The sequence below is a fragment of the Stenotrophomonas sp. 93052_Sma genome, assembly GCF_056481145.1.
This window is the reverse complement of sequence record NZ_CM151134.1, coordinates 1,656,920-1,710,753: the sequence shown is the minus strand read 5'-3', so window position 1 is coordinate 1,710,753 and position 53,834 is coordinate 1,656,920. Positions and strand designations below refer to the sequence as shown.

At 66.5% G+C, this 53,834-nt stretch carries 55 protein-coding genes, 1 tRNA gene, 9 pseudogenes and 1 riboswitch (2 of these 66 running past the window's edge); of the genes and pseudogenes, 19 read left to right on the top strand and 46 right to left on the bottom strand.

Annotated elements, in window-relative coordinates; all coding sequences use genetic code 11:
* The 13 genes and pseudogenes from alaS to rlmE form a co-directional block, all read right to left on the bottom strand.
* Positions 1-345 carry the 5' portion of an alanine--tRNA ligase gene (alaS, locus tag ACZK2V_RS08115; protein ID WP_201118714.1) on the bottom strand. 2,304 nt of this gene lie to the left of the window's left edge, so the window shows 345 of its 2,649 coding nt (coding positions 1-345); the start codon lies at positions 343-345; the stop codon falls past the left edge of the window.
* A 109-nt stretch (positions 346-454) separates the two neighbouring features.
* On the bottom strand, positions 455-946 hold the full coding sequence (gene recX / locus ACZK2V_RS08110; protein WP_005409024.1) for a recombination regulator RecX: 492 nt from the start codon (positions 944-946) through the stop codon (positions 455-457).
* Positions 947-1,056: 110 nt separating this feature from the next.
* The gene (recA, locus tag ACZK2V_RS08105) at positions 1,057-2,094 is read right to left on the bottom strand and encodes a recombinase RecA (RefSeq protein WP_005412937.1); all 1,038 of its coding nucleotides are present in this window, start codon (positions 2,092-2,094) and stop codon (positions 1,057-1,059) included.
* A 204-nt stretch (positions 2,095-2,298) separates the two neighbouring features.
* Entirely contained in the window at positions 2,299-2,934 is a 636-nt protein-coding gene (gene lexA / locus ACZK2V_RS08100; protein WP_005412936.1) for a transcriptional repressor LexA, read from the bottom strand.
* Between the two features lie 212 nt (positions 2,935-3,146).
* Positions 3,147-4,827 (bottom strand): annotated as a pseudogene (ubiB, locus tag ACZK2V_RS08095) (2-polyprenylphenol 6-hydroxylase).
* A 34-nt stretch (positions 4,828-4,861) separates the two neighbouring features.
* The gene (locus ACZK2V_RS08090) at positions 4,862-5,356 is read right to left on the bottom strand and encodes a CinA family protein (protein ID WP_010484249.1); all 495 of its coding nucleotides are present in this window, start codon (positions 5,354-5,356) and stop codon (positions 4,862-4,864) included.
* A 122-nt stretch (positions 5,357-5,478) separates the two neighbouring features.
* On the bottom strand, positions 5,479-6,789 hold the full coding sequence (gene hflX / locus ACZK2V_RS08085; protein ID WP_032128411.1) for a ribosome rescue GTPase HflX: 1,311 nt from the start codon (positions 6,787-6,789) through the stop codon (positions 5,479-5,481).
* Positions 6,790-6,803: 14 nt separating this feature from the next.
* On the bottom strand, positions 6,804-7,079 hold the full coding sequence (gene hfq, locus ACZK2V_RS08080; RefSeq protein WP_004152891.1) for an RNA chaperone Hfq: 276 nt from the start codon (positions 7,077-7,079) through the stop codon (positions 6,804-6,806).
* 96 nt (positions 7,080-7,175) lie between these two features.
* Positions 7,176-8,129 (bottom strand): tRNA (adenosine(37)-N6)-dimethylallyltransferase MiaA, encoded by a 954-nt coding sequence (gene miaA / locus ACZK2V_RS08075; protein ID WP_049422692.1) that lies wholly within the window; start codon positions 8,127-8,129, stop codon positions 7,176-7,178.
* Positions 8,129-9,025, bottom strand: a complete 897-nt coding sequence (folP, locus tag ACZK2V_RS08070; RefSeq protein WP_486323097.1) for a dihydropteroate synthase — start codon at positions 9,023-9,025, stop codon at positions 8,129-8,131. Before folP ends, miaA begins: the two co-directional genes overlap by 1 nt.
* A 617-nt stretch (positions 9,026-9,642) precedes the next feature.
* Positions 9,643-9,828, bottom strand: coding sequence for a hypothetical protein (locus tag ACZK2V_RS08065; protein ID WP_005416039.1), 186 nt, complete (start codon positions 9,826-9,828; stop codon positions 9,643-9,645).
* 102 nt (positions 9,829-9,930) lie between these two features.
* Positions 9,931-11,863, bottom strand: a pseudogene (gene ftsH / locus ACZK2V_RS08060) (ATP-dependent zinc metalloprotease FtsH).
* 69 nt (positions 11,864-11,932) lie between these two features.
* Entirely contained in the window at positions 11,933-12,565 is a 633-nt protein-coding gene (rlmE, locus tag ACZK2V_RS08055; protein WP_005409014.1) for a 23S rRNA (uridine(2552)-2'-O)-methyltransferase RlmE, read from the bottom strand.
* Positions 12,566-12,630: 65 nt separating this feature from the next.
* On the opposite strand from rlmE, the gene yhbY reads away from it, so the two are divergent.
* Together yhbY and ACZK2V_RS08045 are read left to right on the top strand one after the other, a co-directional pair.
* Complete coding sequence (yhbY, locus tag ACZK2V_RS08050; RefSeq protein WP_004152868.1) at positions 12,631-12,936, top strand: ribosome assembly RNA-binding protein YhbY; 306 nt, start codon at positions 12,631-12,633, stop codon at positions 12,934-12,936.
* Between the two features lie 13 nt (positions 12,937-12,949).
* The gene (locus tag ACZK2V_RS08045) at positions 12,950-13,324 is read left to right on the top strand and encodes an Mth938-like domain-containing protein (RefSeq protein ID WP_049421498.1); all 375 of its coding nucleotides are present in this window, start codon (positions 12,950-12,952) and stop codon (positions 13,322-13,324) included.
* A 27-nt stretch (positions 13,325-13,351) separates the two neighbouring features.
* Here the strand turns inward: ACZK2V_RS08045 and ACZK2V_RS08040 are convergent, their stop codons facing one another.
* From ACZK2V_RS08040 to surE, 5 genes and pseudogenes are all read right to left on the bottom strand, one after another.
* A complete protein-coding gene (locus ACZK2V_RS08040; RefSeq protein WP_107432325.1) occupies positions 13,352-13,840 on the bottom strand; it encodes a hypothetical protein in 489 nt (162 codons plus the stop codon).
* A gap of 174 nt (positions 13,841-14,014) precedes the next feature.
* Positions 14,015-14,800 (bottom strand): peptidoglycan DD-metalloendopeptidase family protein, encoded by a 786-nt coding sequence (locus tag ACZK2V_RS08035; protein WP_032130122.1) that lies wholly within the window; start codon positions 14,798-14,800, stop codon positions 14,015-14,017.
* Positions 14,797-15,411, bottom strand: coding sequence for a YqaA family protein (locus ACZK2V_RS08030; RefSeq protein ID WP_014036746.1), 615 nt, complete (start codon positions 15,409-15,411; stop codon positions 14,797-14,799). The genes ACZK2V_RS08035 and ACZK2V_RS08030 overlap by 4 nt, the downstream gene beginning before the upstream one ends.
* Positions 15,412-15,429: 18 nt before the next feature.
* Entirely contained in the window at positions 15,430-16,107 is a 678-nt protein-coding gene (locus ACZK2V_RS08025) for a protein-L-isoaspartate(D-aspartate) O-methyltransferase (RefSeq protein WP_100471910.1), read from the bottom strand.
* A pseudogene (gene surE / locus ACZK2V_RS08020) lies at positions 16,104-16,881 on the bottom strand (5'/3'-nucleotidase SurE). Before surE ends, ACZK2V_RS08025 begins: the two are co-directional and overlap by 4 nt.
* 209 nt (positions 16,882-17,090) lie before the next feature.
* Between surE and ACZK2V_RS08015 the strand changes: the two are divergent.
* A pseudogene (locus ACZK2V_RS08015) lies at positions 17,091-17,628 on the top strand (Smr/MutS family protein).
* Between the two features lie 69 nt (positions 17,629-17,697).
* On the opposite strand, the gene truD reads toward ACZK2V_RS08015, so the two are convergent.
* From truD to ACZK2V_RS07965, 10 genes and pseudogenes are all read right to left on the bottom strand, one after another.
* Positions 17,698-18,729 (bottom strand): tRNA pseudouridine(13) synthase TruD, encoded by a 1,032-nt coding sequence (gene truD / locus ACZK2V_RS08010; RefSeq protein ID WP_486323096.1) that lies wholly within the window; start codon positions 18,727-18,729, stop codon positions 17,698-17,700.
* On the bottom strand, positions 18,726-19,223 hold the full coding sequence (gene ispF, locus ACZK2V_RS08005; RefSeq protein WP_005409005.1) for a 2-C-methyl-D-erythritol 2,4-cyclodiphosphate synthase: 498 nt from the start codon (positions 19,221-19,223) through the stop codon (positions 18,726-18,728). Before ispF ends, truD begins: the two co-directional genes overlap by 4 nt.
* A gap of 34 nt (positions 19,224-19,257) precedes the next feature.
* Positions 19,258-19,956, bottom strand: coding sequence for a 2-C-methyl-D-erythritol 4-phosphate cytidylyltransferase (ispD, locus tag ACZK2V_RS08000; RefSeq protein ID WP_486323095.1), 699 nt, complete (start codon positions 19,954-19,956; stop codon positions 19,258-19,260).
* Positions 19,953-20,304, bottom strand: a pseudogene (gene ftsB / locus ACZK2V_RS07995) (cell division protein FtsB). The gene ispD and the pseudogene ftsB overlap by 4 nt, the downstream one beginning before the upstream one ends.
* A gap of 4 nt (positions 20,305-20,308) precedes the next feature.
* The gene (gene eno, locus ACZK2V_RS07990; protein WP_032130116.1) at positions 20,309-21,601 is read right to left on the bottom strand and encodes a phosphopyruvate hydratase; all 1,293 of its coding nucleotides are present in this window, start codon (positions 21,599-21,601) and stop codon (positions 20,309-20,311) included.
* 96 nt (positions 21,602-21,697) lie between these two features.
* On the bottom strand, positions 21,698-22,027 hold the full coding sequence (locus ACZK2V_RS07985) for a hypothetical protein (protein ID WP_486323094.1): 330 nt from the start codon (positions 22,025-22,027) through the stop codon (positions 21,698-21,700).
* Positions 22,027-22,374 carry a hypothetical protein gene (locus tag ACZK2V_RS07980; RefSeq protein ID WP_486323093.1) on the bottom strand — a complete coding sequence of 116 codons (348 nt, stop codon included), beginning with the start codon at positions 22,372-22,374 and terminating at the stop codon, positions 22,027-22,029. The genes ACZK2V_RS07985 and ACZK2V_RS07980 overlap by 1 nt, the downstream gene beginning before the upstream one ends.
* The gene (gene kdsA / locus ACZK2V_RS07975; RefSeq protein ID WP_014036736.1) at positions 22,371-23,201 is read right to left on the bottom strand and encodes a 3-deoxy-8-phosphooctulonate synthase; all 831 of its coding nucleotides are present in this window, start codon (positions 23,199-23,201) and stop codon (positions 22,371-22,373) included. The genes ACZK2V_RS07980 and kdsA overlap by 4 nt, the downstream gene beginning before the upstream one ends.
* A gap of 89 nt (positions 23,202-23,290) precedes the next feature.
* Positions 23,291-24,955: a CTP synthase gene (locus ACZK2V_RS07970; RefSeq protein WP_032130113.1), complete on the bottom strand. Its 1,665-nt coding sequence runs from the start codon at positions 24,953-24,955 to the stop codon at positions 23,291-23,293.
* Positions 24,956-25,355: 400 nt separating this feature from the next.
* Positions 25,356-25,589 carry a hypothetical protein gene (locus ACZK2V_RS07965; RefSeq protein ID WP_005416022.1) on the bottom strand — a complete coding sequence of 78 codons (234 nt, stop codon included), beginning with the start codon at positions 25,587-25,589 and terminating at the stop codon, positions 25,356-25,358.
* Between the two features lie 172 nt (positions 25,590-25,761).
* Between ACZK2V_RS07965 and parE the strand changes: the two are divergent.
* The 3 genes and pseudogenes from parE (at position 25,762) to ACZK2V_RS07950 (ending at position 29,980) form a co-directional block, all read left to right on the top strand.
* Positions 25,762-27,650: pseudogene (gene parE / locus ACZK2V_RS07960) on the top strand (DNA topoisomerase IV subunit B).
* A 147-nt stretch (positions 27,651-27,797) separates the two neighbouring features.
* A pseudogene (locus ACZK2V_RS07955) lies at positions 27,798-28,374 on the top strand (GNAT family N-acetyltransferase).
* Between the two features lie 109 nt (positions 28,375-28,483).
* The gene (locus tag ACZK2V_RS07950; protein WP_486323092.1) at positions 28,484-29,980 is read left to right on the top strand and encodes a S10 family peptidase; all 1,497 of its coding nucleotides are present in this window, start codon (positions 28,484-28,486) and stop codon (positions 29,978-29,980) included.
* A 419-nt stretch (positions 29,981-30,399) separates the two neighbouring features.
* Here ACZK2V_RS07950 and ACZK2V_RS07945 read toward each other — a convergent pair whose 3' ends face one another.
* Together ACZK2V_RS07945 and ACZK2V_RS07940 are read right to left on the bottom strand one after the other, a co-directional pair.
* Complete coding sequence (locus ACZK2V_RS07945) at positions 30,400-31,521, bottom strand: inorganic phosphate transporter (RefSeq protein WP_486323091.1); 1,122 nt, start codon at positions 31,519-31,521, stop codon at positions 30,400-30,402.
* A 13-nt stretch (positions 31,522-31,534) separates the two neighbouring features.
* A complete protein-coding gene (locus ACZK2V_RS07940) occupies positions 31,535-32,161 on the bottom strand; it encodes a DUF47 domain-containing protein (RefSeq protein WP_004152833.1) in 627 nt (208 codons plus the stop codon).
* A 292-nt stretch (positions 32,162-32,453) separates the two neighbouring features.
* Here ACZK2V_RS07940 and ACZK2V_RS07935 point away from each other — a divergent pair, with 292 nt between their 5' ends.
* Both ACZK2V_RS07935 and ACZK2V_RS07930 read left to right on the top strand, forming a co-directional pair.
* Complete coding sequence (locus tag ACZK2V_RS07935) at positions 32,454-33,758, top strand: hemolysin family protein (protein ID WP_049421505.1); 1,305 nt, start codon at positions 32,454-32,456, stop codon at positions 33,756-33,758.
* Complete coding sequence (locus tag ACZK2V_RS07930) at positions 33,742-34,401, top strand: exopolysaccharide biosynthesis protein (RefSeq protein ID WP_049421506.1); 660 nt, start codon at positions 33,742-33,744, stop codon at positions 34,399-34,401. The genes ACZK2V_RS07935 and ACZK2V_RS07930 overlap by 17 nt, the downstream gene beginning before the upstream one ends.
* Positions 34,402-34,493: 92 nt before the next feature.
* Here ACZK2V_RS07930 and ACZK2V_RS07925 read toward each other — a convergent pair whose 3' ends face one another.
* The 4 genes and pseudogenes from ACZK2V_RS07925 to ACZK2V_RS07910 all read right to left on the bottom strand — a co-directional run bounded on the left by ACZK2V_RS07925 (position 34,494) and on the right by ACZK2V_RS07910 (position 37,793).
* Positions 34,494-34,991 carry a pyridoxamine 5'-phosphate oxidase family protein gene (locus tag ACZK2V_RS07925; RefSeq protein ID WP_049400371.1) on the bottom strand — a complete coding sequence of 166 codons (498 nt, stop codon included), beginning with the start codon at positions 34,989-34,991 and terminating at the stop codon, positions 34,494-34,496.
* 68 nt (positions 34,992-35,059) lie between these two features.
* Positions 35,060-36,053: pseudogene (locus ACZK2V_RS07920) on the bottom strand (LLM class flavin-dependent oxidoreductase).
* 222 nt (positions 36,054-36,275) lie between these two features.
* Positions 36,276-37,043 (bottom strand): sulfurtransferase, encoded by a 768-nt coding sequence (locus tag ACZK2V_RS07915; RefSeq protein WP_032128941.1) that lies wholly within the window; start codon positions 37,041-37,043, stop codon positions 36,276-36,278.
* 384 nt (positions 37,044-37,427) lie between these two features.
* Positions 37,428-37,793 carry a DUF6164 family protein gene (locus tag ACZK2V_RS07910; protein ID WP_121503769.1) on the bottom strand — a complete coding sequence of 122 codons (366 nt, stop codon included), beginning with the start codon at positions 37,791-37,793 and terminating at the stop codon, positions 37,428-37,430.
* 70 nt (positions 37,794-37,863) lie between these two features.
* Between ACZK2V_RS07910 and ACZK2V_RS07905 the strand changes: the two genes are divergently transcribed.
* Together ACZK2V_RS07905 and ACZK2V_RS07900 are read left to right on the top strand one after the other, a co-directional pair.
* On the top strand, positions 37,864-38,298 hold the full coding sequence (locus tag ACZK2V_RS07905) for an FKBP-type peptidyl-prolyl cis-trans isomerase (RefSeq protein WP_049421508.1): 435 nt from the start codon (positions 37,864-37,866) through the stop codon (positions 38,296-38,298).
* The gene (locus tag ACZK2V_RS07900) at positions 38,285-39,532 is read left to right on the top strand and encodes a TIGR03862 family flavoprotein (RefSeq protein ID WP_486323090.1); all 1,248 of its coding nucleotides are present in this window, start codon (positions 38,285-38,287) and stop codon (positions 39,530-39,532) included. Before ACZK2V_RS07905 ends, ACZK2V_RS07900 begins: the two co-directional genes overlap by 14 nt.
* A 128-nt stretch (positions 39,533-39,660) precedes the next feature.
* On the opposite strand, the gene ACZK2V_RS07895 is transcribed toward ACZK2V_RS07900, so the two are convergent.
* The 4 genes from ACZK2V_RS07895 to ACZK2V_RS07880 form a co-directional block, all read right to left on the bottom strand.
* Entirely contained in the window at positions 39,661-40,122 is a 462-nt protein-coding gene (locus tag ACZK2V_RS07895) for a GNAT family N-acetyltransferase (protein ID WP_049399957.1), read from the bottom strand.
* Positions 40,123-40,282: 160 nt separating this feature from the next.
* On the bottom strand, positions 40,283-41,905 hold the full coding sequence (locus ACZK2V_RS07890) for an FMN-binding glutamate synthase family protein (RefSeq protein WP_049420983.1): 1,623 nt from the start codon (positions 41,903-41,905) through the stop codon (positions 40,283-40,285).
* Between the two features lie 55 nt (positions 41,906-41,960).
* Positions 41,961-43,247: a nucleotide sugar dehydrogenase gene (locus ACZK2V_RS07885; protein WP_032128936.1), complete on the bottom strand. Its 1,287-nt coding sequence runs from the start codon at positions 43,245-43,247 to the stop codon at positions 41,961-41,963.
* Positions 43,248-43,389: 142 nt separating this feature from the next.
* Positions 43,390-43,824 (bottom strand): BLUF domain-containing protein, encoded by a 435-nt coding sequence (locus ACZK2V_RS07880; protein ID WP_032128935.1) that lies wholly within the window; start codon positions 43,822-43,824, stop codon positions 43,390-43,392.
* Between the two features lie 131 nt (positions 43,825-43,955).
* On the opposite strand from ACZK2V_RS07880, the gene ACZK2V_RS07875 reads away from it, so the two are divergent.
* A tRNA-Leu gene (locus ACZK2V_RS07875) sits at positions 43,956-44,042 on the top strand.
* Between the two features lie 23 nt (positions 44,043-44,065).
* Here the strand turns inward: ACZK2V_RS07875 and hemN are convergent.
* Together hemN and ACZK2V_RS07865 are read right to left on the bottom strand one after the other, a co-directional pair.
* On the bottom strand, positions 44,066-45,475 hold the full coding sequence (gene hemN, locus ACZK2V_RS07870) for an oxygen-independent coproporphyrinogen III oxidase (protein WP_049399964.1): 1,410 nt from the start codon (positions 45,473-45,475) through the stop codon (positions 44,066-44,068).
* A 44-nt stretch (positions 45,476-45,519) separates the two neighbouring features.
* Complete coding sequence (locus ACZK2V_RS07865) at positions 45,520-45,960, bottom strand: group III truncated hemoglobin (RefSeq protein ID WP_032128934.1); 441 nt, start codon at positions 45,958-45,960, stop codon at positions 45,520-45,522.
* Positions 45,961-46,139: 179 nt separating this feature from the next.
* Here ACZK2V_RS07865 and ACZK2V_RS07860 point away from each other — a divergent pair, with 179 nt between their 5' ends.
* Together ACZK2V_RS07860 and ACZK2V_RS07855 are read left to right on the top strand one after the other, a co-directional pair.
* Positions 46,140-46,427: a hypothetical protein gene (locus tag ACZK2V_RS07860; RefSeq protein WP_010486039.1), complete on the top strand. Its 288-nt coding sequence runs from the start codon at positions 46,140-46,142 to the stop codon at positions 46,425-46,427.
* Positions 46,424-47,473 carry a 4Fe-4S dicluster domain-containing protein gene (locus ACZK2V_RS07855; RefSeq protein WP_121503772.1) on the top strand — a complete coding sequence of 350 codons (1,050 nt, stop codon included), beginning with the start codon at positions 46,424-46,426 and terminating at the stop codon, positions 47,471-47,473. Before ACZK2V_RS07860 ends, ACZK2V_RS07855 begins: the two co-directional genes overlap by 4 nt.
* Before the next feature lies 1 nt (position 47,474).
* Here the strand turns inward: ACZK2V_RS07855 and ACZK2V_RS07850 are convergent, their stop codons facing one another.
* Positions 47,475-47,711 (bottom strand): hypothetical protein, encoded by a 237-nt coding sequence (locus tag ACZK2V_RS07850; protein WP_032128931.1) that lies wholly within the window; start codon positions 47,709-47,711, stop codon positions 47,475-47,477.
* A 353-nt stretch (positions 47,712-48,064) separates the two neighbouring features.
* Positions 48,065-48,274 (bottom strand): helix-turn-helix domain-containing protein, encoded by a 210-nt coding sequence (locus ACZK2V_RS07845; protein WP_486323089.1) that lies wholly within the window; start codon positions 48,272-48,274, stop codon positions 48,065-48,067.
* A 111-nt stretch (positions 48,275-48,385) separates the two neighbouring features.
* Between ACZK2V_RS07845 and ACZK2V_RS07840 the strand changes: the two genes are divergently transcribed.
* Complete coding sequence (locus ACZK2V_RS07840) at positions 48,386-48,787, top strand: transcriptional regulator (protein WP_010486043.1); 402 nt, start codon at positions 48,386-48,388, stop codon at positions 48,785-48,787.
* Positions 48,788-48,809: 22 nt separating this feature from the next.
* Positions 48,810-48,873, top strand: a riboswitch (Fluoride riboswitch).
* 82 nt (positions 48,874-48,955) lie between these two features.
* A complete protein-coding gene (crcB, locus tag ACZK2V_RS07835; protein ID WP_486323088.1) occupies positions 48,956-49,348 on the top strand; it encodes a fluoride efflux transporter CrcB in 393 nt (130 codons plus the stop codon).
* Positions 49,349-49,351: 3 nt separating this feature from the next.
* Here crcB and ACZK2V_RS07830 read toward each other — a convergent pair whose 3' ends face one another.
* Both ACZK2V_RS07830 and ACZK2V_RS07825 read right to left on the bottom strand, forming a co-directional pair.
* Positions 49,352-50,185: an AraC family transcriptional regulator gene (locus tag ACZK2V_RS07830; RefSeq protein WP_486323087.1), complete on the bottom strand. Its 834-nt coding sequence runs from the start codon at positions 50,183-50,185 to the stop codon at positions 49,352-49,354.
* Between the two features lie 96 nt (positions 50,186-50,281).
* Positions 50,282-50,794, bottom strand: a complete 513-nt coding sequence (locus ACZK2V_RS07825) for a P-loop nucleotide/nucleoside kinase family protein (protein WP_486323086.1) — start codon at positions 50,792-50,794, stop codon at positions 50,282-50,284.
* A gap of 261 nt (positions 50,795-51,055) precedes the next feature.
* Between ACZK2V_RS07825 and ACZK2V_RS07820 the strand changes: the two genes are divergently transcribed.
* The 4 genes and pseudogenes from ACZK2V_RS07820 (at position 51,056) to ACZK2V_RS07805 (ending at position 53,302) form a co-directional block, all read left to right on the top strand.
* The gene (locus tag ACZK2V_RS07820) at positions 51,056-52,132 is read left to right on the top strand and encodes an alpha/beta hydrolase family protein (protein WP_486323085.1); all 1,077 of its coding nucleotides are present in this window, start codon (positions 51,056-51,058) and stop codon (positions 52,130-52,132) included.
* 88 nt (positions 52,133-52,220) lie between these two features.
* Positions 52,221-52,421, top strand: a complete 201-nt coding sequence (locus tag ACZK2V_RS07815) for a hypothetical protein (protein ID WP_032128925.1) — start codon at positions 52,221-52,223, stop codon at positions 52,419-52,421.
* A 61-nt stretch (positions 52,422-52,482) separates the two neighbouring features.
* Positions 52,483-52,791, top strand: a pseudogene (locus ACZK2V_RS07810) (hypothetical protein); the annotation flags it as partial.
* 190 nt (positions 52,792-52,981) lie between these two features.
* Positions 52,982-53,302 carry a hypothetical protein gene (locus ACZK2V_RS07805; RefSeq protein WP_486323084.1) on the top strand — a complete coding sequence of 107 codons (321 nt, stop codon included), beginning with the start codon at positions 52,982-52,984 and terminating at the stop codon, positions 53,300-53,302.
* 15 nt (positions 53,303-53,317) lie between these two features.
* Here ACZK2V_RS07805 and ACZK2V_RS07800 read toward each other — a convergent pair whose 3' ends face one another.
* Both ACZK2V_RS07800 and ACZK2V_RS07795 read right to left on the bottom strand, forming a co-directional pair.
* Entirely contained in the window at positions 53,318-53,587 is a 270-nt protein-coding gene (locus tag ACZK2V_RS07800) for a hypothetical protein (protein ID WP_032128923.1), read from the bottom strand.
* 123 nt (positions 53,588-53,710) lie between these two features.
* Positions 53,711-53,834: the final stretch of an ArsR/SmtB family transcription factor gene (locus tag ACZK2V_RS07795; protein WP_293792559.1), read on the bottom strand. Its footprint extends 581 nt past the window's final position; 124 of the gene's 705 nt are visible here — the last part of the coding sequence; the start codon falls outside the window, past its right edge; its stop codon occupies positions 53,711-53,713.

The following is a 53,834-nucleotide window of genomic DNA, read 5'->3' as shown; positions in this document are numbered from 1 at the left end:
AGCCCAGGCGATCGCGTCCTTCTTGAAGTAGTCGCCGAACGACCAGTTGCCCAGCATTTCGAAGAAGGTGTGGTGGCGTGCGGTGTAGCCGACCTGATCAAGGTCGTTGTGCTTGCCGCCGGCGCGCAGGCAGCGCTGCACGTCGGCCGCGCGCACGTAGCTGCGCTTCTCCGCGCCAAGGAACACGTCCTTGAACTGCACCATGCCGGAGTTGGTGAACAGCAGGGTCGGATCATTGCCCGGCACCAGCGGCGCCGACGGCACGATGGTGTGGCCTTTGCCCTTGAAGAATTCAAGGAAGTCGCTGCGGATCTGGGAAGTCGTGAATTTGGCGGATGCGTTCATTGGGGGCTGGCAGTCTGCGGGCCGGCGGACCCGGACCACCGGCCGCGTTGGCCAGGGTCGCGAGGGACCGCCGAAAACCTAAAGGGTATCAGGCCCGGCGCCGCCAGTCTCAGTCATCCGGGTCGTAGCGGGTTGCGCGGCGGATGCTGTCGCCGTCGAAGCCCCGTCGGGCCAGCAGATCGGCGGCCTTGCGCCGCTGCGTCAGGTCCTGCGGGCCGGCCTCGCCAAAGCGTCGGCGGACCAGATCACGGGCGTTTTCCTGCCAGTCGCCTTCGTAGCTGTCCATCGCTGCGGCAATCGCGGCACTGTCCAGGCCGTGGGTCCCCAGCTCGGCGCGGACATGGATCGGCCCATAACCGGTGTTGGCGCGCATCCTCACCAGGTTCTCGGCAAAACGGGTGTCGTCCTGCCAGCCGGCCTCGGTCAACTTGGCGACAGCGGCCTGCGCGGCTTCGTCTTCGATGCCACGGGCGGTCAGCTTGCGGGTGAGTTCCTTGCGCGAGTGCTCGCGGCGGACCAGCAGGCCCAGCGCCCGTTGCACGGGGGTCTGCTCACGCGGCCGGCGCTTGCGGCCGGTCGGAATGTCTTCGGCGTCGGACATGGGTACTCCAAGGGTGGCGCCATCCGTGGCGCCCAGCCCATCCCTGGGCGATTCGAACCTGCGGGACAGGGCGACGTCACTGACGGCGCCACCCTGCCCCACAGCAAGCCTTATTCGTCTTCGCCTTCGTCGTCGCCTTCCTCGCGGGCCGCTTCGGCCGGCTGGAATTTCTCGCGCAGCTCGGCCTCGAGCTTGGCGGCGACAGTCGGGTTGTCGCGCAGGTAGCCGCGGGCGTTGTCCTTGCCCTGGCCAATGCGTTCTTCACCGTAGCTGTACCAGGCGCCAGCCTTCTCGACCAGCTTGGCATCCACACCCATGTCGATCAGCTCGCCTTCACGGCTGATGCCTTCGCCATACAGGATCTCGGTGATGACCTGCTTGAACGGAGGTGCCAGCTTGTTCTTGACGACCTTGATCTTGGTCTGGTTACCGATGATCTCGTCACCCTTCTTGATCGCGCCGATACGGCGGATGTCCAGGCGGACCGAGGCGTAGAACTTCAGCGCGTTGCCACCCGTGGTGGTTTCCGGGCTCTGGCCCGGCATCATCACGCCGATCTTCATGCGCAGCTGGTTGATGAAGATCACCAGGGTGTTGGAGCGCTTGATGTTGCCGGTCAGCTTGCGCAGCGCCTGGCTCATCAGGCGCGCCTGCAGGCCTGGCAGCTGGTCGCCCATCTCGCCTTCGATTTCGGCCTTCGGGGTCAGCGCGGCAACCGAGTCGATCACCAGGATGTCGACCGAACCCGAACGGACCAGCATGTCGGCGATTTCCAGCGCCTGCTCACCGGTATCCGGCTGCGACAGCAGCAGGTCGTCCACGTTCACGCCCAGCTTGGCGGCGTAGATCGGGTCCAGCGCGTGCTCGGCGTCGATGAAGGCCGCGGTACCGCCCATCTTCTGGCATTCGGCGATGGCCTGCAGGGTCAAGGTGGTCTTGCCCGAGGATTCCGGCCCGTAGATCTCAACGACACGGCCCTTCGGCAGACCACCAATGCCCAGCGCGATGTCGAGCATCAGCGAACCGGTCGGGATGGCTTCGACGGGTTCGACCACGCGGTCGCCCATGCGCATCACCGAGCCCTTGCCGAACTGCTTTTCGATCTGGCCCAGAGCTGCAGCGAGGGCGCGCTTCTTGTTCTCGTCCATCGGATTGGTCCTTGCAGAGGTCGTGTCGTTGGAGGTGCTGTCTTTGGGGGTCTTCTTTGCCATGGGTTCACTTTAAGTCGGACGTATCGCACAGGCTGAGATTCTGCCCGGCGCTCTGAAAAGAATTATCGGACATCCGTACCAACCTCAGTGGAACCAGAGAATCGCCACAAAAGACCGCGGGGTAATGCGCTATGGAACGGGTCAACGGTTGGGCCGCAGCAGGCCGCAATAGAGGCCCTCGATAGCGAAGTCCTGATCCGGCAGTACCTCGATCGGCTTGTAATCGGGATTGCGCGGCAGCAGGCGGATGCGATCCTTGGCGATCTTCAGCAGCTTGACCGTGATCTCGTCATCGATGCGGGCCACCACGATCTGCCCGGAATGGGCGTCGCGGGTGCGATGCACGCCGATCAGGTCACCGTCGAAGATGCCCTCGTCGATCATCGAATCGCCCTGCACCTTCAGCAGGTAGTCCGGCGCGGGCGAGAAGAACACCCGGTCCAGCACCACGAAATCGTCCGAGCCGATATCGGCGCCGATTGGCAGGCCCGCCGCAACCCGGCCGAGCACCGGCAGGCGCAGCACACTGTCGGGGAGGCCCGGCTCGGCCAGCTTCTCGACCGGCGGTGCCTGTACCAGGCGGATGCCGCGGGCCTGACCGGGGATGCGACGGATCGCACCGGCCTGCTCCAGGGCTTCCAGGTGGTACTGGGCCGCGCGCACGCCCTTGAAGCCGAACGCACGTGCGATTTCAGTCTGCGACGGCGGCGCGCCTTCGCTCTCGATACGCTCGGCGATCAACTGCAGGATCGCCTGCTGGGTGTCGGTCAGGTCCATGATTAGTAGTATTACTACTAATAAACGGGACTGCAAGTGCCGGGGGCGACACGGCGACAGCTGTGGTGCCGAGCCCTGCTGGGCGATCGTCGCTGGGCTTGGCCTGGCTGGCAGAGACAAAGGCGGAGCAAAAGCAGCCGACCAGCGGTCGGCTCTACAGGAATCGCGCGGCGATTCCGCGGTTCCCGTTGGGAACCGCTGCGGCAAGCACACTATGTGTGCTTGCCGCTTCTCCAGATCGAAAACAGGATCCAGACGCCGCAGAAGCCGGCGCCGATGAAGCCGCACACGCCCAGCGCCAGCAGCCAGCGGCTGGAGACGCCACCTACACTGTGCATCACGATTGATGAGCCGATGATCAGGGCGGCAGTGACGATGCCCATCACCAGCCGGTTCGCCGCGCGGTTGACCTGCTCGCCGAAGCCCTGCAGCGCCGTGGTTTCCACCTTCAGCTGCAGGCGTCCCCGGCGCGCAGCCTGGACCAGCTTGCGCAGATCGCGGGGCAGTTCACCGGCGAAGTCGACCAGGCCCAGCAGGCTGCGCCGGCCGCGCTTGAGCAGCGCCCTGGGCGCATAGCGCTGCAGCACCACCCGTTCCAGGAACGGGCGCGCGGCACTGGCCATGTCGAAATCAGGGTCCAGCTGCCGCCCCATCCCTTCCAGGGTCAGGAACGCCTTGATCATCAGCGCCAGGTCGGCCGGCAGGGTCAGGCTGTAGCTGCGCAGCAGCTGGGTGATGTCGCCCAGCATCAGACCGATGCGCAGGTCCTTCAGCGGCACGCCACGGTACTGGTCGACGAACTGGCTGATGTCGTGCTGCAGCCGGTTCTCGTCCACTTCCACGCCGCCGGCCCAGTCCAGCAGCACGTCGGCCACACCCTGCGGGTCCTGCTCTACCAGCCCGTGCAGCAACTGCGCGACCTGGAAGCGGCGCACCTCCGACAACGCACCGACCATGCCGAAATCGATCACGCCGATACGGCCGTCGCGCAGGTAGATGATGTTGCCCGGGTGCGGATCAGCGTGGAAGCTGCCGTCCTCCAGCACCATCTTCAGCACGATGTCCGCACCGCGTCGCGCCAGTTCGCGCCGGTCCAGTCCTGCGGCATCAACGCCAGCCAGATCACGCCCTGGAATGCCGTCGACGAAGTCCTGCACGTTCAGGCTTTCGCAGGTCCACTGCCAGTGCACGCTGGGAATCAGGATATCGTCTCGGCCTTTGAAGTTGCGCGCGATGCGCTCGGCATTGCGGCATTCGGCGGCAAAATCCAGCTCGCGACGCAGCGACACGGTGAACTGCTGCACCACCTCGGCCGGGCGATAGCGGCGCAGGTCCGGCAGGCGCGCCTCGACGATCTCCGCCAGGCGGGCCAGCAGCCGCAGGTCGGCCTCGACCACATCGCGGATGCCGGGGCGACGCACCTTCAGCACCACCTCGCGACCGTCATGCAGGCGCGCGGTGGGCCTGCGCCAGCGAAGCGGCGGCCATCGGGGTTTCATCGAGGAAGGCGAACACTTCTGAAGGAGATGCACCCAGGTCGGCCTCGAGCTGCTCGCGGATATCCGCGTACGGCAGCGCCGGCACCGCGTTCTGCAGTTCGGAGAGCTCGGCGATCCATTCCGGCGGCAGCAGGTCGACGCGCGTCGCCAGTACCTGGCCGAGCTTGACGAAGGTCGGGCCGAGATCCTGCATCGCGCTGCGCACGCGCACCGGCGCGGTCATCCGCAACAGTTCCTGCCGCTCCTCGTTCCAGTGCAGCAGGCGCCCTGCCCGCTCCAGCGTGCTGGCCAGGCCGATGCGCCGCACCACATCGCCGAAGCCATAGCGGATCAGGACGACGGCGATTTCCTGCAGTCGGCCCAGGTCACGGACCGTGCCCAGCGTTTCCCACATCATGCGTGCTCCGGACGATTACCGGAGCAGCATGTCACAGCTGGGCGTCGATACCGCGCAATGCCGCCGCCACGGTTTGCCGGCGGATGGCTTCGCGGTCGCCGTCGAACTGGAACAGCTCGGCACGGGCGTAGCCGCCACGGCGCTTCCAGCCGATCCAGACACTGCCGACGGGCTTGTCCGGACTGCCACCGCCGGGGCCGGCAATGCCGGTCACCGCCACCGCGATGCCGGCGCCGGAATTGACCAGCGCACCGGACACCATTTCCAGCACGGTTTCGCGGCTGACCGCACCGAACTGCTCCAGGGTCTGCGCGCGCACGCCCAGCAGGCGCTGCTTGGCCTCGTAGCTGTAGACCACCATGCCGCAGTCGAAGAACGCCGAGGAACCGGCGATATCGGTCATGCACTTGGCGATCCAGCCACCACTGCAGCTTTCAGCGGTCACCAGCTGCAGCGAGGCCTGCTGCAGGCGCTGCCCGAGCGCGGCGGACTGGGCGTTGAGTTCAGCGTCGGTGGGAATGGACATCGGCATGACGGTGGGGTGAAGAACCTGCACGTTGTACCGCAGATGACAGCTGGATGTCGCGGGCCTCCGGCACGGTTGCGCTGCCGGCCAGCGGCCGGCACTACCGGGCATGGGCCGCTACCTCACCACTCCGGCAGTTTCTCCGGCAACAGCGCCCGGATCGGCGCGCCATCGGCACTGGCAGCCAGTTTTTCGGCTTCGGCAATCGGCAGGTCGACCTGCAGCAGCCAGCCGTCTTCGTCGGCCTGCTCGCTACGGATCACCTCCAGCTGGTGCAGGCGCGCACGCAGGCGGCCGGCATCCGGCGGCAGGCGCAGTTCGCCGGTGACATGCTGCAGGCCCAGGCGCTTGCCCAGCACTGCCTGCAGCAGCTCAAGGCCCTGCCCGTCACGCGCGGAAATCCACACCCGCTCCCGGCGCGACTCATCCGGGATACCGTCCTGGCCATCGTGGCGGACGTCGGCACCTTCGATGCGGTCGATCTTGTTGAACACCAGCAGCTGCGGCAGGTCACCGGCACCGACCGCGGTCAGCACCTCGTCCACCTGGGCGATGCGCTCCTCGCGGTGCGGATCGGCAGCGTCGACCACATGCAGCAGGAAATCGGCCTCGCGCGCCTCGGACAGGGTCGAGCGGAACGCAGCGACCAGGTCATGCGGCAGATCGCGGACGAAGCCGACGGTGTCGGCCAGCACCACGTTGCCACCGGGCACCGCAATGCGGCGCACGGTCGGATCCAGCGTTGCGAACAGCTGGTCGGCGGCGTAGGCCTCAGCGCCGGTCATGGCGTTGAATAGGGTCGATTTGCCAGCGTTGGTGTAGCCCACCAGGGCGACACGCGGCAGCTCGCTGCGCACGCGCGCACGGCGCATCTGGGTGCGCTGCACCTCGACCTTTTCCAGGCGCTTCTGCAGCTGCTCGACCCGCTTCTGCAGCAGGCGGCGGTCGGTTTCCAGCTGGGTTTCACCCGGGCCGCGCAGGCCGATCGAACCGCCGCGCTGGCGCTCCAGGTGGGTCCAGCCGCGCACCAGCCGCGTGGCCAGGTGACGCAGCTGCGCCAGCTCGACCTGCAGCTTGCCTTCGTGGCTGTGCGCACGCTGGGCGAAGATGTCCAGGATCAGGCCGGTTCGGTCGATCACCCGGCGCTCGAGGAAGCGTTCCAGGTTGCGCTCCTGGCCCGGGCTCAATGCATGGTTGACCAGGATCAGGTCGGCACCGCTGGCGTCGGCCGCGGCCTTGATCTCGTCCAGCTTGCCGCTGCCGATCAGGGTCGACGGATTCGGACGATCCAGGCGTGCCGTGATCGTCGCGGCGATGCTGGCCCCAGCCGAGCGGGCCAGATCACCGAACTCTTCAAGCACATCGTCTTCCAGCTTGCCGAAATGGGGCTGGATCAACAGGGCGTGTTCACCCTTTTTCGAGCGGTCAAACATTCACCGCTCCGGAATTACTCGTCTGCTTCATCACCTGCCTGACCACCTTCACCCGACTGCACGTAACCACCACCCGGACCGACCTTCACGTTGCGTGCCGGAACGACCGTGGAAATGGCGTGCTTGTAGACCATCTGACTGACCGTGTTGCGCAGCAGGACCACGAACTGGTCAAACGACTCGATCGTGCCCTGCAGCTTGATGCCGTTCACCAGGTACACCGAAACCGGCACGCGTTCGCGCCGCAGTGCATTCAAGAAAGGATCCTGCAGCGATTGCCCCTTGGACATTGCACACTCCTGATTATTGTTCTTATTGGGTTGCCGACGGTTGCCACGGCCCCCGAGCCGCCCGCCGACCGATGATGTTACACGGCTGGCGGGGGTTCAGCGTGCGACGAAGGTCGACACCGCGCCGGCCAGGCGCTCGTGGTCGATATGGGGGTCGAACCAGCGCGCATCAAGCTCGCCGCGCAGCCAGGTCAGCTGGCGCTTGGCCAGCTGGCGGGTGGCGAAGATCGCCTTGTCACGGAAGCGGGCGGCATCGCCCTCCCCGTCCAGGTATTCCCAGGCCTGCCGATAGCCGACCGCGCGCACTGCCGGCAGGTCCAGCGGCGCCTCCACGGCAGCCATTTCCGGCATCGCGCGCAACGCCCGCACCTCGTCGAGGAAGCCCTGCGCCAGCATGGCGTCGAAGCGCGCCTCGATGCGCTGGTGCAGCACCGCGCGGTCACGCGGCGCCAGGATCAGCTTGAGGGTGCGCACCGGCAATGGCGCTACGCCCGGCCGACTCTGCCATTCAGTGATGGGCGTGCCGGTCAGGCGATAGACCTCCAACGCCCGCTGGATGCGTTGCGGGTCGGTGGCATGAATGCGTGCGGCGGCCGCTGGATCGACCTTGGCCAGTTCTGCGTGCAGTGCCGTCCAGCCACGCTCGGCCGCCTCGGCGCTGAGCGCTTCGCGCATCGCCGGATCGGCCTCGGGCATCGGCGACAGACCCTGCAACAGGGCGCGGAAGTACAGGCCAGTGCCACCGGCCAGGATCGGCATCTTGCCGCGTGCCACGATGTCGGTCACGACCCGACCGGCATCGGCGGCGAATTCGGCTGCCGAGTAGGTCTGCCAGGGATCGCGCAGGTCCAGCAGATGGTGCGGCGCCTGCGCACGCTCTGCCGCATCGGGCTTGGCCGAACCGATATCCAGGTGGCGGTACACCAGCGCCGAATCGACGCTGACGATCTCGCCATCCAGCTGCTTCGCCAGGGCGATCGCGGTGGCGGTCTTGCCACTGGCGGTCGGCCCCATCACGGCGATCGCCAGTGGCCGCCGGTCGATGCCCATCAGTCTTCGTCCGGCCAGCGGATCGTCGGCGTGGCGTCGGCGCGCGGCGTTGGCACGGCCTCGACTGCCTGCCAGATCTTCAGTGCATCAACGGTGGCGGCCACGTCATGCACGCGCACGATGTGTGCGCCGCGCTGCACCGCGATCAGGTGCGCGGCCACCGAGGCGGCCACGCGCTCGGACGGCGTGTCGCGACCGGTCAGTTCGCCCAGGCTGCGCTTGCGCGACAGGCCAGCCAGCATCGGCACGCCCAGCTCCAGGAACCGCTCGGAGCGTGCCAGCAGGGTCATGTTGTGGGCAGTGGTTTTGCCGAAACCGAAACCGAGATCGATCAGCAGGTTCTTCTTCGCGATGCCGGCCATTTCTGCAGCGAACAGGCGCTGCACCAGGAAACCGTGCACCTCGGCGACCACGTCATCGTAGTGTGGGTCAGCCTGCATGTGGCCCGGCTCGCCCTGCATGTGCATCAGCACCACCGGCACGCCGGTTGCAGCGGCGGCGTCCAGCGCCCCTTCCTGGCGCAGGCCGTAGATGTCATTGATCATGCCCGCGCCGACGGCCACGGCCGCACGCATCACCTCCGGCTTGAAGGTGTCGATGCTGATCGGAACCTGGGTTCGGGCGGCCAGCTGCTCGATCACCGGAATCACGCGGCGCAGCTCGTCCTCGATCGATACCGGCGCGGCGCCCGGGCGGGTCGATTCGCCGCCAATATCGAGCAGGTCCGCACCCTCCTCGACCAGCTTCAGGCCATGTGCGACCGCGGCCTCGGTAGTGTCGTGCGCGCCGCCATCGGAGAACGAATCCGGGGTGACGTTGACGATGCCCATGACCCGGACACGGTCGAGGCGCAGGATGCGGCCGGCGCAATCGAGCTGGGGCGAGGTATCGAACATGGGCAATCCTGCAGGGACAACGGCGGGTAGTTTAGTTCGGCAGGGCGGCGCCCTGCACCCGCAGAGGCAACAGCAAGAGCCGGAGCAACAGCAGGTTTGCTGAGGAATGGCGGGGTGGGTCCGGTTGCGGGGGACGCTGCAAGTACGTCCATGTAAGCTCGGTCGCCGCATCCATGCGGCTCACGCCCCCGCAACCGGACCCACCCCGCCTTCGACAGATTTCTGCGATCTGCAGTAGATCCACGCCATGCGTGGATGACTCATTCGATATCTGACAGAGGTGTCGACCAAGGTCGACACCTACCAACAGCCGCGGAGATCTGTCAGAGGTGGGGCGGTGTCGGAGTGCGGGGTGTCAGCCGCATGGGCCCGAGGCATGCCTCGGGCGGGTTGGGCAGGACGCCCAACCCCGGTCTTGCCGTGTGCGCAGGAATGCGCACGCGAGCAAGCGGCTGCCAAGCTTACAGGGATGTACTTGCAGCGCCCCCGCACTCCGACACCGCCCCGCCATCCTACGGAAAGCCCGCTGTTGCTGTTGCTGTTGCTGTTGCTGTTGAGGTTGCCGGCCAGCGGCCGGCACTACCGCGGGTGCAGGGCGCAGCCCTGCCGACACCCCCTCAACGGCGGCGGCGCTTGCGGTCCACGTACAGGGTCCTGGCGATGCTCAGCACGATGCCGACCGCGATACCCACCACGCAGCCCAGCAGCAGATTGTCGGCCCCCAGGCCCACACCCACGCCGACCACGGTGGCGATCACCATTTCGGCAGTGTGGGAAATCGGTTCGGGCTTCGGGGCGGACATGCGGGCTCCAGCGTCAGATCGGATCTTCGTGATGGGCCAGTGGCCCGGAAACGACGAAGCCGGGTTGCCCCGGCCTCGTCTGGTGTCACCTGCAGCGGGCCGTCAGTGCGATTCGGCCGGGCCTGCGATCGGCGGCAGCGGACGGGCGTCGCCGCCCTTGTCGTTGCCGCCATCCTTGTTCGACTTGCTCCAGCCCGCCGGCGGCGGCGGATCGCGGCCTTCCATGATCGCGTCGATCTGCGGCGCGTCGATGGTCTCGTACTGCAGCAGAAGCTGCGACATCGCATGCAGCTTGTCGATGTTGTCGGTCAGCAGCTGCGTGGTGCGGGCGTAGGCCTTGTCGAGGATGTTGCGTACTTCCTCGTCGATGCGGCGCGCCGTGTCGTTGGACACACTCTTGTGCTGGGTGACCGAGCGGCCCAGGAACACTTCGTCGTCCTCTTCGCCATAGGCGATCGGGCCGAGCTGCTCGGACAGGCCCCACTTGGTGACCATGTTGCGGGCCATCTTGGTGGCACGCTCGATATCGTTGGAGGCACCGGTGGTGACCTTGTCCTCGCCGAAGATCAGCTCTTCAGCGACGCGGCCGCCGTACAGCGAGCACAGCTGCGACTGGATCGCCACGCGGTTCATCGAGTACTTGTCGCCTTCCGGCAGGTACATGGTCACACCCAGCGCGGCCGCGCGGAATGATGGTCACCTTGTAGACCGGGTCGTGCTCGGGCACCAGGCGGCCGACGATGGCGTGGCCGGCCTCGTGGTACGCGGTCAGGGTCTTCTCGTCCTCGCTCATGGCCATCGAGCGGCGCTCGGCACCCATCAGGATCTTGTCGCGGGCACGGTCGAAGTGGTCCATGCGGACTTCCTTCTCGTTGCCACGCGCGGCGAACAGGGCCGCCTCGTTGCAGAGGTTGGCCAGGTCCGCACCGGAGAAGCCCGGGGTACCACGCGCGATCACCATCGGCTCGACGTCGTCAGCCAGCGGCAGCTTGCGCATGTGGACCTTGAGGATGTGCTCGCGGCCCTTCACGTCCGGCAGGCCGACCACGACCTGGCGGTCGAAACGGCCCGGGCGCAGCAGCGCCGGGTCCAGCACGTCCGGACGGTTGGTCGCGGCGATCACGATCACGCCTTCGCCGCCTTCAAAACCGTCCATCTCGACCAGCAGCTGGTTCAGGGTCTGCTCGCGCTCGTCGTGACCGCCGCCCAGGCCGGCGCCACGGTGGCGGCCGACGGCGTCGATTTCGTCGATGAAGATGATGCACGGCGCGTGCTTCTTGGCCTGCTCGAACATGTCACGCACGCGGCTGGCGCCGACGCCGACGAACATTTCCACGAAGTCCGAACCGGAGATCGAGAAGAACGGCACCTTGGCTTCGCCGGCGATGGCCTTGGCCAGAAGCGTCTTGCCGGTACCCGGCGGGCCCACCATCAGCACGCCGCGCGGAATCTTGCCGCCCAGCTTGGTGAACTTGGACGGGTCGCGCAGGAAGTCGACCAGTTCGCCCACTTCTTCCTTGGCCTCGTCGCAGCCGGCGACGTCGGCGAAGGTGACCTTGATCTGGTCTTCGCCCTGCAGCTTGGCGCGCGACTTGCCGAAGGACATCGCGCCCTTGGCACCGCCGCCACCGCCCTGCATCTGGCGCATGATGAACAACCAGAAGCCGATGATCAGGATGACCGGCAGGAAATTCATCAGGATCGCGCCGAGGGAAATGCCGCTGGACGGCTCCTCCTGCACGATCTCCACGTTCTTGGTACGCAGCACGTTGATCAGGTCACGATCGAACGGCGCGGTGATGGTGGAGGACTGACCACCGCGGGTGGTGTAGGTCAGCTGGCTGGTGCCGCCACGCATGTCGCCGCCAAAGGCGACCTTCTGCACGTTGCCGCTGTCCACCTGGTCCAGGAACTGCGAGTACGACGCGCCCTGCGCGCCGGCCCCGGAGGACTTCGGCGAGAAGCTCTGGAAGACCACCATCAGCACGACGGCGACGACCACCCATAGCAGGAGGTTCTTGGTCAAGTCGTTCATCCTCATTGGCTCCGGTGTTCCTCTCAGTGCTGGCGTTGCGTTGGGGTCGAACTTGCGTACGTTGCGAGCTTACTTCATGTGGGCGCGTTTTCCCTGACCCAAGGCATACACCTCGGGAGAGCGCTTGCGCGAGGCTTCCGGCTTGCGGATGGAGACCTTGTCGTACCGGCGGCGCATGTCGCGCACGTAGTCGTCAAAGCCCTCGCCCTGGAACAGCTTGATCAGGAATGCCCCACCGGTCTTCAGGTGGTTGTCGGCAAAATCCAGGGCCAGCTCCGCCAGGTGCATCATCCGCGGCTGGTCGACCGCGCCTACACCACTCTTATTGGGGGCCATGTCCGACAGCACAAGGTCTACCGGCTGATCCCCGAGCATGGCTTCAAACTGCGATAGAACGGCTTCTTCCCTGAAGTCACCATGAAGGAACTCCACGCCGGCCAGCGGCGGCATGTCCAGGATATCCAGTGCCAGCACGCGGCCGGTATCGCCGATCTGTCTCCGAACCTGCTGAGACCAGCCGCCCGGGGCCGCGCCGAGGTCGACCACCACCATGTGCGGCTTCAGCAACCGGTCACGTTCCAGCAGCTCTTCGAGCTTGTAGGCCGCGCGCGAGCGCATGCCTTCGGCCTGGGCCTTCTTCACGAAGGGGTCGGAGAAGTGTTCCTTGAGCCAGCGCTGGCTGCTTTTGCTGCGGGTAGCCATTGAAAATAGGGGCTGATGGGGTCCTCATGATACCCTGATCGCCCCATTCAACCGTGTTTTCCTGCATGTCCATCGCCCTGACCGCTTCCCAGACCCGTTTCCTGCGCGGCCAAGCCCACGACCTGAAGGCCCTGCTGCAGACCGGCGGCAAGGGCGTGACCCCGGCCTTCATCGCTGAGCTGAACGAAGTGCTGGAGCGCCACGAGCTGGTCAAGGTGAAGGTCGCTGCCGAAGACCGCGACGCCCGTGACGTGATGATCGGCGAGATCGTCGAAGCCACCGAGAGCGCGTTGGTACAGCGCATCGGCCACGTCGCCGTGCTGTACCGCCCGAGCAAGGAACAGCGCCAGATCGTGCTGCCGCGCGGCTGATCGCCCTACTGCCATGCAGCTGAACCACGAACCGCCGGATTACGCCTACAGCCTCCGTGCCGCCGATGGCCGCTCGGCCAAGGTGAATGACCAGGCGCTGGGCAGCAGTTTCTTCCTGACCCCGGACCAGCTGGTCTCGCAATGGCCGGTGGTGAGCGCCACTGCGCTGCAGGTGGCTGACCTGGAGCCGATCCTGGCGCTGAATCCGGCGCTGATCGTGCTCGGCACGGGTGACCGCCAGGTATTCCCGCCGGCAGTGGTGATGGCTGCCTGCCTGTCACGCGGCATCGGCCTGGAAGTGATGAACAATCCGGCCGCCGCGCGCACCTTCAACATCCTGGCGGGCGAAGGCCGCAAGGTCGCGGCCGCTTTCATTCTGGAAGGCTGAGGTCGAGGCGTCGGGCGCGCCCCGGCGCTAGCCGCCAGAAGCGGTGCAGCGGAAGGCCGAGAACTGCTTCAGCCGCCCGATCAGGTTGCCGCCCTGGCCCCAGCGGATGTCCATGACCTTCCAGTCCTGGCCCTGCCTTTGCAGCAGGACACGGTCGGTCCAGCGATAGTCGCCTATCGCCATTTCGACGAGCACCCAACTGCCATCGCCGCTCGTCGCGGGCAGCCCCACCTTTACCGTTTCCGGCCGATCCGGCGCCATGAGATACGGGCTCTGGTCCAACATGTGCGGCTTCTCGTCATGCGCGGCCAGCACCGCACAGGCCCGCTCGTAAGCGCGCTGCGCATCGATGGCTGAGCGCAGCGCATCGCCCAGCAACGGCGGAATGGTCGCTTCGTCCGAAGCCGGCGCCTGGACGGCCGCGTAAAGACGGGTGACCACGTCGCGCGGATCGCTGGCTGCGGAGGCCAGCGGCGCGACGATGAGCAACGCGAGAGTGGAAGCAGGACGGAGCATGGGGCACCGGATTGAGTGGGACCGCTCAAGAATGCCGGGTATCCCGTCCGCCGTGAAGGTGATCCTGCGACACACAAGATCGCAAATGACCACTCTGCGGTACCCGGGTCGAGCATGGCTCGACTCTACAGGCCAGGAACGCCGGGCATGGCCCGGCGCTATCGCATCTGACGATCAGCGTGCCGGCAGGTACTGCTGCGGGTCGACCGGCTTGCCGTTGTAGCGAATCTCGAAGTGGACCATGTCGCGGTTCGCACCGGTACGGCCCATTTCGGCGATCTGCTCACCGGCCTTCACGCTCTGGCCTTCATTCACCAGGCGCTTGCGGTTGTGGCCATAGGCCGACAGCCACTGATCGCTGTGCTTGATGATGATCAGCTCGCCGTAGCCGACCAGGCCGGCGCCGGAATACACCACCACGCCATTGGCGGTGGCCTTGACCGCCTGGCCGCTGGTGCCGGCGATGTCGACGCCTTGCTTGGTCGCATCACCAGCCACGTAACGGCCAACGATGGCGCCATCAGCCGGCCAGCGCCAGGCGATGTTGCTCTTCACCGGACCGACCGGCGCCGGGGCCGGCGTGGTGCTGCCGCCACTGCTGCCACCGGAACGCGGCGGGGTGACCACCGTGGTGGGCGCGCGGCCGCCGCTGGCACCGGCCGGATACAGCCGGATCACCTGCCCCGGATAGATCGTCGAGGGGTTGTCCAGGCTGTTCCAGGCAATCAGGTCGGCCGGGGTGATGTCATGGATGCGGGCCAGCGCATAGATGGTGTCGCCCTTGCGCACCACCACGGTCTGCCCCGGCTTGGGTACCGAGGTCTTCGGCGTGGTCACACCGCCACCGGTGCTGCCACCACCAGGACGAACCACGGTGGCGGTGCCGCAGGCGGCCAGGGTGGAAACCAGCAACGCCAGCGCGCCGATGCGCACTCCCTTGCTCAGACGATCAGGACTCATGCGAACTTCGACCTCCATACAAGCCAGGCGATCAGCACCACCACCAGCGCGGTGGCGATCCAGCCCAGCGGTTCAATCCAGCGACGCAGTGCCGCTTCAGCACGCGCACCACCGATACGGATGACCGCAGCCAGCACGAACACGCGCTTGCCACGACCGATCAGCATGCTCAACAGGTACTGCGGCATCGGTACACCGACGATACCCGATGCCCACGTGAAGACCTTCATCGGGATGGGCATGAATCCGCCCAGCACCAGGAAGGTGAACACTGCCCACGGCGACTCGGCCATCTTCGCCTGCACGGTGGTGATGCCCTGCTCGATGGCCGGCAGCATACCCAGCGCCTCGAACAGCGGCTTGATCGCCTCGAAGGCGTAATGACCCAGCGCGTAGCCAACCAGTGCGCCGACCATCGAGCCGGCCAGGCTCAGGGTGGCGAACCACCAACCGCGCTTGGGCTGGGCCACGCACATCGGCGCCAGCATCACCTCCGGCATCACCGGGAAGATGATCGCCTCGAAGAAGCTCAACACCGTCAGGTAGGTCGGCGCGCGTTCGTGCGCCGCCCACTTCATCGCCCGCTCGTACAGCGGCCCGAAAATCTTCATGCAACCCTGCTCCGTGGATTAGTCGAGCATGCCAGACAGCAGCGGCACGAACGTGACCGGCGCCAGCACGTGTTGTTCGATGCTGCCGTCGGCCTTGCGGTCCAGCTGTACCAGCGACTGCGCCCCGGGGCCACCGACCGGCGCCACCAGGCGGCCGCCCTCGGCCAGTTGCTCGATCAGGGCGTCGACCAGTGCCGGCGCCGCCGCAGTGACCACGATGGCATCGAACGGACCGTGCTCGGCCCAGCCGACGCGACCGTCGTCATGCTTGGTGCGGATGTTCATGCCCAGCGCACGGAAGCGCTTGCGGGCCTGCCGCAGCAGATCACCGATGCGCTCCACGGTGTAGACCTCCAGGCCCAGCGCACCGAGGATGGCGGCCTGGTAACCGGAACCGGTGCCGACTTCCAGCACCCGTTTCGGCGCCACCTGGAGAACGGCCTCGGTCATCCGCGCGACCACCCAGGGCTGCGAGATGGTCTGGCCGTGGCCGATCGGCAGCGCGGTGTCTTCATACGCACGCGAGGCCAGTGCCTCGTCGATGAACAGATGGCGCGGCACCACCCGGATCGCGTTCAAGGTGGATTCGTCGGCAATGCCCGCTTCGCGCAGGCGGTCGACCAGACGGTCGCGCACGCGCTGCGAGGTCATGCCGATACCGACGGCTTCCGGCTGCAGGCGCAGGCGCGGACTCATGCCGGCCGGTCCAGCGCGGCGCTGAGGCCGCCCACCCAGCTGGCCACCTTCTCCAGCGCCTGATAGCGGGTCAGGTCGACCTGGATCGGGGTGATCGAGATGTGGCCGGTGCGCACTGCATGGAAATCGGTGCCGGGGCCGGAGTCCTGCTCACGGCCGGCCGGGCCGATCCAGTACACCTCGTTGCCACGCGGATCCTTCTGCGCGATGCAGCCTTCGGCACGGTGACGGTTGCCGAGGCGGGTGACCTCGAAGCCCCTGACCTCGCTCCACGGCAGGTCCGGCACGTTGACGTTGAGGATGGTGTCGGCCGGCAGCGGATCGGCCTTGAGCCGGGCGACGATCTCGACTGCGGCGCGCGGCGGTCTCGAAGTGCTTCGGATCGTGGTTGCGGCTGACCAGCGAAACCGCCACCGCCGGCAGGCCAAGGAAGCGGCCTTCCATCGCCGCCGAAACGGTGCCGGAGTAGATCACGTCATCACCGAGATTGGCGGCATTGTTGATGCCGGACACGACAATGTCAGGCTCGAACTCGAGCAGCCCGGTCAGCGCCAGGTGCACGCAGTCGGTCGGGGTACCGGCCACCGAAACGGTGTAATGGTCGATGCGCTTGAGGCGGATCGGCAGGTCCAGGGTCAGAGAGTTGCTGGCACCGGAGCGGTCACGGTCGGGGGCGACCACCGTCACTTCGTGGCCGGCCTCGCGCAGCACCGAGGCAAGCATCCGGATGCCTGCGGCGTCGACGCCATCGTCGTTACTGACCAGGATTCGCATCTTCGATTTAACCGCTTGATTTTCCAAGAATTCGATTCCGTCACCGTGCAGTGTGGGCGGGACCGTCGTACTCCCCTGCGGAAGCCGTCGACCCTGCAAGGGCATCGTCTATTGTGCCGCATGCGAGCCGCCGGTCCTACCCTGTCGGCGGTCATGACCGACATCGAACCGTCATAGGCAGAGATGCGCCGGCGGTTTACCCTGTGCGCATGTCGCACCCTGAAGACGAAGATCCGGCCGCATTGTTCCGTGCGGCCATCGGCGAAGTGACGCCGCTGCGCAAGGATGCCGAGCCGGCGCCTGCCGCGCCCCGGCCGAAGCCGCGCGCGCATGGCCGAACGTGACGAGGCCGAAGCCGCCGGCGAATTCGCCCGGCTGCTGCGCGACAGCACGCCGCTGGAAGCCGGCGACGTGGCCAGCTATCGCCGCGACAACCTGCCACCACGCTTGTTCCAGCGCCTCAAGCGTGGCCAGTACTCGGTGCAGGACGAGCTGGACCTGCACGGCGCCACTGCGTCGCAGGCGGAGGCGCTGCTGCGCCAGTTCCTGCTGGAAGCGCATGCACACGACTATGGCTGCGTGCGCATCATCCACGGCAAGGGCCTGCAGTCCGATGGCGGTGCACCGGTGCTGAAGAATCTGGTCGATCGCCTGCTGCGGCTGCGCAACGACGTACTGGCGTTCCATTCGGCGCCGACCGGACAAGGCGGCACCGGCGCGGTGCTGGTGCTGCTGGCCCGTAGATGAAAAAGGGGACGGAGGGAATTAAGTCGTTTGTGCCACAAACGACTTAATTCCCTCCGTCCCCTTTTTCTGTCAGGCCTGCGAGGCGTCTTCGACCGAGCCGAGTTCGTGCAGTACGGCGGTGGCGTAGCAGCCTGGCGGCAGCGCGAATGACAGCTCCAGCACGTCGTCGGCCAGCCACTGGTGCTGCAGCAGCGCCGGGCGCAGGCGCAATGCGCGGCGCTCCTGCTTCAGCCGTGCGTCTTCCAGACCGGCCCGCAGTGCCTTTGACTCCTCGTCGTCCAGCGCGGCCAGCTCCAGCTCACGTGCCGCGTCGGCGCTGCGCAGCTCGCCTTCGCCCCACAGCGGTGCGCTGGGATGGATGTCGAAACGCGCCAGTCGCTCGGCCAGCACCTCGGTGTACGGCTCGGGTCCGAACACGCTGCGGCTGCCATCGAGCATCCACACTTCGCCATCGAGCGGCTGATCCCAGTTGCCCTGCTCCACGCGCGCGGCCAGCACGCGGTTGAACAGCGCCGAACGGGCGGCTGACAACAGCAGTGAACGCTGGTCCTTGCGCATGCGGCGGCCACCGAACATCGCCAGTGCCGCCGGCACATTGCCGCCGTCGCGGCCAAAGCGCTGTTCGCCGAACCAGTTCGGCAGGCCGCGCTCGGCAATCTGCTGCAGGCGCTCGCTGATCGCCGTGGCATCACCCTGCACCTCGCGCAGTACCAGCTTGAAGCGGTTGCCGGCCAGTGCACCGCGCTGCAGCTTGCGGTTGTGCCAGGTGGCTTCGAGCACTTCGATCTCGTCACTGGCCAGCTCGGCCAGGTCCGGCGCGATGCGCTTGGGCAGGTGCACGCTGAAACGCTGGGTGGTGACCGCGTGGCGGTCTTTCATCCCGGCATAGCTCACCGCCATTTCCGGCAGGCCCGCCCACTTGGCCAGCAGCTTGGCCACATGCACGGTGTTGGCTCCACGCTTGCGGATATGCAGCAGCAGGTGCTCGCCTTCACCGGTCGCCTCGAAGGCCGGCAGTTCGTCAACCTGGAAATCGTCCGGTGTGGTGCGGATGCGCGCCGTCAGCAACGGTGCACCAAACGCCAACGGCAGCGGGATCATGCCGCCACCAGCAGTACCACCGCCTGTGCGGCGATGCCTTCGCCACGGCCGGTGAAGCCCAGCTTCTCAGACGTTGTGGCCTTGACGCTGACCGCATCCAGCGGCAACTGCAGCAACCCACCGATGCGCTCACGCATCGCCAGCGCATGCGGACCGACCTTCGGCCGCTCGCAGATCACGGTGATGTCGGTGTTGCCGACGCGCCAGCCACGCTCGCGCAGCAGGCTGTCGCAATGGCGAACGAAATCACTGCTGTCGGCGCCCTTCCAGCGGTCGTCACTCGGCGGGAAATGCTGGCCGATATCGCCCAGCGCCAACGCGCCGAGCATCGCATCGCACAGGGCGTGCAGGATCACGTCGCCATCGCTGTGTGCGAGCACGCCGCAGCTGTGTGGCACGTTCACGCCGCCAAGCATGATGTGATCGCCTTCGCCGAAGGCATGGACGTCGTAGCCCTGGCCGATGCGGACGGGCGGGAACGGTGCGGTGCTCATGGATGCAACCCTTGCAGCAGGGCCACGCGGACGGTCAGCCGGCGCGGCGGGAAAGTACGAATTCGAACCGGTCCAGATCGGCCGGGGTGGTGACCTTGAAGTTGTCCTCGCTGCCTTCCACCAGCAGCGGGCGCTGGCCCTGGCGCTCCATGGCCATGGCCTCGTCGGTGACGTCAACACCGGCGGCCGCAGCGTCAGACAGCGCGCGGCTGAGCTGGTGGCGGCGGAACAGCTGCGGCGTCAGTGCGCGCCACAGGCGCTCGCGTGGCTCGGTGCCATCGATGCCGCCGTCGTCGCCACCGCGCTTGAGGGTGTCGCGCACCGGCGCAGCCAGGATCGCCCCGACCGGGTCGGCACGACCGACTTCAAGCAGACGACCGAGATCGGCCAACGACAGGTTCGGCCGTGCAGCATCGTGAACCAGCACGAATTCGTCGGCACGCACGGTGTCCGGCAGCGCCTGCAACCCGGCCAGCACCGAGGCGGCACGGGTCGCGCCGCCGATGCAGGTCAGCACCGGCTTGCCCGACCACTCATTCCAGCCCGGCCAGTCGGCATCGTCCTGGCCGATCACCACCATCGCTCCGGCCACGGCGGGGTGCGCCAGCAGCGCGTCCAGCGTGTGGGCGAGCAGGATCTGCCCGCCCGCCTGCAGGTACTGCTTGGGCAGCGGTGCACCGAAGCGGGTGCCACGGCCGGCCGCAGGAACGACGACCCAGATCGCCGCGCTCATGGCACGTCTGCCGGGTGTTCGCCCGCCTGGGCAGTGACGCCGGCAGCAGGCTGCGCCGGGTGGACCGGCGCATCCTCGACCACACGGTAGAACTTCTCGCCAGGCTTGATCATGCCCAGCTCGCTGCGCGCGTTCCTCGATGGCGGACTGGCCTTCCTTGAGGTCCTTCACTTCGGCAGCGAGCGCGTCGTTGCGCTGCTGCAGACCCTCATTGTCCCGCTCCTGGTTGGCGACCTGGGCTTCGAGCATCATCACTTCACCCGAGTTGCCCGGACCGAACCAGAAGCGGTACTGCAGCCAGCCCAGCAGCAGGGCCAGCACCAGCAGCATCCAGCGCCAGTCGCGCATCGGCTCAGCGCTTCAGCGAAACGAACGCGTCACGACCGGCGTAACGCGCGCCGGCGCCGAGGGCTTCCTCGATGCGCAGCAGCTGGTTGTACTTGGCCACGCGATCGCTGCGGCACAGCGAGCCGGTCTTGATCTGGGTGGCGGTGGTGGCCACCGAGATATCGGCAATGGTGGTGTCTTCGGTTTCGCCCGAACGGTGCGAGACGACGGCGGCATAGCCGGCGCGGTCGGCCATCGCGATCGCTTCCAGGGTTTCGCTGAGCGTGCCGATCTGGTTGACCTTGATCAGGATCGCGTTGGCGGTGCCCGAGTCGATGCCTTCCTGGAAGATCTTCGGGTTGGTCACGAACAGGTCGTCGCCAACCAGCTGCACCTTCTTGCCGATGCGGTCGGTCAGCAGCTTCCAGCCGGCCCAGTCGTTCTCGGCCAGGCCATCTTCAATCGTGATGATCGGGTACTGCGCGGCCCAGTCGGCGAGGAAGTCGACGAACTGCTCGGAGGTCAGGCGCTTGTTCTCGCCGACCAGGTTGTACTTGCCGTTTTCGAAGAATTCGCTGGAGGCGACGTCCAGGCCCAGCAGCACGTCTTCACCGGCGGTGTAGCCAGCCTTGCCGATCGCTTCGAGGATGGTGTCGAGCGCCTCGACGTTGCTGCGGAAGTCCGGTGCGAAGCCGCCTTCGTCGCCGACCGCCGTGCTCAGGCCGTGGCCCTTCAGCACCGACTTCAGCGAATGGAAGATCTCGGTGCCCGCGCGCAGCGCTTCGGAGAACGAGGTGAAGCCGACCGGCAGCACCATGAACTCCTGGAAGTCGACGTTGTTGTCGGCGTGCGCGCCGCCGTTGATGATGTTCATCATCGGCACCGGCAGCGACGGGGTCACGCCGGTCTTGGCAGCCAGGTACTGCCACAGCGCCTGCTTGTTCGATGCAGCGGCGGCGTGCGCGGCGGCCATCGAAACACCCAGCAGCGCGTTGGCGCCCAGGCGGCCCTTGTTCTCGGTGCCGTCAAGGTCGATCAGGCGACGGTCGAGGCCAGCCTGGTCGGTGGCTTCGAAGCCCTTCAGCGCATTGGCGATGGTGGTGTTGACGTTGTCGACAGCCTTGCGCACGCCCTTGCCCAGGTAACGGGTCTTGTCGCCGTCACGCAGCTCGACCGCTTCCTTGGTGCCGGTCGAGGCGCCGGAGGGAACCGCGGCACGACCGAACGAACCGTCCTCCAGGATGACTTCGGCTTCCAGCGTGGGGTTGCCACGGCTGTCGAGGATTTCACGGGCGTGGATGCTGCGGATCGTACTCATGGTCGGGCCGGTTACCTGTATGGAGAGGGGGCGACAAAACGAATGCCGCGTGATTATCCCCGGCTGCCCGCCACTTGCCAAATGGCGTGGGCGGCTTCAGCCCCAACTGGACCCGATCACGATCAGGATCATCGACACCAGCATCACCAGCAATGCACCGGCAATCGCTGCCAGGATGGGGCCACGCCGCCGTCGCCAGGCCAGCACCATCGCCACCGGGCTGCCCAGGAAGGACAGCGCCATCGTGACCAGCGCGCCCAGCAGCCACCACTGCGTGGCCTGCACGCCGTTGTTTCCATCCCCCGGCGGCCGGAAACCGGACGTGAAGGCCAGCACGCCCACCACCAGGGCGATCCAGGTCAACACGGACAGCCCCAGGGCGATCAGGCCCCAGGGCCAGCCACGCGCCGATGTGGTCGTATTCATCAGAGCAATCCGTAGAACAGGGCGCCCAGCCACAGCGAGAGCAGGATGATCGCCAGGCCAGCCGTGACCTTGCCGCGATTCAGCCGCCAGGCCAGCACAGCCGCAGCGACGCAGCCCACGGCACCGAGCAGCTCCGCCACCAGCAGCGCAATGAAGTACGCCCGCAGATCGAGCGCACTGCTGCCATCACCGGGGGGCCGCACCGACGCAGCGCCGATCAGTACCAGCCCGAACATGCCCACGGTGAACAGCACGGCCAGACCCAGTGCGATCACGCCCCAGGGCCACCGTTTCCAGTGCCGGCGGTGACGCTGGGCTTCCAGCGCCCCCCGCGGGTCACGACTCACGCGAAGCGCGAGAAGCCGTGCTTCTTGGTCACCGCATCGAGTTCCATCAGGGTCTCGAGCAGCGCTTCCATCTGGTCCAGCGGCCACGCATTGGGGCCATCGGACAGCGCCTTGGACGGGTCCGGATGGGTCTCGGCGAACAGGCCGGAGATGCCCACCGCCACGGCGGCACGGGCCAGCACCGGCACGTGCTCACGCTGGCCACCGGAACTGGTGCCCTGCCCACCCGGCAGCTGCACCGAATGGGTGGCGTCGAACACCACCGGGCAACCGGTATCGCGCATCACCGCCAGCGAACGCATGTCACTGACCAGGTTGTTGTAGCCGAAGCTGGCACCGCGCTCGCAGACCATGATCTGCTCGTTGCCGGTGGCCTTGGCCTTTTCCACGACCGGCTTCATGTCCCACGGCGCCAGGAACTGGCCCTTCTTGATGTTGACCGGCTTGCCGGCCGAGCACACCTTGCGGATGAAGTCGGTCTGGCGGACCAGGAACGCCGGGGTCTGCAGCACGTCCACCACCGAGGCCACTTCATCCATCGGGGTGTATTCGTGGACGTCGGTCAGCACCGGCACGCCGATCTGCTTCTTGACCTCGGCCAGGACCTTCAGGCCCTCTTCCATGCCCGGGCCGCGGAACGCGGTGCCCGAGGTGCGGTTGGCCTTGTCGAAGCTGGACTTGAAGATGAAGTTGACGCCGAGCTTGTCGGTGACTTCCTTCAGCTTGCCGGCGGTATCGAGCTGCAGCTGCATCGACTCGATCACGCAGGGGCCGGCGATCAGGAACAGGGGCTGGTCCAGCCCGACCTCGAATCCACACAGTTTCATGGCGTTTCCTTGTTGTCCGCGGCACCGGCCGGGCCGGTGCGCTGGGGGTTGAAGCGTGCAAGATGGGGGCCGGCGGCCCCCATCACAAGTCAGGCGCGGGCTTCCTGCAGCAGCTTGCCGCCAGCCTTGCGCTCACGTGCGGCACGGATGAAACCGATGAACAGCGGGTGGCCGTCACGCGGCGTGGACAGGAATTCCGGGTGCGCCTGGCAGGCCAGGAACCACGGGTGCGCATCGCGCGGCAGCTCCACCACTTCCACCAGGGTGTCGTCCATCGACTTGCCGGCGATCACCAGGCCCGCATCTTCCAGCTGGGTGCGGTAGCGGTTGTTGAACTCGTAGCGGTGGCGGTGGCGCTCGGCAACCACGTCCTTGCCGTACAGCTCACGGGCCAGCGTGCCCGGCTTCAGGCGCTGTTCCTGCAGGCCCAGGCGCATGGTGCCACCGAGGTCGCTCTTGTCATCACGCTTTTCGACGTCGCCGGTTGCCGTGCGCCATTCGGTGATCAGGCCGATCACCGGGTTCGGCGACTGGCGGTCGTTCTCGGTGCTGTTGGCACCTTCCAGGCCGACCACGTTGCGGGCGTAATCGACGACGGCCGCCTGCATGCCGTAGCAGATGCCGAAGTACGGCACGTGCTGCTCGCGGGCGAACTTCGAGGTCAGCACCTTGCCTTCGAAACCACGGTCACCGAAGCCGCCCGGCACCAGGATGCCGTCGACATCGGCCAGTGCGGCCATGTCGGTGCCTTCCAGGTCCTGTGCTTCCAGCCACTTCAGGTTGACCTTGGTGCGCTGGCGCAGGCCGCCGTGCTTGAGCGCTTCGCCGACCGACTTGTAGGCATCCTGGTGATCGACGTACTTGCCGACCACGGCGATGGTCACTTCGTCCAGCGGATGCAGGGTCGCATCGACCGCGTCTTCCCACATCGACAGATCGACCGGACCGACCTTGTCGGCCAGCTTCAGCTGGTTGACGACGATCTCGTCCAGGCCCTGCGCATGCAGGCCCGACGGAATGCGGTACAGGACGTCCACGTCCGGCACGCTGATCACCGCGCGCTCGGAAACGTTGGTGAACTGGGCGATCTTGCGGCGCTCCGAATCCGGCACAGCCTGTTCCGAACGGCACAGCAGCACGTCCGGCTGGATGCCGATCGAGCGCAGTTCCTTCACCGAGTGCTGGGTCGGCTTGGTCTTCAGCTCACCGGCGGCGCCGATGTACGGCACCAGGGTGAGGTGCATGAACAGCGCCTTCTCCGGGCCACGCTCGGTGCGCACCTGGCGGATCGCTTCCAGGAACGGCAGCGACTCGATGTCGCCGACAGTACCGCCGATCTCCACCAGTGCCACGTCGTAGCCTTCGGTGGCTTCGTCGATGCAGCGGCGGATCTCGTCGGTGATGTGCGGAATGACCTGCACGGTCGCGCCCAGGTAATCGCCGCGGCGTTCCTTGCGGATCACGTTCTCGTAGATACGACCGGTGGTGACCGAGTTCTTGCGGCTCAGGCGGGTGCGCACGAAGCGCTCGTAGTGGCCCAGGTCGAGGTCGGTCTCGGCGCCGTCGTCGGTGACGTAGACCTCACCGTGCTGGAACGGGCTCATGGTGCCCGGGTCGACGTTGATGTACGGGTCGAGCTTCATCATCGTGACCTTCAGGCCACGGGCTTCGAGAATGGCGGCCAGCGACGCGGCGGCAATGCCTTTGCCGAGCGAGGACACCACGCCGCCGGTTACGAAAATCAAGGGAGTCATGGCTGCAAGCATCCTGTCTGGAAATGGAAAACGGCAGCACCACGCGCGCCCGGAGGGCAGGCATGGTGCTCAGAGGGGGTTTTCCGGTTCGCTGTGGCAGCGAGGGAGGTGCGGATCCGTGCGACGGCAGGCGCCGGACGGGGACCACCGTGCGAGGTCGGGGCGACCGTGCCGGTCAAATCGACCGTCACCTGCGACCCGCCATGCTGGAAGCCACGCTTGGCCGCTCCAGCCCATTCGCAAATGGTGGACACGCACTTACTCCCGGAAAGCCATAGTTTACAGATTGATGGCCGCCAACCCAAGAGGCAGATGGCACGCCACTAAAAAGAAACGCCCCGCAAAGCGGGGCGTTCCGGAGCGCAACCCTTGTCGCAAGGGCGCCTGGCAGGGGGCGGGATCAGCGCTTCTTGCGCGCTTCCTCTTCCTCTTCCTGCTGCGGGGCCGGCTGGCCCTGCGCCTTCATTTCGGCATTGGCCTGGGCCCGACGCTTGGCCTTGGCATCGGCCTCGGCCTGCGCCTTGTCGGCCTGGTCACCCTGCTGCGGGGCCGGCTGGCCGGCGTTCTGCGCCACCACCAGCGGCACTGCAACGGCGGCAGCGGCCAGGATCGCAATGGTCAGCAACTTCTTCATGAGGTCCTCCTCGCGGTATGGCTTGGATGTTTCGACCCAACGGGGGTCGCCGGTGTTCAGATTCCAGCAGCTGCCATTTTACCCCCTCTGCGTCGCCGAGACTGAACCGCAGGCGTGCAAAATCCCGTGCCAGACCCCACACTTGCCCGTCGCTCCAAGCTTTCGAAGACAGATGAACGCCCGTTATAACGCCGCCGATATTGAAGTCCTGTCCGGCCTTGACCCGGTCAAGCGCCGTCCCGGCATGTATACCGACACCGCGCGCCCGAACCACTTGGCGCAGGAAGTGATCGACAACTCGGTGGACGAGGCCCTCGCCGGCCATGCGCGCTCGATCGAGATCACCCTGTACAAGGACGGCAGCGTGGAGGTCAGCGATGACGGCCGCGGCATGCCGGTGGACATCCACCCGGAAGAGAAGATCCCGGGCGTCGAGCTGATCCTCACCCGCCTGCATGCCGGCGGCAAGTTCAGCAACAACAACTACACCTTCTCCGGCGGCCTGCACGGCGTCGGCGTCAGCGTGGTCAATGCGCTGTCGACCCTGGTGGAAGTGCACATCAAGCGCGAAGGCGCCGAACACCGCATCACCTTCCGCAACGGCGACCGCGCCACCCCGCTGGAAGTGGTCGGCAGCGTCGGCAAGAAGAACACCGGCACCCGCGTGCGCTTCTGGCCGGACCCGAAGTACTTCGACACGCCCAAGTTCGCGGTGCGCGCGCTCAAGCACCTGTTGCGCGCCAAGGCCGTGCTGTGCCCCGGCCTGACCGTGAAGCTGACCGACGAAGCCACCGGTGAAGTTGATACCTGGTACTACGAAGACGGCCTGCGCGATTACCTGAAGCTGGAGCTGGGCGATCGCGAGATGCTGCCGGCCGAGCTGTTCGTCGGCAACCTGAAGAAAGACACCGAGATCGTGGACTGGGCCGTGGCCTGGCTGCCGGAAGGCGAGCTGGTGCAGGAAAGCTACGTCAACCTGATCCCCACTGCCCAGCACGGCACCCACGTCAACGGCCTGCGCACCGGCCTGACCGAGGCGCTGCGCGAGTTCTGCGACTTCCGCAACCTGCTGCCGCGTGGCGTCAAGCTGGCCCCGGAAGACGTGTGGGACCGCGTGTCGTTCGTGCTGTCACTGAAGATGACCGACCCGCAGTTCAGCGGCCAGACCAAGGAACGCCTGTCCTCGCGCCAGGCCGCCGGCTTCATCGAAGGCGCCGCCCACGATGCGTTCAGCCTGCTGCTGAACCAGAACGTGGAGCTGGGCGAGAAGATCGCGCAGATCGCCATCGAGCGCGCCAGCGCGCCCTGAAGACCGAAAAGCTGGTCGTCCGCAAGAAAGTCACCCAGGGCCCGGCCCTGCCCGGCAAGCTGGCCGACTGCATCAGCCAGGACCTGTCGCGCACCGAGCTGTTCCTGGTGGAGGGTGACTCGGCAGGCGGCAGCGCCAAGCAGGCGCGTGACAAGGACTTCCAGGCGATCCTGCCGCTGCGCGGCAAGATCCTCAACACCTGGGAAGTGTCCTCCAACAGCGTGCTGGCGTCGGAAGAAGTGCACAACCTGGCCGTGGCCATCGGCTGCGACCCCGGCAAGGACGACATTGCTGGCCTGCGCTACGGCAAGGTCATCATCCTGGCCGACGCGGACTCGGACGGCCTGCACATCGCCACCCTGCTCACCGCGCTGTTCCTCAAGCACTTCCCGGCGCTGGTCGATGCCGGCCACGTGTTCGTGGCGATGCCGCCGCTGTTCCGCATCGATGTGGGCAAGCAGGTGTTCTATGCCCTGGACGAAGAAGAGAAGCGCTCGATGCTGGACAAGATCGAACGCGAGAAGATCAAGGGCGCGATCAACGTCACCCGCTTCAAGGGCCTGGGCGAGATGAATCCGCCACAGCTGCGTGAATCGACCATCCACCCCGACACCCGCCGCCTGGTGCAGCTGACCGTGGACGACGGCGAGCAGACCCGTTCGCTGATGGACATGCTGCTGGCCAAGAAGCGCGCCTCCGACCGCAAGGGCTGGCTGGAGAGCAAGGGCGATCTGGCTTCGCTGGAAGTCTGACCCGACGCGGGGCCGGATCCGTTTCCTGCAGGGAAACGGCTCTGGCCCCATCGCCCGGTAATGCCGGTTCATGTGCCCTTGGCATTACGCCCCCATCGGCAAACCCGGCGGCGCCATAATGCGCGTCCATCTGTGTGGACCATCGTATTGGCCAGCCACTCGCTGCTGTTCCCGGGCCTGCCGCTGCACAGCGCGCCTGGTCCTGAGCCCGATCCGCCGCGACGATGCGGCCGCCCTGTTCGCGATCCAGTCCGATCCGGACGTGATGCGGTTCTGGAACCACCCGGCGTGGACACGACCGGCCGAAGCGCGCGCGCAGATCGACGATGACCTGGCGGCACAGGCCACCGGCACCCAGCTCAAGCTGGCCGTGCGCGAAACGCTGGATGGCCCGTTGCTGGGCATCTGCGTGGTGTTCGCCCTGGATCGCGATGCCGCTCGTGCCGAGATCGGCTACCTTCTGGCCCCCGACAGGCAAGGCCAGGGCTACATGCACGAAGCGCTGCAGCATCTGCTGGACTACCTGTTCCAGACTCTGCGCCTGCATCGCGTGGAAGCCGAAGTCGACCCGCGCAACCGGCCCTCGGCACACGTGCTTGAACGGCTGGGCTTCCACCTGGAGGGCGTGCTGCGGCAGCGCTGGCGCATCCAGGGCGAACTGTCCGATTCGGCGGTATACGGCCTGCTGGCTGACGACGACGTGCGTACACCCCTGCCCGCTTGACCCAATCTGGCCAGTGGCGGCCTCGACGCGCGGCCATGCCTTTGGACACATACGACATGCCCTCCACCGGCCTAGCATCGGAACCCCCTTCCGCTGCCGATCCGGTGCCATGAAGTCCCTGCTGCACACTGCCGCGCTCTGCGTCGGCCTGCTCATCGCCCCAGCCAGCGTGCTGGCCGCGCCCGACGCCGAGGCCAAGCCCGATCCGAAAGACGACAAGACCGAAGCGCCCGCGCTGCCCGCCGATGCGTCGGCCCGCCAGAGCATGCGCCTGGCCGGCCGCACCCTGGACTACACCGCCACCGTCGGCACCCTGCCGGTACGCGATGCCAAGGGCAAGGTGATCGCCGACGTGGTGTTCACCGCCTACACGATGCCGGGCAAGGACCGGCCGGTGACCTTCGCGCTCAATGGCGGCCCGGGTGCATCTTCGGTCTACCTCAACATGGGCGCGATCGGGCCCAAGGTGGTCACCTTTGGTTCGGAGGGTGACAGCGCATCGGCGCCGGCCACCCTGCACGACAACCCCGGCACCTGGCTGGACTTCACCGACCTGGTGTTCATCGACCCGGTCGGCACTGGCTTCAGCCGTGTGCGCATCGGCGATGACGAGGCGAAGAAGCAGCTGTACAACCCCAGCGCCGACATCGAATACCTGTCGCGCTCGATCTACGACTGGCTGCTGCGCAACCAGCGCATGGGTGCACGCAAGTACCTGACCGGCGAGAGCTACGGCGGCTACCGCGGCCCGCGCATCACCCACTTCCTGCAGACCCGCCTGGGCGTGGCGATGAACGGCCTGGTGCTGGTGTCGCCCTACCTGAGCCCGACCCTGGAAGACAACGCCGATGTCTCGCCGATGGCGTGGATGCAGACGCTGCCGTCGATCGCTGCAGCGCACCTGGAGCGCCAGGGCAAACTGACCGATGCGGCGATGCGCGACGTGGTGGAATACACCCGCGGCGACTACGCCACTGCGCTGATGAAGGGCCGCAGCGATCCGCAGGCGACCGAGGCGATGCTGCGCCGAGTGACCGAGCTGACCGGGCTGGACCCGCAGTTCGTGCGCCGCGCCGGTGGCCGACTGGAGACGCAGGCCTATCTGCGTGAGGTGTTCCGCGACAAGGGCACGCTGGGCAGCCGCTACGACTCCAACGTAACCGCATTCGACCCGTTCCCGAATGATCCGGAACAGCGCGCCAACGATCCGCTGCTGGACAGCATCATTGCACCAACCACCACCGCGATGGTCGACTTCGTGACGCGGGTGGTTGGCTGGAAGGTGGATGCACGCTACCAGGCGCTGAACTACGACGTGAACCGGCTGTGGGACCGCAACGGCGAGCTGCGCCAGGGCGCGGTGACCCAGCTGCGGCAGGCGGTGGCGATCGATCCGCATCTGCAGGTGCTGATCGTGCATGGCTGGAATGATCTGTCGTGCCCGTTCATGGGCTCGATCCTGACGGTGGACCAGATGCCGGCGATGGGCAGCAATCCGGACCGGGTGCAGGTGCGCAGTTATCCGGGCGGGCACATGTTCTACAGCCGGGCGGACAGCCAGGCGGCGTTCCGCAGGGATGTGCAGGCGTTGTTCCAGCGTAATTGAGGGGTTCGGCCGGGCCTGCGGCCCGGCACCTGCCGGATCAACGGCAACGGCAACGGCAACGGCAACGGCAAAAGCAGGGTTTCCGTGGGTTGGCGGGGTGGGATAGGCAGGCGGGGGACGGCAAAAACTGCTCCTGCGTGCCTCGTAGAGCGCCATCCATGGCGCTCTGCGCCCCCGCCTGCCCATCCCACCCCGCCTTCGACAGTTTCCGTGCGCTGTTGGTGGATGCCGACCGTTGGTCGGCACGAGGGCGGATCCCTGTTTCTGCTCTGGTAGGTGTCGACCTTGGTCGACACGATGTGTCCGGAAGAATTCTCTGCCCATGAAAAAAGCCCGCCGGAATCCGGCGGGCTTTCTCGATTGTCGGGGTTAGATCCTTTTCCCGCAGGGAAAGGGCTCTGACCCCAAAGCCGCTGGCATCAGGTCCAGCCGAACAGTTGGAACAGCTTCAGGATCAGGTACGCACAACCACCTGCGGCCGGGATGGTCAGGATCCAGGCCCAGACGATGCGTTCGATGACGCCGAACTTCAGCGAGCGCGGGTTCTTGGCGAAGCCGACGCCCATGATCGCGGTGGAGATGCTGTGCGTGGTCGAGACCGGCATGCCGAAGTGGGCGGCCAGGGTCAGGATGGTGGCCGAGCTGGTCTCCGCGGCGAAGCCGTGGATCGGGTGCAGCTTGACCATCTTGTGACCCAGGGTCTTGATGATCTTCCAGCCGCCCGAGGCAGTACCGGCCGCCATCACCACCGCACAGGTCAGCACGATCCACATCGCGATGCCGTCACCGGCGCTGGCGTCCGGGTGCATGAAGGCCAGCCACGACGGCAGGTCATCCAGCGCACCGGTGGCTTCGGCACCGATCAGGGTCATGGCGATGATGCCCATGGTCTTCTGCGCGTCGTTGTGGCCGTGGGCAAAGCCCATGTAGGCCGCCGAGGCGATCTGCGCCTTGCCGAAGAAGGCATTGACGATGCGCGGGCGGGCCAGACGACCGATGGCACCACCGATCCTGGCCAGGCCGGCAATCAGGCCCCACAGCAGCACCATCACCACGATGCCGAGCAGGAAGCCGGCGATCGGCGAGGTGATCATCGGCACGAACACCTTCCACAGCAGGCCCTTGTTCTGCGCCCAGCTGCCCAGGCGCTCGGACCAGATCAGGGCGTCCCAGTTGTTGTGGGCAGCGGCCAGGCCGGCGCCGCAGAGGCCACCGATCAGGGCGTGCGAGGACGAGGAAGGCAGCCCCTTCCACCAGGTGATCAGGTTCCAGATGATGCCGCCCAGCAGGGCGCACAGGATCACCTGCGGGGTGACGTCGACCACGTTGGTGTTGAGCAGGCCCGAAGCGATGGTCAGCGCCACCGCGGTACCGGTCAGTGCACCGATGAGGTTCATGAAGGCGGCCAGCATCACCGCCCAGCCGGGCGAGAGCACCTTGGTCGCCACCACGGTGGCAATGGAGTTGGCGGTGTCGTGGAAGCCGTTGATGAACTCGAAGACGAGCGCGGCCAGGATCACCACCAGGACAAGGGTCAACATGCGGCGGCGTCCGTCAGCTGTTCTTCAACACGATCTGGTACGCCACCACGCCGGCCTCGCGGCAGCGATCGATGGCCTTTTCCAGGATCTCGAAGAATTCCTTCAGCAGGAACATCTGCAGGTTGTCCAGGCGGCCCGAGTAGATGTCGCGGTACAGCTCGAGCATCAGGCGGTCGGCCTCGTTCTCCAGCGAACGCAGCTTCTCGTTGAGAGCGGTCATCCGGTCCAGGTTCATGTGGCGCAGGTCGGCCACCATCTCCACCACCACGCCGGCAGCCTGTTCCAGCATCGCCGCGCGCGGCGCGAAGTCGATGTGCTCCAGGTGGGTCGTGGCCAGCGAATAGCGATCGGCGAACTTCTCGATCTGCTTCGGAATCTTGTACAGCGCCGAGCCCAGCGCTTCGATGTCTTCGCGCTCGATCGGGGTCATGAAGCTGTCCACCAGCGCCTGGCTGATCTTGTCCGAGGCCGCGCGTTCGCGCAGGCGGGCCAGTTTGAAGGCGTCCAGCGCGGGCTGGCGGTCGGCCTCGCGCAGCATGGAATGCAGCGCCTTGGCGGCGTCGGAAGCCGCGACGGCAGCCTCATCGAGCAGGGTGTAGAACTGTTTGCCGGAACCGAAAATGGTCTGCAGAGAGAACATTGAGAAACCTGTCAGCCGTCGCGGGAAGGACGGCACCAGACGGAATTATGACGGCTAGATGACCATCACGGGTATCCCTGCCCCCTTCCGGGGCTCTGGAAGCCCCAACCTGAACAGGCGGTTGCCACCCTGCCACGCCCCTTTGCTAAGATGCCAGCGCGCCTTCGGGCGCACCTTATGGACGACGACCCTTATCCCCCAGCGCCGCGCCGGACCCCGTTCCTGAGCGCCTGCCGCCATCGCAAGCACCCGCCCTCCCTGCCACCAACCGGGGACGACGCCCGTGTTTGAAATGATCCTGATTGTCTTCGCGCTTGTTCTGCTGAACGGCTTCTTCGCCATGTCCGAGATGTCGGTCATGACCTCGCGCAAGAGCCGCCTGAAGCAGATGGCCGCCACCTCCAAGCGTGCCGCCAAGGCGCTGGAGCTGTCGGAGAAGCCGGAGAGCTTCCTGTCCACTGTGCAGATCGGCATCACCGTGATCGGCGTGCTGACCGGCTACCTCGGTGGTGAAGCACTGGGTGAAGCCTTCGCCGGCTGGATCCAGGGCCTGATGCCAGGCTTTGCCTACGCCGGCAACGTCGGTACCACGCTGGCGGTCAGCCTGATCACCTTCATCACGCTGATCTTCGGCGAACTGGTGCCCAAGCGCCTGGCACTGACCCGCTCGGAGGCCATTGCCGGCCTGGTGGCGATGCCGATGAGCTGGCTGGCCAAGCTGGCCCTGCCCTTCGTCTGGCTGCTGTCCAGGACCACCCAGCTGGTGCTGCGCCTGTTCGGCCTGGGCAAGGATGAAGTCGCCTCGGTGACCGAAGAAGAGATCCGCATGCTGGTCGCCGAAAGCCACGAGGCCGGCGTGATCGATGCCCACGAGCGCGACATGATGAACCGCGTCATGCGCCTTGGCGACCGCACCGCCGACAGCCTGATGACCCCGCGCAACCGCATCGCGTGGCTGGATACTCAGGCCGGGCTGGAGCGCAACCTGGAAATCATGGCCGAACACGAGTTCTCCCGGTACCCGGTGTACCGCGACAACGACATGGACGTGGTCGGCGTGCTCGAACTGAAATCGCTGGCCACGCGCATGGCGCGCGGCGACAACGCGCTGTTCCAGACCCTGCGCGAACCCCTGTACGTCTCCGAATCGACCCACGCGATGAAGCTGCTGGAAATCTTCCGCGAGGAACAGCAGTCGATGGCACTGGTGGTGGACGAGTACGGCGAGATCCAGGGCCTGGTGACCATCAGCGACCTGATGGGCGCGGTGGTCGGCCGCCTGCAGGCGGTGGAGAACGCCGACGAGGACGCGCTGGTGGTGACCCGCGAAGACGGCTCGCTGCTGGTGGACGGCTCGCTGCCGATCGAAGACGTGCGCGAACTGATCGGCAGCAACGACCTGCCCGACGCCGAGGACGGCGACTACTACACGCTGGCCGGCATGTGCATCCATTACTTCGGCCGCATTCCGCACGCAGGCGAGTACTTCGACTGGGCGGGCTGGCGCTTCGAAGTGGTTGACCTGGATGGTGCGCGCGTGGACAAGCTGCTGCTGCGCACGTTGTCCGACGAGCACGCCGATGAGCTCACCGCCTGAGGCCGGCCGGGGTCCGGGCGCGGAGCGCCCGGCCTACCGTAACGAGGGCATCCGGACCCTGCTGGAGATGTTCGCCTCCGGCGACCCGGCCGAGCACATGCCGCTCGGCCAGATCCTGTGCAACCTGCAGCAGGGCGCGTTCGGCGTGTTCCTGTTCGTGGCGATCCTGCCCTCGTTCATTCCTATTCCGGGCATGGGTGGGGCGGTCAGCGGCCCGCTGGTGATCCTGATCGGCCTGCAGATGCTGTGCTGCCTTCGCCGGCCCTGGCTGCCTGGCTTCATTGCCCGACGCGGACCGAAGCGCAGCACCATGCACCGTTTCCTGGACCGCATCGATCGCCCGCTGCGGCGCCTGGACAAGATGCTGAAGCCGCGCCTGCCGCAGCTGCTGACACCCCTGCCGGCGCATGCCTTCAGCGGCCTGCTGCTGGTGTTGCTGGGCCTGCTGCTGTCGTTGCCGATTCCGTTCACCAACTTCCTGTTCGGCTTCCAGCTGCTGCTGTTCTCGCTGGCGCTGCTGGAACGCGATGGCGCACTGATGCTGTTCAACTGGATCGCGGCGCTGGCGGCGATCGCGTTCTTCGGTTTCAGTTCGGGGCAGCTGGTGGGCTACACGGTGGAACTGTTCCAGCGCTGGTTCTGAGCCGGAATCCGGTAGAGCCGGCCGCTGGCCGGCTGCCACGTTTCCAGGTTTGCCGGCCAGCGGCCGGCACTACCAATACTGGACATCGGCCATCATCGAAGGTCGATGAATCCGTTGTCGGCCAACGCCGCCGGTTCGTCCTGCACTGCCGACAACACGAAACTCAGCGCTGTGCCCAGCAGCGTGCCCGGTCCATCCCAGTACTCGGCCGAGTCGGCCCGCACCTGGATCAGGCGCAGGTTCGGGTCGTCCTTGCCGCCCGGGAAGAACAGCTTCATCGCCGGCGACCACAGTTCCTCGATCTTCGCGCGATCATCAACCACGCGCGCGCGCCCGGCCACCGACACATAGGTGTTCTTCGATGGCGAGGCATAGGCCACGTTGACGCGCGGGTCGAGCGCAATCTCGGCCACCTTCGGGCTGTCGGCAGTGATGACGAACCACAGATCGCCGTCGAAGGTGACCTGCTGGGTGGCAAGCGGCCGGCTGTAGAGGCGGCCGTCGACGCCGGTGGTGGTGAACATCGCCACCTCCACGTCCTTGATCAGTTCTGCCAGTTGGGCAATGTGTTCGGCGCGGGTGTCGGCCATGTGGGGGCTCCTTCGATATGAGCCCCCATCAGACGCGGTTCGGCCGCAATGGGCCGTGACGCAATTGTTCAGCCCGCGTGGCGGGCGTGCCAGGCCTGCATCGCCAGTTCGAACGAGCGCAGGCGCGCGGTGGTCATACAGGTTGGCGGTGAGCATCAGCTCGTCCGGCGTGTGGCGCTCGACAAACGCGGCGATGCCTTCCGCCACCTGCTGCGGATCTCCCAGCACGGTGCAGGCCAGTGCCCGCTCCACGCCCACTTTTTCGTGCGGCTCCCAGAAGGACTCGATGTCGTCGATGGGTGCCGGAATCTTGCCCGGTCGGCCACGACGCAGGTTCACGAAACTCTGCTGCTGGCTGGTGAACAGGCGCCGCGATTCGGCTTCGCTGTCGCTGGCAACGACGTTCAGGGCCAGCATCGCGTGCGGCTGCTTCAGCGTGGCCGAGGGGCGGAATTCGCGGCGGTACACCGCCAGCGCTTCGTCCATCACGTCCGGTGCGAAGTGCGAGGCGAACGCGTATGGCAGGCCCATCGACGCGGCCATGCGCGCACCGAACAGGCTGGAACCGAGGATCCAGGTCGGCACCCGCAGGCCACCACCCGGAACCGCCTGCACCGCCTGCCCGGGCTGTACCGGTTCGAAGTAATGCAGCAGCTCGCGCACGTCCTGCGGGAACTGGTCGGCGCTGTCGAAATAGCGGCGCAGTGCACGCGCGGTCGGCTGATCGGTGCCCGGCGCACGGCCCAGGCCGAGGTCGATGCGGTCCGGATACAGCGAGGCGAGCGTGCCGAACTGCTCGGCCACCTGCAGCGGCGCATGGTTGGGCAGCATGATGCCGCCGGCACCGACGCGGATGCGCTTTGTGCCACCCGCCACGTGACCGATCAGCACGGCGGTGGCCGCGCTGGCGATGCCGGGCATGTTGTGGTGTTCGGCCAGCCAGTAGCGGCGGTAGCCCAGCGCATCGGCGTGCTGGGCCAGTTCCAGCATGTTGGCGAAGGCAGCGGTGGTGTCACTGCCCTCGCAGACCGGGGCCAGGTCAAGGATCGACAACGGGATCATCAGCGGTTTTCCGTCACAGGATCCCCCATGCATGGGGTCGGTCGGGCGCGGCGGCCAGTGACGGTGGCGGGATGCTGATTCCCGTGGGACGGGTTCAGGGCCCGCCGGACCGATCCGGGGTGCCCTGATCCGCGCCAAGCGCGATTGGTAGTGCCGGCCGCTGGCCGGCATACAGGTAGATCGCTTCGCAGCCGGCCAGCGGCCGGCTCTACCAAGGAAGCGTCAGAACGCGCTGGGGCGCGGCTCCGGCAGCGGCTGGTCGACCATAGGCTTCAGCTCGGCATCCAGCGCCACGCGCTCGTCGAACACGAAGCAGCGGCCTTCGTAACCTTCGCCGCCCACCTCCTCGAAGTAGCCGAGGATGCCGCCGTCGAGCTGCAGCACATTGTCCATGCCATCGTTGACCATCCACAGCGCGGCCTTCTCGCAGCGGATGCCGCCGGTGCAGAAACTGACCACGGTGCTGTCCTTCAGCGCTTCGCGGTGCGGCGCCAATGCCTCGGGCAGGTCGGTGAACTTGTGGATGGGCAGCACCAGCGCATCCTTGAAGGTGCCGTACTCCACTTCCTGCTGGTTGCGCGTATCGAGCATGACCACCGGCTTGCCGGCGTCATCATGCCCCTGCCGCAACCAGCGCTGCACCGTAGCCGGATCGACCGCCGGTGCACGCGGATACTCCAGCGGCTGGCCGTCATCACGGCGGAAGCTGATGATCTCGTCCTTCACCTTGGCCTTCAGCCGCGCGAACGGCTGATGCTCGCTCAGGCTGGTCTTGACCCGCATATCGGCAAAGCGCGCATCGGCATGCAGCGCGGCATAGAAACTTTCGACCGCCTCCGGCGCACCCGCCAGGAACAGGTTCAACCCCTCGCCCGCCACCAGGATCGTGCCGCGCAGCTGCGCCGCCTCGGCACGCGCCAGCAGCTGGTCGCACAGGGCCTGGGGGGCGTCGATGACGGCGAAATGGTAGGCAGCGGTATTGGCGATCATGCCGCCATTTTAGCGCCTCCCGCCCACACAGACAGATTCAGGGGGTCAGAGCCCTCTGCGCGGCAGAGGAATCCGCCCCCCGGCAGGTACCCAGAACTTGTCAGAGGCAGGGCGGTGTGGGCAGGCGGGACCGTTGGCGCCATGGATGGCGCCATCGAGCCCCCAAGGGTGAGGGCGCTTTGCTGGCGAAGCACTGCTTCGCAAGCGCCCGAACGCACAGCCGCCAACGGCTGGGCCGGGCCGCGGAGCGGGGTTTACGGCGTGTCCCGCCTGCCCACACCGGCCTGCCCACCACGGATTGCCTGCTGTTGCTGTTGCTTTTGCTGTTGCCGGCCAGCGGCCGGCACTAGCGGGTGCCGGGTGCAACCCGGCCAGAAGCCCCCCTTACCCCCGCAACAGCACGAACGGCAGCAGCACCAGCGCCGCCGCACCGGCCATCGCCAGCAGCACCAGCACCACATACACCGGCCGGCGCCGGAACAGGCTGCCGAAGGTCTCCGCCGTCCCCTCGCGCAAGGCCTGCTCGCGCTCGGCACGGATGCGCGGCCCGCGTTCGGCCTGGTACTCCGCCATCAGCGCCTTTGCACGCGGATGATCGGTGTCCTCGCGCAGCCACAGGCCGCCGTTGGAAATGCCCCAGGGGCTGGGTTCGGTGCGATACCAGGCGATGCCGTGCTGGTCGAGCAGCGTGCAGACATCGGCGTATTCGTCGTCGCCGACATTGCGCAGATTGAGCAGGAGTTTTGCCATGCCCCCATGATACCCGGCGCCGATGCGCTACCCTTGCCGCCCTCGCCCTGCGCCCTTCCGGAGACGCCCGATGCGCCGCCTGCTGCTTCCCCTGCTGCTGTCCCTCGCCGCCGTTGGCTGCTCGACCGAACCGTCCGGCCCACCGCCGGGTGGCACCCTGACCACCTTCGAGCGCATCGATACCGTCCCGGGTACCGGCGCCGAAGCCGTTGCCGGCAACAAGGTCACCGTGCACTACACCGGCTGGATCTACGACAACCGCACCGAAACCAAGCACGGCAAGACCTTCGACAGCTCGGTCAGCCGTGGCGAACCGTTCACCTTTGCGCTCGGCGCCGGCCAGGTCATCCGCGGCTGGGATGAGGGCGTGGCCGGCATGAAGGTCGGCGGCAAGCGCACCCTGATGATCCCGCCGGACTACGGCTACGGCGACCGCCGGGTTGGCCCGATCCCGGCCGGCTCGTCGCTGGTGTTCGATGTCGAGCTGCTCGATGTCAAACCGTAATGCCGCAACGCCTCCACGGGTCGCTGTCATCGGCGGCGGCCCGGCCGGCCTGTTCGCCGCCGAGCGCCTGCGCGCCGCTGGGCTGGAGGTCGACCTGTACGAGGCCAAGGGTTCGCCCGGCCGCAAGTTTCTGATCGCCGGCAAGGGCGGGCTCAACCTCACCCATTCCGATCCGCGGCCGCTGTTCGACAGCCGCTACCGCGAGCAGGCCTCTACCGTGGGACGCTGGCTGGACGGCTTCGACGCGCAGGCGCTACGCGACTGGGCTGCCGGCTTTGGCGTGGAGACCTATGTGGGCAGCTCCGGCCGCGTGTTCCCGGTCGACCGCAAGGCAGCCCCACTGCTGCGCGGCTGGGTGCGCCGCCTGAAAGAACAGGGTGTGCGCCTGCACGCCAACCACCGCTGGATCGGATGGAGCGACGACGGCGCCCTGCGATTTGAAACCGAAGACGGCGCCGTTGAAGTGCATGCCGATGCTACCGTGCTGGCCATGGGCGGCGGCAGCTGGCCGCAGCTGGGCAGCGACGGCGCCTGGGTCTCGCCACTGCAGGCACGTGGCGTGGACATCGCACCGCTGCAGTCAGCCAACTGCGGTTTCGACGTGGACTGGACGCCGTTCTTCGCCCAGCGCAATGCCGGCGCACCGTTGAAGCCGGTGATCGCGCACTGGCTGGACCTGGCGGGACAACCGCAGTCGCTGCAGGGCGAGTGCGTGGCCAGCGAGTACGGCATCGAAGGCAGCCTGATCTACGCATTGGCCGCAGACCTGCGCGAGACCATCAACCGCGATGGCCACGCGATGCTGTGGCTGGACCTGGTACCGGGCCGCGATGAAGCACGCCTGCTGGCCGACCTGTCACGCCCGCGCAAGGGTCGCAGTTTCGGCGAGCACCTGCGCCGCCAGGCCGGCCTGGATGCAGTGAAAGCCGCACTGGTGTTCGAGATGCTAGGCAAGGAAGCGGGCAACGATCTGCCTGCCGTGGCAGCTACGCTCAAGCGCCTGCCCCTGCGCCTGCTGCGCCCCCGGCCGATGGCCGAGGTGATCAGCACCGCCGGTGGCGTGCGCCTGGATGCGCTGGATGATGGCCTGATGCTGCGGGCAGTGCCCGGCGTGTTCTGTGCCGGCGAGATGCTGGACTGGGAGGCGCCGACAGGTGGCTACCTGCTGACCGCGTGCTACGCCAGTGGCCTGCGTGTGGCCGAGGGTGTGATCGAGTGGTTGGCCGGGCGGTAGGACTGGCCCGGTAGAGTCGAGCTTGCTCGACTGCTTCGCGCTGTAGAGCCGAGCCACACTTGGCTTGAATCAACAGCAGTCGAGCAAGCTCGACTCTACAAGAGCAGTCGAGCAAGCTCGACGCTACATCACCACGGCCGGCGCATGCTCACCGAGGCCAGCGCCACGCCACTGGGATGCGGATAGGTCTCTTCGCGCACGCTGATGAACCCGTGCCGTTGATAGAACGGCACGGCGTTGAGCGAGGCCGACAGCACTACCTCACGATCACGATCGGCCATCGCCAGCAGGCGCTGCATCAGCGCCTGGCCGATGCCCTTGCCGCCGCGATCCGGATCGACGAACAACGCATCAACCTCGTTGGCATCGGTATCAAACACGCCGAACCCGAGCAGGACACCCTGCCCGTCCTCGGCCACCACGCAGCCCCCCTGCGACAACAGCCGCGCGTACTGCGACGGTGGCGGCGAGGCAGACCAGGGCGCGATGACCTCGGGAGGGTAATGACTGCTGCAGGTCTCGCGCACGCAGCGCGTACGCAGGGCCCACAGCCTGGCCACATCATCCATGGTGCCGGTCCTGAACTGCATGACGCCTCCTTGTAGAGCCGAGCCCATGCTCGGCTGTTCTTTGTTCCAACATCGCGATGTCTGATTGAAAGGCAGTCGAGCAAGACTCGACTCTACAGAATCGTTAATCTCGACGCCTGATCGAAAGGCAATCGAGCATGGCTCGATGCTACAGCAACGGTTACCGCGACTTGCTGGCGCGCAGCGCCTGGATCTTCGGCGGCGGCTGGAACGAGTCGCTGCGTGCATCGGCCCAGAACGCATGGAACACCGCATGGTCGGGCACCTTGTGCAGCAGTTCGCCTGGTTCCAGGTAGCGGTACAGCGAGGCCAGCGAACGGATTTCCACCGGTGAGACGCGGCGCAGGATGTGCTCCGGCCCCAGCTCGGCCGGATCGTTCAGGCCCGCCGCACACAGCAGCTCCTTCAGGGCGTGCAGCGTGTGCTCGTGGTAGCTGTACACACGGGTGGCCTTGTCCGGTGCATCCAGATGCTTCCAGCGTGCAGGGTCCTGGGTCGCGATGCCGGTCGGGCACTTGTCGGTATGGCAGCTCAGTGATTGGATGCAGCCCAGCGCGAACATGAAGCCTCGGCCGGCATTGCACCAGTCAGCCCCCAGCGCGATGGTCCGCGCGATGTCGAACGCGCTGGTGATCTTGCCGGCCGCACCGATGCGGATGCGATCGCGCAGATCCAGGCCGACCAGGGTGTTGTGCACCAACAGCAGCGCTTCGTGCATCGGCACGCCGACATGGTCGACGAACTCCGCCGGTGCCGCACCCGTGCCACCCTCGGCGCCGTCGACCACGATGAAGTCCGGCAGCAGCCCGGTTTCCTGCATCGCCTTGGCAATGCCGAACCACTCCCACGGGTGGCCGATGGCCAGCTTGAAACCGACCGGCTTGCCACCGGACAGCTCGCGCAGGCGTGCAACGAACTGCAGCAGCTCGACCGGCGTCGAGAACGCCGAGTGACGCGACGGTGACACGCAGTCCACACCCATCGGCACGCCACGCGTCACCGAGATCTCGGCGGTCACCTTTGGCGCCGGCAGCACGCCACCGTGGCCGGGCTTGGCGCCCTGCGACAGCTTGATCTCGATCATCTTGACCTGATCATGGGTGGCATTGGCAACGAAGCGTTCCTCGCTGAAACCGCCCTTCTCGTCACGGCAACCGAAGTAGCCCGAGCCGATCTCCCACACCAGGTCGCCGCCCATCTCGCGGTGGTAGGGCGAGATCGAACCTTCGCCGGTGTCGTGATAGAAGCCACCGCGGCGTGCGCCTTCGTTCAGCGCGCGGATGGCATTGGCCGACAGCGAACCGAAGCTCATCGCCGAGATGTTGAACACGCTGGCCGAATAAGGCTTGGCACAGTTCGGGCCGATCAACACACGGAAGTCATGCTTGGCGATGGCGGTCGGTGCCAGCGAATGGTTGATCCACTCGTAATCCACCGCATAGGTGCTGCGCAGGGTGCCGAACGGCACCGTGTCCATCTCGTTCTTGGCGCGCTGGTAGATCAGTGCACGCTGCTGGCGCGAGAACGGCACGTCTTCCAGGTCGCTCTGCACGAAGTACTGGCGGATCTCCGGGCCGATCGATTCCAGCCCGTAGCGGAAGTGCGCCATCACCGGATAGTTGCGGCGCAGCGTGCTGCGCTTCTGCAGCAGGTCCCAGGTCCCCAGCGCCACCATCGCGGCAGTCAGGCCGACGCCCCAATACCAGGCCGGCCAGATCGTGGCCAGCCACAGGCATATCGGGAACATCAGGATGGCGAGCAGGTAGACGATATACCGGTGCATGGCTTTCCTCGGTTGCAACTGCCCCCGAGTCTACCGCGCCGCCCGCTGCCAAGGCTTACAAGCGATCGTCAACCACGTTGCGCGGCCAGGCCGATTTCACGTCGTAGACCAGGCCTCCCGGCGCCAGCAGGCCCCGGATTGCGGATTCATCCATCGCCTTGAAACGGGCGTGGGCCACCGCCAGCACCACCGCGTCATAACACCCCGCCCCGGGATCGGCCAGCCAATCCAGGCCCTCGCCGGTCAACGCCGCCGGGCCGACCCAGGGGTCGCTGACCTCCACCTGCGCACCGGCATCGCGCAGGCGTTGCGCCAGCTCCAGCGCGCGGCTGTTGCGCAGGTCCGGGCAATCCTCCTTGAAGGTCACGCCCAGTACCAGGATGCGTGCGTCCGCCGGCGCACGGCCACGCTCGGCCAGCATCGCCAGCACCCGCGCCGCCACGTGCTCGCCGACGCGGTTGTTGACCTGTCGTGCGGTGTGGATCAGGTCCGGGTGATAGCCCACGCTCTCGGACTTGTGCAGCAGATAGTACGGGTCCACACCGATGCAATGGCCGCCGACCAGCCCCGGCCGGAACGGCAGGAAATTCCACTTGCTACCGGCGGCGTCCAGTACGTCCTGGGTATCGATGCCCAGCCTGTCGAAGATCAGGGCCAGCTCATTGACCAGCGCAATGTTGACGTCGCGCTGGATGTTCTCGACCACCTTGGCCGCTTCGGCCACCCGCATCGACGGTGCCGGGAAGGTACCGGCGGCGATGATGCGCTGGTACAGACCATCAATCACCGCAGCAACTTCCGGTGTCGAGCCGGAAGTGATCTTGCGGATGTCGGCCAGGCGCCGCTGGCGGTCGCCGGGGCTGACCCGTTCCGGGCTGTAGCCGCAATAGAAGTCTTCGTTGAAGCGCAGGCCCGAACCCTGCTCCAGCAGCGGCACGCACACTTCCTCGGTGGTACCGGGGTAGACCGTGGACTCGTAGATCACCAGGTCGCCGGCGCGAAGATGACTGGCAATCAGCCGTGTCGCCGAACGCAGGGGCTCCAGGTCGGGCTGCTCGTAAGCATCGATCGGGGTCGGCACGGTGACGATGTAGACGTTGCAGGCATCGAGCAGTGCCGGATCGCTGCCGTACTGCAGCAGCTGCGCACTGGCAAGCTCGTCGGATTCCATTTCCAGCGTGTGGTCCTGGCCGTTGCGCAGCTCGGCGATGCGACCGGCATCGATATCGAAACCCAACGTCGGCCACTGCCGGCCAAACGCCACCGCCAACGGCAGGCCGACGTAGCCCAGGCCGATCACCGCAAACCGGGGTGCGCTGGCCGCCGCTACCGGCGCACTCATCGGCACATCCCGCGCAACGGATGCGATCGCACATACGCTGCCATGGCCTCGGCCAACACACTCATCTGCTGCACCACTCCGGAAAACCTGCGCCAGAAAGGCTACAGCCTACCGGCCCCGGCGCCCTGCCGCCAAGGCGGGCTCAGGACCCCAACGCCACCGCGGCCGGTTCCAGTTCGCCGTCGGCGCCGGTCCAGGCCTGCAGCAGGCGCTCGAATCCACCGCTGCCAAGCAGGAAGCCGGGCCACGCGGCGTCGACGATCTGTGCCAGCAGCTCCGGTTCGATCCGCCGCGTGCCCATCGACCAGCGCGGAAATGCGCGCTGCACTACGGGGGCACGGCACAACACTTTCAGCTGCCCGTGGCTGCGCGCATTGAGGATGCGCTGGAACACCGAATCGATGCCGTCCTCCGGGCCCTCGAGATACTGCAGGAAGCGCGCTCCGTCGAACATCAGCACGCCGGTGACACCGGCTACACGATTGAATGCCGTGGCGTCGGCCAGCAGGCGGTCAAGATCGGTTGTCTGCAGATCGGCGCGGGCCTCACTGGCATAGGCAATCGCGTGCAGCGACATCAGGTGGCTCCCCCCCTGGGAACGATGGCAGGGACTATGACATGAATGCGATCGACAGTTAAGCACACCGCGGCCATGATGCAATCCGGTTGCGGAACCGCAGGTGGGCTACAATCGGCCCCGCGCTGCAGGCCCGGATGGCGAAACTGGTAGACGCATCGGACTTAAAATCCGCCGACCGCAAGGTCATGCCGGTTCGATTCCGGCTCCGGGCACCACACGCACGCAGCACGTCCCGCTTTCAGATCGCCCGCGAATAACGTGGTTGCTCGTGCGCGGCACGCAGATACGGGTCAAAGCACATCGCCAGCAACCGCAGCAGCGGTCGCCCGGGTTCACTGGCACGCACCACGCCATCGCGGTATTCGGCCAGGCCGTCTTCCTGCAGCCGCTGTACCGAACGCAGATCCTCGGCAAAGTACTGCTCGAAATCCACGCCGTGACGCTGCCCCAGCAGCACGCCATCCACCTCGCCCTGGCACATCAGCTGCTGGATCAGTTCCGCGCGCAACTGGTCGTCGGCACTCAACGCCACGCCGCGCCAGACCGGCAACTGGCCCTGGTCCACCGCGTCCTCCCACGACGGCAGGTCGCGCGGATTCTGGCTGTAGGTGGCACCGATGTGGCTGATCGCACTCACGCCCAGGCCGAGCAGATCGGTATCGGCGTGGGTGGTATAGCCCATGAAGTTGCGATGCAGCTGGCCGGCGCGTTGTGCGCGCGACAGATCCTCTTCCGGCAACGCAAAGTGATCCATGCCGATGTACTGGTAGCCCGCCGCGGAGAGCTTCTCCACCGCCAGGCCCAGCAGCGCCAGCTTGTCTTCCGGCGACGGCAAACAGCTTTCGTCGATCTGCTTCTGTGCGCGGAACAGATGCGGCAGATGCGCGTAGCCGTAGACCGCCAGGCGGTCCGGGCGCAGCGCCAGCACCAGCTCGAGGGTGCGACCGAAGCCTTCCAGGCTCTGTCCCGGCAACCCATAGATCAGGTCGACGTTGACCGATCGCATGCCGCTGTCGCGGCAGGCGCGCAGGATGTCCAGCGTCTGCTGCACGCCCTGCACGCGGTTGATCGATTCCTGCACCTGCGGATCGAAATCCTGCACGCCCAGGCTGGCCCGGTTGAAGCCCAGCCGCGCCAGCATGGCGACGTCGCGGGTGTCGATGAAGCGCGGATCGAGTTCGATCGAGAAATCGCGCTGCGGCGAATCACTGAAATCGAAGCGCCGGCGCAATCCTTCCACCAGCGTGGTCATCGCTTCGGCATCGAGGAAGTTCGGCGTACCACCGCCCAGGTGCAGCTGGATCACTTCACGGCCGTCATCGAACTGCGGCGCCAGCAGGTCGGCCTCGGCCAGCACGCGTGAGACGTAGCTGTGGCCACGACCGCGATCACGGGTGATCACCCGGTTGCAGCCGCAGTAGAAGCAGGGGCTGGAACAGAACGGCACATGCACGTACAACGACAGCGCGCGGGCCAGTTGGTTGCTGTCGGCGATCGCCTGGCGCAGCGCCGGCGCGTCGAAGCCATCATGGAAATGCGGCGCGGTCGGGTACGAGGTGTAGCGCGGGCCCGGCCGGTCGTGCCGGCGCAGAAGATCGGGGTCGAAGGTCCAGGCCAGGCCACCAGCGGCGGGAGAGAACGTGTCCATGCCGCCAGCATCGCGCCGGGCGGCCTGCGCCGCCTTGACCCAGATCAATCCTTGGCAGGGATGCCCAGCACCGGCAGGCCGACCTGCGGCCAGCGCAGCATCTGGTAGCGCTTCCAGAAGGTGTCACCGATGCGCGCGGCCACGTCGTTGGCCAGCTCCTGCATCGGCGGGTTGTTGCATTCGGCGGTGGTGATCCGGAACAGCACCAGCCAGCGGTCGAACAGGTCCTTGTCCAGCTCGATGGCCATGTGCTTGGACATCGGCGAGCCCTTGAACCGGCGGGTGCCGCGCAGCATCGCCGACCAGAAGTCGACCAGCTGCGCCAGGTGCTCGGGCCAATCGTGGACGTGCGCGCCGAACACCGGCCCCAGCCGCTCTTCCTCGCGCACGCGGGCATAGAAGTCGTGAACCAGGCGGGTCACTTCCTGCTCGGTGCACAACTCGGGCGAGGCGACGGGGAGGACAGGCGGCGGTGTTGCGTTCATCGGGGTACCCAAAGCGTGCCGGCAGTGTGCCGCACCCGGCCATCACCACCGTTGATCCAGATCAATGTCGGCGCAGTCCGCTGCGCCTAGGCTGGCACGCTTGCAGGAAGCATGCCCTGCGGATGCGGCGCCGACCCTGGCGAAGTATACGCGCCGCCCACTTTTCGATCCGGGACAGCATGAACAGACCTTCTCCCAACCGCCGCCAGCGGCTGATCCAGCAGTGGGGCGCCATCCTCTGGCCCAGCTTCATCGCCGCCGGCGTGGCCAGCGTGGTGTTCTTCGCCTTCGTCGATCCATTGCGCCTGCAGGCCATCAGTTTCCCGGGCACCGCAATCAGCCGCGAACTGGGCTACACGGCGGGATTCTTCATGTTCTGGTCGGTGACGGCACTGTCCAGCGCGGTCACCTGGTACCTGCAGCGGCCCATGCCGAGCGATGACGACGACGAGCTGCCGCTGGGATGAGCACGTCATGTACCCGGACTCCCCGTCCCTGGCACTGGCGCGGCACGCTCAGCGCCGCCCTGCTGGCGCTGTTCTACGCACTGCCGTGGCTGCGCTGGGAGGGCCGCCAGGCGCTGCTGCTGGACATCAACGCGCGGCGATTCGACCTGTTCGGCTGGACCCTGTGGCCCGGCGACGTCGGCGTACTGATCGGCCTGCTGGCGGTACTGGCCGTCGGCCTGGCGCTGCTTACCCACCTCGCCGGACGCATCTGGTGCGGCCATGCCTGCCCGCAGACGCTGTGGCGGCGCGCCTTCGACTGGATCGCCCGCAGCGCGGCCCGCATGCTGCCGGCACCTGCTGTACGCCCGGTCACCCAGCTTGCCTGGGGACTGCTGTCAGTGTGGACCGGCATTACCTTCGTCGGCCTGTTCAGCCCGATCACCGGCTTGCTGGCCGCCGCGCCAAACGCTGGCTGGAGCGGCTGGGAAACGTTCTGGGTACTGTTCTATGCCGCTGCCACCTGGGGAAACGCCGGTTTCCTGCGCGAGCAGGTCTGCCGTTCGCTGTGCCCGTTCGCACGCATGCAACCACTGCTGACCGATCCGCATACGCCGCGCATGCTGTACGACGCCCGTCGCGGTGAGCCGCGCGGGCCACGTCCATCCGGGCTCGGCGGGGTGCTGGGCCGTGGCCGCGGCCTGCTCGACCCGACCACTGCGCAGGACTACGTATTCCGCGCCGCGCATCCGCTGCTGGCTGGACCGATGCCGACCTTCAGCGCCGACCGTCTGGGTGATTGCACCGATTGCGCGGCCTGCGTCATTGCCTGCCCGATGCAACTGGACATCCGACAGGGACCGCAAGCCGATTGCCTGGCCTGCGGTGCCTGCCTGGAGGCCTGCGCACAACAGCAGCACCGGGCCGGTTTCGGTCCGGCGCTGGTGCGCTACTGCAGTCCGCAGGCAATGGCCGGACAACCGAAGCGCCTGTGGCGACCCCGGACGTTGGCGCTGCTGTCCTTGTTGCTGGCGCTGCTTGCCTGCGGCGCCTGGCGCCTGCTCTGAATCAACGCGACCCGCTGGCGTGCGGCGGCACAAGCTGCGCACGCCGGACGATGCCCAGCTGTTCGATGATCAGCGCCATTTCGTTGGTGACTTCGGTACGCTCGGTCCCCTGCGGGACCAGACGGTCCAGCACCTGCTGGTAGGTATCCCAGAACGCCGGACCGCATCCGTGTTTGTGGTAACTGGCTTCCAGTTCGCGGCGTACCCGTTCAGCCAAGCCATGCATGCCGTATTCCATACGACCTCCGTTGGACTTGTTCTGCATTGTTGACGGTCTACCGACTCACTTGCGTGCTACTGAAAGACTCCCAGGCTTCACGCTTGGTTGACTCCAATTAGTCATAGATTTCACGACAGGTCAATTACATGCAGCGACTTTCGTGATTGAAATTATTAATCGTTCACGAAACTACATACGGGACCCCGGGGCCCCCGGATGGGGTGAAGCCGACAGGCCGCGGGAACCATGGACCGATGACTCCAGTAGATGGCGCCGATTGTGACCCTCAGATCGATCGATCTTGCCTATTTTGCTAAGCATACTTAGCAAATTGCGCTTAGCGCGCTAAATGCGACAAAAGGCGGCGCAAGTCAGATGGATTCGCCCGCCGACGCTTCTGTCGTGGGGAACAGGTTCGGATAGCGCTGATGCAGGATGTACTGCCGCAGGGCCGGAATCGGGAAATCCTTCGGCCATTGCGACACTGCGGCACGGCTGATGCCAAAGAAGCGGGCCAGTTCGGCATCGGTCTGGAATCCCAGCCGGGTGCGCACCTGCCGCTTGCTCCAGAATTCGGTCACGGTCGGTCCTTCTGTTAACCAGACTGATTCTTGCGACAAGGCTTCTTCGCAATCCACGCGTTAAGCTGGCTTGCATAGATGAATACTCTCGGCCAACGACTCGCGGCAGCCATGAAGAAAGCCGGGCACCCACGCCCGGCCGATCTGGCACGCGCCGCCAAATCAACGACAGCAACCATCAGCAACTGGCTCAACGACCACGTGAGCGCCTCGCACGTGAAAGCCGAACAGCTGTTCCGCATCGCCGATGCGGCCAAGCTGGACGCACGCGAGCTGCTGTACGGGGTCAGCGGGCTCGGCGTCGGTGAGCCTGGCAGTGCCTACATCCCCAGCCAGGCCCATCTGGATGTCTGGCAGGACGCCTACGAGCTGGTCAGTCACCTGGTGGCCGAGAACGGGCTGGAGATCGACCATCGCCGCCATGCAGCGTTGGATCTGCTCGCGTTCGAACTGCTGATGGATGGCTTCAGCCGCAGCAAGGTCGCCCGCGTGCTGACGACCTCGATGACGTGAATGCACCGCCGCTGGTAGCATGGACCGCGATGGGGATGGGGCTCCCCCGATAACCGCCTGAGAAGGCTGATGGCTCCTGCCAGGACGAACCCGGTGTTCGTCGACGGCAGGTCGTGCCTGCCCTCGGCGTTCGCCATTGACCCTGCGAACCCGCATTCGAGGCACGCCATGCAAACACTGAACAATTGTTTCCTGGTCTTCGTCGGAGGCGGCATCGGTGCCTGCCTGCGCCATGCCTGCAACCTGATCGGCGCGCGGGTGGCCGTCGGCAGTCCCTGGCCCTGGTCGACCTTCCTGATCAACGTCAGCGGCGCCCTGCTGATGGGCGTGGTGGTCGAGGTCTTCGCGATGCGCAATGGCGCCTCGCCGCAGCTGCGCCTGCTGCTGGCCACCGGCATCCTCGGCGGCTACACCACGTTTTCCACCTATGCGCTGGAGATCGGCCTGCTGCTGCAGCGTGGCCAGCATGGGCTGGCGGCACTGTATGCCGGCGGCTCGGTGGCACTGGGCCTGGCCGGCCTGTTCGGTGGGATGAAGCTGGCCCGGCTGGTGCTCGGCTGACGCTCAGGCCGCACTGGCACGGGCCTGTCCCCGCCATTCCCGCGGCGACTGCCCGGTGTGCGCCTTGAACGCGCGCGACAGCGCCGCTTCGCTGCCATAGCCCACATCATCGGCAATCCGCTTCAGCGGCCGCCCCTGGCGCAGTGCCTGCTGCGCCAACCCCACCCGCCAGCCCTGCAGGTACTGGCCCGGCGTGGTGCCCATCGCCTCGCGGAAGCTGGCGGCGAACACGCTGCGTGACATGCCGGCCACTTCGGCCAGGTCCTCCAGCGTCCACGCCTGCGCCGGCGCTTCATGCATCGCCACCAGCGCCAACCGCAGCCGCGGATGACCCAGCCCGGCGAACAGGCCGCCACGCATCTCGCCGCCTTCCATCAGCTGGCGCAGCACCTGGATCATCACCACCTCGAACAGCCGGTTGACCATCGCCGCCCGCCCGCAACGCTGCTCGAACGCCTCTTCGAACAGCAGTTCCAGCGCCGCGTGGCCGCCGTACAGATCCGCCAGCGGCAGGCAGATGAAATCCGGCAGTGCCGCGCTGATCGGATTGAGCGGGCCACCTTCGAAATGCAGGTTGGCGCAGGCCATGTCGGCGCCGTGCTGCGGGTCGGTACTGAAGCGGTGCGGCATCGGCCGCGGATACAGCAGCAGGCTGGGCACCTCGACCTGCACAGTCTGCTGGCCATGACTGACCTGCAGCGGGCCGCGCCGCACCAGATGCAACTGGCCGGCCTCATCCTCCCCCTGCAGGGTGTTGATGCCGCACAGCGCGCCGGCATGGAACACCGAGGCGGTGACCGCGAAGCGTTCGAGCAGGATGGCGAGACGATCGACCATGACGGGACTCCGGGTCAAGCGAGGCGAGCTCAATGCGACAGATCGTATCGGAATCGCCACCTTAATGGTCGACTGAACGGCGCCCTCTCCGCGCCCTCAAGCATCTTGTGCATGACGGATCACCACGAAGCCCTCCTCCGGCGCAGGTGCCACGAAGTGGCGGGTGATCTGATCGAAGGCTTCATCGCTGGCCTGGAACGGGTGCTCACCGCGTGCATTGCGGGCACGCAACCGCGCCTTGCAGATGGCGTCGGCAACATCGAGAAAATGCAGCTGGTGGGCAACACCGGCCGACTCGAACAGTTCTCGGCCCCATGCACGGGCGGCCCGCGTATTGAACGGAACGTCGAGCACGACCGAAACGCCGGCCTGCAGGATCGCGCATACATGCTGCGTCAGCGCTCCGCGCAGCGCGGCCGCGCGCTGCAGGTAATCGGCAACGGAGTGGATCTGGTCGGGATACAGCGCGGCCAGCCAGGCGTCCTCGCTGATCAGCACATGACGTGGCTGCGCCGCCAGCTGCTGCGACAGGGTGGATTTGCCGGCACCGATCTTGCCGCACACCAGGTGCAGGGTCGGCGCATTGTCGGTCGATGAAAGATGATGCATCTGCGTTCTCCTTGATGGATTCCAGTACCCGGGAGAGCGCCGCATGCAACCCGCCTTCCCGGGCGGGTTGCATGGCCGTGGCGACCGCGCGCTATCCCGCCTTCCCGTGGGGAATGCGGATAATCGACGCGGTGCTGTGCAGGACCATGCCGCCAGCGTAGAGCGCAGCCTGGCCGGCGGGCAATCCCCTGCGGCAGTGCAGCGCGCGCAAGGTTTTGCGGGGATCTATGCTCGGCGCGATTCCCGCATGGAATGACCACGATGCGACCCTTGCTTCGATGCGCCCTCGCCCTCGGCCTTCTGCTGCCTGCGGCATCGCTGCTGGCTGCGCCCCCCACGGCACCACGCATGCTCAGCGGTGAGCTGCAGGGCGCACCCTGGCGCCTGGACGTGCCGGCTGACTGGAACGGCGACCTGGTGATGCTGGCGCACGGCTACGAGCCGGTGGGCGTGCCACGCACTACGCCGATGACCGCCAATGACAGCACCGCAACGCTGCTGTCCGCAGGCTACGCCGTCGCGCAGAGTGCCTATGCGAGCCAGGGCTGGGCAGTGGCCGATGCGATCACCGACATGGAGCGCCTGCGCCAGCACGCGCTGGGCGAACTCAAGCGCGTGCGCCACACCTGGCTGCTCGGATTCTCGATGGGCGGCGCGGTGGCACTCGCCAGCCTCGAGCGCTACCCGCAGCACTACACGGGTGGCGTCTCGCTGTGCGGTGCCAATCTCAGTGGCGAACAGATCGCCGCAGATCTGCTGACCACGCTGGTCGCCTTCGATTACTTTTTCCCCAACGCTGCAGGCCTGCCGGCCACCGGACTGGCTTCGCATGAAGCGGCCGTGCTGCCGCAGGGAGTGCTCTATCAGGGCATCGCCGACGCGCTGCAACGGAATCCCCAGCATGCCGACATGCTCGCCAAGCGACTGCAGGTCGCTCCGGATGCACTGGCCGGGACAATCAGCCTGCACACGCTGGTCCTGCATGAACTGGCCACGCGCAGCGGCGGCATGCCGGCCGGCAACCTTGGTGTGGTGTACAGCGGATTCGGTGACGACGCCGCGTTCAATGCCGGCGTGCAGCGCATCGCTCCCGTGCCTGCGGCACAGGCCGATGTCCGCGCGAAGCTGGCACTGAGCGGCGCGTTGAAGCGACCGCTGGCGGTCCAGTTCAACAACAACGATCCCACCATCGTGCCGCACATGCAGGCGGTGTATCCGCAGATGGCCGCACAGGCCGGCGCGCGACCATTGCCGCGCGTGCTGCCGCCGGTGGGCGAAGGGCATTGTGGCTTTTCTGAAGCACAGGTTGTCGACGCCTTGAAGGCAATCCAGCGTTGAGCTCAACGTTTCGCAGCGCATCAGGGGCGCGCCATAAGGACTGCTATGGTGGCCGGGCCCATTGACGGGCACACAAAGGACTGACGTGATGATCAAGACGACCTTGAAGACCGTGATGTTCCTTGGCATGGCCGTGACCGGGCTGGCCTTCGCCGCAGGCCCCTGTGAATTCTGCAGCCAGCAGTACGAATATTGTCTGCGCGCAACTTCAGGCCCACTGGCCAAGACACCCGCAGAATGCCTGGCCCAGTACAAGATGTGCCGCGAAATGGATTGCCAGTCCTCCTGACCGGCATCCGGCCGGCTCCTGCGGGAGCCGGCTCAGCCGGCCACGCTGCCAAACGCTTACGATGCAGGGACCCGCGCAGCATCTGCCGCCTCCCCTCCCTGCTGACACAACGCATACGATGGCCTTCTTCGAACGACTGAGCGACACCCGCTACCTGCCGACCGAACACACGGGCGGCGCCTGGAACATCCGCGAACAACACATCGCACCTGCGATCGGGCTGCTGGCGCACCACCTGGAACGCGACGCCGCAGCGCGTGGGCACGGTTTTCTGATCGCGCGCCTGTCCTACGACATCCTCGGCACCATTCCGATCGAAGCGATGGAGGCCGACGTACAGGTGCTGCGCGGTGGTCGCACCATCGAACTGGTCGAAGCCACGCTGCGCCATGACGATCGCCCGGCGCTGCGCGCGCGTGCATGGCTGATGCGCCCGAACGATACGCAGGCCATCGCCGGCACGCCGATCACCGGCATTGCTCCGCCGGAATCAATGCCCGCGTGGGACCCAGGTACGGTCTGGCCAGGCGGTTTCATCAAGAGCGTGGAGATCCGCCGACATGATCAGGGGCCCGGCCGTGCCACCTACTGGGCGCGCGAAGCACGCGCTGCTGGACGGCGAGCCGGTCAGTCCGCTGGCCCGTGCCGCCACCCTGTTCGATCTGTCCAATGGCATGGCCGTGCGCGCCGATCCGAAGGAGGTCGCCTTCCCCAACCTCGATCTGACCGCGCACCTGTTCGGCATGCCCGAAGGCGAGTGGCTGGGCTTCGACACGTCGGTGTCGTTTGGCCACCAGGGTCTCGGCTTGACCAGCACCGTGCTGCACGATGCGCGCGGTCCGATCGGCATGCTCGGCCAGGCACTGACCGTACGCCCGTGACCCCAAAGGGCGGCGTCAGCCGCCCAGCGTACCCATGGTGAAGGTGTAGCCGGAGCTCATCAGGAATTCGCGCATGCGCATCTCCGCGCGCCGCGGTGAGGCGAGGTTGGCCGGTGCATACAGCGCGTAGACCACGCCCGCGCCTTCAATGGCTTCACGCCGCACGCCACAGTGGCGGGTCTCCGAAGCAATCACCCATCCATCCTTCAGCCGATCCGGTCCGATCGACTGGCCGTTCATCAGCCGAAACGTCAGCCAACGTACTTCCACAGAAGATTTGCTCATTGCCGGCATACCGCCAGCGTGCCGCGATCGTTCATGTCCTTGCTCGCCATTGCAGCTCCCTAAGACTTGGAACTCGACCATAGCGCCTTGCCATGTCGTGGGCGAATGAGACTGGAGGGGCCCTTATGTCGCCAGGCCGAACCGCGTCCACAGCGCTTCGCGCCCCGGCTGCGTCAGGCGCAGTTCGCGTCGACCCTCAACCCGCCGAAGCCAATCGTTCTTCACGAAGCTGTCCAGCATCGCCTCG

Excerpts from the sequence above, each read along its gene's own strand:
- recA (WP_005412937.1), bottom strand. The coding sequence starts at position 2,094 with ATGGACGAGAACAAGAAGCGCGCCCTCGCTGCAGCTCTGGGCCAGATC.
- hflX (WP_032128411.1), bottom strand. The coding sequence starts at position 6,789 with ATGTTTGACCGCTCGAAAAAGGGTGAACACGCCCTGTTGATCCAGCCC.
- ACZK2V_RS07825 (WP_486323086.1), bottom strand. The coding sequence starts at position 50,794 with ATGCATCATCTTTCATCGACCGACAATGCGCCGACCCTGCACCTGGTG.
- ACZK2V_RS07865 (WP_032128934.1), bottom strand. The coding sequence starts at position 45,960 with ATGAACGCAACACCGCCGCCTGTCCTCCCCGTCGCCTCGCCCGAGTTG.
- ACZK2V_RS08045 (WP_049421498.1), top strand. The coding sequence starts at position 12,950 with ATGCAGCTGAACCACGAACCGCCGGATTACGCCTACAGCCTCCGTGCC.
- ACZK2V_RS07820 (WP_486323085.1), top strand. The coding sequence starts at position 51,056 with ATGCGACCCTTGCTTCGATGCGCCCTCGCCCTCGGCCTTCTGCTGCCT.
- ACZK2V_RS07895 (WP_049399957.1), bottom strand. The coding sequence starts at position 40,122 with ATGCAGTTCAGGACCGGCACCATGGATGATGTGGCCAGGCTGTGGGCC.
- lexA (WP_005412936.1), bottom strand. The coding sequence starts at position 2,934 with ATGGACCTGACCGACACCCAGCAGGCGATCCTGCAGTTGATCGCCGAG.
- ACZK2V_RS07950 (WP_486323092.1), top strand. The coding sequence starts at position 28,484 with ATGAAGTCCCTGCTGCACACTGCCGCGCTCTGCGTCGGCCTGCTCATC.
- ACZK2V_RS07800 (WP_032128923.1), bottom strand. The coding sequence starts at position 53,587 with ATGAGCAAATCTTCTGTGGAAGTACGTTGGCTGACGTTTCGGCTGATG.
- ACZK2V_RS07900 (WP_486323090.1), top strand. The coding sequence starts at position 38,285 with ATGTCAAACCGTAATGCCGCAACGCCTCCACGGGTCGCTGTCATCGGC.
- ACZK2V_RS07885 (WP_032128936.1), bottom strand. The coding sequence starts at position 43,247 with ATGAGTGCGCCGGTAGCGGCGGCCAGCGCACCCCGGTTTGCGGTGATC.
- ACZK2V_RS07915 (WP_032128941.1), bottom strand. The coding sequence starts at position 37,043 with ATGATCGCCAATACCGCTGCCTACCATTTCGCCGTCATCGACGCCCCC.
- ACZK2V_RS07905 (WP_049421508.1), top strand. The coding sequence starts at position 37,864 with ATGCGCCGCCTGCTGCTTCCCCTGCTGCTGTCCCTCGCCGCCGTTGGC.
- ispD (WP_486323095.1), bottom strand. The coding sequence starts at position 19,956 with ATGAGCGCGGCGATCTGGGTCGTCGTTCCTGCGGCCGGCCGTGGCACC.
- ACZK2V_RS07855 (WP_121503772.1), top strand. The coding sequence starts at position 46,424 with ATGAGCACGTCATGTACCCGGACTCCCCGTCCCTGGCACTGGCGCGGC.
- hfq (WP_004152891.1), bottom strand. The coding sequence starts at position 7,079 with ATGTCCAAGGGGCAATCGCTGCAGGATCCTTTCTTGAATGCACTGCGG.
- recX (WP_005409024.1), bottom strand. The coding sequence starts at position 946 with ATGTCCGACGCCGAAGACATTCCGACCGGCCGCAAGCGCCGGCCGCGT.
- ACZK2V_RS07880 (WP_032128935.1), bottom strand. The coding sequence starts at position 43,824 with ATGTCGCTGCACGCGATTGCCTATGCCAGTGAGGCCCGCGCCGATCTG.
- folP (WP_486323097.1), bottom strand. The coding sequence starts at position 9,025 with ATGTTCGATACCTCGCCCCAGCTCGATTGCGCCGGCCGCATCCTGCGC.
- ACZK2V_RS08090 (WP_010484249.1), bottom strand. The coding sequence starts at position 5,356 with ATGTCCATTCCCACCGACGCTGAACTCAACGCCCAGTCCGCCGCGCTC.
- truD (WP_486323096.1), bottom strand. The coding sequence starts at position 18,729 with ATGATCCCGCTGCCGTTGGCGTTTGGTGCACCGTTGCTGACGGCGCGC.
- rlmE (WP_005409014.1), bottom strand. The coding sequence starts at position 12,565 with ATGGCTACCCGCAGCAAAAGCAGCCAGCGCTGGCTCAAGGAACACTTC.
- ACZK2V_RS08040 (WP_107432325.1), bottom strand. The coding sequence starts at position 13,840 with ATGCTCCGTCCTGCTTCCACTCTCGCGTTGCTCATCGTCGCGCCGCTG.
- ACZK2V_RS08030 (WP_014036746.1), bottom strand. The coding sequence starts at position 15,411 with ATGAAGATTTTCGGGCCGCTGTACGAGCGGGCGATGAAGTGGGCGGCG.
- ACZK2V_RS07840 (WP_010486043.1), top strand. The coding sequence starts at position 48,386 with ATGAAGAAAGCCGGGCACCCACGCCCGGCCGATCTGGCACGCGCCGCC.
- ACZK2V_RS07910 (WP_121503769.1), bottom strand. The coding sequence starts at position 37,793 with ATGGCAAAACTCCTGCTCAATCTGCGCAATGTCGGCGACGACGAATAC.
- ACZK2V_RS07805 (WP_486323084.1), top strand. The coding sequence starts at position 52,982 with ATGATCAGGGGCCCGGCCGTGCCACCTACTGGGCGCGCGAAGCACGCG.
- ACZK2V_RS08065 (WP_005416039.1), bottom strand. The coding sequence starts at position 9,828 with ATGTCCGCCCCGAAGCCCGAACCGATTTCCCACACTGCCGAAATGGTG.
- ACZK2V_RS07830 (WP_486323087.1), bottom strand. The coding sequence starts at position 50,185 with ATGGTCGATCGTCTCGCCATCCTGCTCGAACGCTTCGCGGTCACCGCC.
- ACZK2V_RS07945 (WP_486323091.1), bottom strand. The coding sequence starts at position 31,521 with ATGTTGACCCTTGTCCTGGTGGTGATCCTGGCCGCGCTCGTCTTCGAG.
- ACZK2V_RS07940 (WP_004152833.1), bottom strand. The coding sequence starts at position 32,161 with ATGTTCTCTCTGCAGACCATTTTCGGTTCCGGCAAACAGTTCTACACC.
- ACZK2V_RS08025 (WP_100471910.1), bottom strand. The coding sequence starts at position 16,107 with ATGAGTCCGCGCCTGCGCCTGCAGCCGGAAGCCGTCGGTATCGGCATG.
- ACZK2V_RS07970 (WP_032130113.1), bottom strand. The coding sequence starts at position 24,955 with ATGACTCCCTTGATTTTCGTAACCGGCGGCGTGGTGTCCTCGCTCGGC.
- crcB (WP_486323088.1), top strand. The coding sequence starts at position 48,956 with ATGCAAACACTGAACAATTGTTTCCTGGTCTTCGTCGGAGGCGGCATC.
- ACZK2V_RS07985 (WP_486323094.1), bottom strand. The coding sequence starts at position 22,027 with ATGAATACGACCACATCGGCGCGTGGCTGGCCCTGGGGCCTGATCGCC.
- ACZK2V_RS07850 (WP_032128931.1), bottom strand. The coding sequence starts at position 47,711 with ATGGAATACGGCATGCATGGCTTGGCTGAACGGGTACGCCGCGAACTG.
- ACZK2V_RS07965 (WP_005416022.1), bottom strand. The coding sequence starts at position 25,589 with ATGAAGAAGTTGCTGACCATTGCGATCCTGGCCGCTGCCGCCGTTGCA.
- ACZK2V_RS07935 (WP_049421505.1), top strand. The coding sequence starts at position 32,454 with ATGATCCTGATTGTCTTCGCGCTTGTTCTGCTGAACGGCTTCTTCGCC.
- miaA (WP_049422692.1), bottom strand. The coding sequence starts at position 8,129 with ATGGGCATCGACCGGCGGCCACTGGCGATCGCCGTGATGGGGCCGACC.
- ACZK2V_RS07860 (WP_010486039.1), top strand. The coding sequence starts at position 46,140 with ATGAACAGACCTTCTCCCAACCGCCGCCAGCGGCTGATCCAGCAGTGG.
- hemN (WP_049399964.1), bottom strand. The coding sequence starts at position 45,475 with ATGGACACGTTCTCTCCCGCCGCTGGTGGCCTGGCCTGGACCTTCGAC.
- ACZK2V_RS07815 (WP_032128925.1), top strand. The coding sequence starts at position 52,221 with ATGATCAAGACGACCTTGAAGACCGTGATGTTCCTTGGCATGGCCGTG.
- kdsA (WP_014036736.1), bottom strand. The coding sequence starts at position 23,201 with ATGAAACTGTGTGGATTCGAGGTCGGGCTGGACCAGCCCCTGTTCCTG.
- eno (WP_032130116.1), bottom strand. The coding sequence starts at position 21,601 with ATGAGTACGATCCGCAGCATCCACGCCCGTGAAATCCTCGACAGCCGT.
- ACZK2V_RS07930 (WP_049421506.1), top strand. The coding sequence starts at position 33,742 with ATGAGCTCACCGCCTGAGGCCGGCCGGGGTCCGGGCGCGGAGCGCCCG.
- ACZK2V_RS07890 (WP_049420983.1), bottom strand. The coding sequence starts at position 41,905 with ATGCACCGGTATATCGTCTACCTGCTCGCCATCCTGATGTTCCCGATA.
- ACZK2V_RS07925 (WP_049400371.1), bottom strand. The coding sequence starts at position 34,991 with ATGGCCGACACCCGCGCCGAACACATTGCCCAACTGGCAGAACTGATC.
- yhbY (WP_004152868.1), top strand. The coding sequence starts at position 12,631 with ATGTCCATCGCCCTGACCGCTTCCCAGACCCGTTTCCTGCGCGGCCAA.
- ACZK2V_RS08035 (WP_032130122.1), bottom strand. The coding sequence starts at position 14,800 with ATGAGTCCTGATCGTCTGAGCAAGGGAGTGCGCATCGGCGCGCTGGCG.
- ispF (WP_005409005.1), bottom strand. The coding sequence starts at position 19,223 with ATGAGCACCGCACCGTTCCCGCCCGTCCGCATCGGCCAGGGCTACGAC.